The sequence below is a fragment of the Amycolatopsis sp. NPDC059657 genome, from assembly GCF_042734395.1.
Lineage (GTDB): Bacteria > Actinomycetota > Actinomycetes > Mycobacteriales > Pseudonocardiaceae > Amycolatopsis.
In genome coordinates this window covers 1-42,155 of the sequence record NZ_JBHWEB010000084.1, presented here as the reverse complement: position 1 = coordinate 42,155, position 42,155 = coordinate 1, and the positions used below count along the sequence as shown (strand labels likewise).

41 protein-coding genes and 1 pseudogene are annotated in these 42,155 nt (G+C 67.7%); 19 read left to right on the top strand and 23 right to left on the bottom strand.

What is annotated here, in order from left to right; all coding sequences use genetic code 11:
• Nucleotides 1-348 precede the first annotated feature (348 nt).
• From pqqB to pqqA, 5 genes are all read right to left on the bottom strand, one after another.
• Nucleotides 349-1,236: a pyrroloquinoline quinone biosynthesis protein PqqB gene (pqqB, locus tag ACFV15_RS33945; protein WP_378355613.1), complete on the bottom strand. Its 888-nt coding sequence runs from the start codon at nucleotides 1,234-1,236 to the stop codon at nucleotides 349-351.
• Nucleotides 1,233-2,330 (bottom strand): pyrroloquinoline quinone biosynthesis protein PqqE, encoded by a 1,098-nt coding sequence (gene pqqE / locus ACFV15_RS33940; RefSeq protein ID WP_378355611.1) that lies wholly within the window; start codon nucleotides 2,328-2,330, stop codon nucleotides 1,233-1,235. Before pqqE ends, pqqB begins: the two co-directional genes overlap by 4 nt.
• On the bottom strand, nucleotides 2,321-2,593 hold the full coding sequence (gene pqqD, locus ACFV15_RS33935) for a pyrroloquinoline quinone biosynthesis peptide chaperone PqqD (protein WP_378355609.1): 273 nt from the start codon (nucleotides 2,591-2,593) through the stop codon (nucleotides 2,321-2,323). Before pqqD ends, pqqE begins: the two co-directional genes overlap by 10 nt.
• Entirely contained in the window at nucleotides 2,590-3,285 is a 696-nt protein-coding gene (gene pqqC / locus ACFV15_RS33930) for a pyrroloquinoline-quinone synthase PqqC (protein WP_378355607.1), read from the bottom strand. The genes pqqD and pqqC overlap by 4 nt, the downstream gene beginning before the upstream one ends.
• 81 nt (nucleotides 3,286-3,366) lie before the next feature.
• Nucleotides 3,367-3,462 (bottom strand): pyrroloquinoline quinone precursor peptide PqqA, encoded by a 96-nt coding sequence (gene pqqA, locus ACFV15_RS33925; protein ID WP_091289629.1) that lies wholly within the window; start codon nucleotides 3,460-3,462, stop codon nucleotides 3,367-3,369.
• Nucleotides 3,463-3,783: 321 nt separating this feature from the next.
• Between pqqA and ACFV15_RS33920 the strand changes: the two genes are divergently transcribed.
• Entirely contained in the window at nucleotides 3,784-4,776 is a 993-nt protein-coding gene (locus ACFV15_RS33920) for a PQQ-dependent sugar dehydrogenase (RefSeq protein WP_378355605.1), read from the top strand.
• Between the two features lie 51 nt (nucleotides 4,777-4,827).
• Here ACFV15_RS33920 and ACFV15_RS33915 read toward each other — a convergent pair whose 3' ends face one another.
• Nucleotides 4,828-6,198: a wax ester/triacylglycerol synthase family O-acyltransferase gene (locus ACFV15_RS33915; protein ID WP_378355603.1), complete on the bottom strand. Its 1,371-nt coding sequence runs from the start codon at nucleotides 6,196-6,198 to the stop codon at nucleotides 4,828-4,830.
• Nucleotides 6,199-6,276: 78 nt separating this feature from the next.
• Here ACFV15_RS33915 and ACFV15_RS33910 point away from each other — a divergent pair, with 78 nt between their 5' ends.
• Nucleotides 6,277-6,909 carry a pyridoxamine 5'-phosphate oxidase family protein gene (locus ACFV15_RS33910; RefSeq protein WP_378355601.1) on the top strand — a complete coding sequence of 211 codons (633 nt, stop codon included), beginning with the start codon at nucleotides 6,277-6,279 and terminating at the stop codon, nucleotides 6,907-6,909.
• A gap of 8 nt (nucleotides 6,910-6,917) precedes the next feature.
• Here the strand turns inward: ACFV15_RS33910 and ACFV15_RS33905 are convergent.
• Both ACFV15_RS33905 and ACFV15_RS33900 read right to left on the bottom strand, forming a co-directional pair.
• Nucleotides 6,918-7,304, bottom strand: a pseudogene (locus ACFV15_RS33905) (response regulator); the annotation flags it as partial.
• On the bottom strand, nucleotides 7,301-8,365 hold the full coding sequence (locus tag ACFV15_RS33900) for a sensor histidine kinase (protein WP_378355599.1): 1,065 nt from the start codon (nucleotides 8,363-8,365) through the stop codon (nucleotides 7,301-7,303). The pseudogene ACFV15_RS33905 and the gene ACFV15_RS33900, both read right to left, overlap by 4 nt.
• An 84-nt stretch (nucleotides 8,366-8,449) precedes the next feature.
• On the opposite strand from ACFV15_RS33900, the gene ACFV15_RS33895 reads away from it, so the two are divergent.
• From ACFV15_RS33895 to ACFV15_RS33875, 5 genes are read left to right on the top strand one after another with little or no spacing between them, the layout of a single operon-like run.
• Complete coding sequence (locus ACFV15_RS33895) at nucleotides 8,450-10,084, top strand: thiamine pyrophosphate-binding protein (protein ID WP_378355598.1); 1,635 nt, start codon at nucleotides 8,450-8,452, stop codon at nucleotides 10,082-10,084.
• A complete protein-coding gene (locus tag ACFV15_RS33890) occupies nucleotides 10,081-12,129 on the top strand; it encodes a hydantoinase/oxoprolinase family protein (protein WP_378355597.1) in 2,049 nt (682 codons plus the stop codon). The genes ACFV15_RS33895 and ACFV15_RS33890 overlap by 4 nt, the downstream gene beginning before the upstream one ends.
• On the top strand, nucleotides 12,126-13,844 hold the full coding sequence (locus ACFV15_RS33885; RefSeq protein ID WP_378355595.1) for a hydantoinase B/oxoprolinase family protein: 1,719 nt from the start codon (nucleotides 12,126-12,128) through the stop codon (nucleotides 13,842-13,844). Before ACFV15_RS33890 ends, ACFV15_RS33885 begins: the two co-directional genes overlap by 4 nt.
• 2 nt (nucleotides 13,845-13,846) lie before the next feature.
• On the top strand, nucleotides 13,847-14,638 hold the full coding sequence (locus ACFV15_RS33880; protein WP_378355593.1) for an SDR family NAD(P)-dependent oxidoreductase: 792 nt from the start codon (nucleotides 13,847-13,849) through the stop codon (nucleotides 14,636-14,638).
• A complete protein-coding gene (locus ACFV15_RS33875) occupies nucleotides 14,638-15,330 on the top strand; it encodes a GntR family transcriptional regulator (RefSeq protein WP_378355591.1) in 693 nt (230 codons plus the stop codon). The genes ACFV15_RS33880 and ACFV15_RS33875 overlap by 1 nt, the downstream gene beginning before the upstream one ends.
• 116 nt (nucleotides 15,331-15,446) lie before the next feature.
• On the opposite strand, the gene ACFV15_RS33870 is transcribed toward ACFV15_RS33875, so the two are convergent.
• Entirely contained in the window at nucleotides 15,447-17,408 is a 1,962-nt protein-coding gene (locus ACFV15_RS33870) for an NPCBM/NEW2 domain-containing protein (protein WP_378355590.1), read from the bottom strand.
• A gap of 132 nt (nucleotides 17,409-17,540) precedes the next feature.
• Between ACFV15_RS33870 and ACFV15_RS33865 the strand changes: the two genes are divergently transcribed.
• Together ACFV15_RS33865 and ACFV15_RS33860 are read left to right on the top strand one after the other, a co-directional pair.
• Nucleotides 17,541-18,713 (top strand): CaiB/BaiF CoA transferase family protein, encoded by a 1,173-nt coding sequence (locus tag ACFV15_RS33865; protein WP_378355588.1) that lies wholly within the window; start codon nucleotides 17,541-17,543, stop codon nucleotides 18,711-18,713.
• Nucleotides 18,714-18,715: 2 nt separating this feature from the next.
• A complete protein-coding gene (locus ACFV15_RS33860) occupies nucleotides 18,716-19,981 on the top strand; it encodes an aspartate aminotransferase family protein (RefSeq protein ID WP_378355586.1) in 1,266 nt (421 codons plus the stop codon).
• Here ACFV15_RS33860 and ACFV15_RS33855 read toward each other — a convergent pair.
• From ACFV15_RS33855 to ACFV15_RS33845, 3 genes are all read right to left on the bottom strand, one after another.
• Nucleotides 19,974-20,399 carry a VOC family protein gene (locus ACFV15_RS33855; RefSeq protein ID WP_378355584.1) on the bottom strand — a complete coding sequence of 142 codons (426 nt, stop codon included), beginning with the start codon at nucleotides 20,397-20,399 and terminating at the stop codon, nucleotides 19,974-19,976. The genes ACFV15_RS33860 and ACFV15_RS33855 overlap by 8 nt on opposite strands.
• Before the next feature lie 42 nt (nucleotides 20,400-20,441).
• Complete coding sequence (locus ACFV15_RS33850; protein WP_378355583.1) at nucleotides 20,442-21,221, bottom strand: IclR family transcriptional regulator; 780 nt, start codon at nucleotides 21,219-21,221, stop codon at nucleotides 20,442-20,444.
• Between the two features lie 159 nt (nucleotides 21,222-21,380).
• On the bottom strand, nucleotides 21,381-22,103 hold the full coding sequence (locus tag ACFV15_RS33845) for a family 16 glycoside hydrolase (protein WP_378355581.1): 723 nt from the start codon (nucleotides 22,101-22,103) through the stop codon (nucleotides 21,381-21,383).
• Between the two features lie 518 nt (nucleotides 22,104-22,621).
• Here ACFV15_RS33845 and ACFV15_RS33840 point away from each other — a divergent pair.
• Both ACFV15_RS33840 and ACFV15_RS33835 read left to right on the top strand, forming a co-directional pair.
• Entirely contained in the window at nucleotides 22,622-23,281 is a 660-nt protein-coding gene (locus ACFV15_RS33840) for a class I SAM-dependent methyltransferase (RefSeq protein ID WP_378355580.1), read from the top strand.
• A 63-nt stretch (nucleotides 23,282-23,344) separates the two neighbouring features.
• Nucleotides 23,345-24,268, top strand: coding sequence for a proteasome assembly chaperone family protein (locus ACFV15_RS33835; protein ID WP_378355578.1), 924 nt, complete (start codon nucleotides 23,345-23,347; stop codon nucleotides 24,266-24,268).
• Nucleotides 24,269-24,345: 77 nt separating this feature from the next.
• Here ACFV15_RS33835 and ACFV15_RS33830 read toward each other — a convergent pair whose 3' ends face one another.
• Entirely contained in the window at nucleotides 24,346-24,999 is a 654-nt protein-coding gene (locus tag ACFV15_RS33830) for a rhomboid family intramembrane serine protease (protein WP_378355618.1), read from the bottom strand.
• Nucleotides 25,000-25,062: 63 nt separating this feature from the next.
• Between ACFV15_RS33830 and ACFV15_RS33825 the strand changes: the two genes are divergently transcribed.
• Entirely contained in the window at nucleotides 25,063-25,233 is a 171-nt protein-coding gene (locus ACFV15_RS33825; protein WP_378355576.1) for a hypothetical protein, read from the top strand.
• Here ACFV15_RS33825 and ilvA read toward each other — a convergent pair.
• A complete protein-coding gene (ilvA, locus tag ACFV15_RS33820) occupies nucleotides 25,230-26,456 on the bottom strand; it encodes a threonine ammonia-lyase IlvA (RefSeq protein WP_378355617.1) in 1,227 nt (408 codons plus the stop codon). The genes ACFV15_RS33825 and ilvA overlap by 4 nt on opposite strands.
• A 155-nt stretch (nucleotides 26,457-26,611) precedes the next feature.
• On the opposite strand from ilvA, the gene ACFV15_RS33815 reads away from it, so the two are divergent.
• On the top strand, nucleotides 26,612-28,450 hold the full coding sequence (locus tag ACFV15_RS33815) for a GTP-binding protein (RefSeq protein ID WP_378355575.1): 1,839 nt from the start codon (nucleotides 26,612-26,614) through the stop codon (nucleotides 28,448-28,450).
• Between the two features lie 38 nt (nucleotides 28,451-28,488).
• Nucleotides 28,489-29,886: a neutral/alkaline non-lysosomal ceramidase N-terminal domain-containing protein gene (locus tag ACFV15_RS33810; RefSeq protein ID WP_378355574.1), complete on the top strand. Its 1,398-nt coding sequence runs from the start codon at nucleotides 28,489-28,491 to the stop codon at nucleotides 29,884-29,886.
• A 40-nt stretch (nucleotides 29,887-29,926) separates the two neighbouring features.
• On the opposite strand, the gene ACFV15_RS33805 is transcribed toward ACFV15_RS33810, so the two are convergent.
• The 3 genes from ACFV15_RS33805 to ACFV15_RS33795 are packed head-to-tail and all read right to left on the bottom strand — an operon-like array spanning nucleotide 29,927 to nucleotide 32,289.
• Nucleotides 29,927-30,766 carry a hypothetical protein gene (locus ACFV15_RS33805; RefSeq protein ID WP_378355572.1) on the bottom strand — a complete coding sequence of 280 codons (840 nt, stop codon included), beginning with the start codon at nucleotides 30,764-30,766 and terminating at the stop codon, nucleotides 29,927-29,929.
• A gap of 58 nt (nucleotides 30,767-30,824) precedes the next feature.
• Nucleotides 30,825-31,376 (bottom strand): NAD(P)-dependent oxidoreductase, encoded by a 552-nt coding sequence (locus tag ACFV15_RS33800; RefSeq protein WP_378355570.1) that lies wholly within the window; start codon nucleotides 31,374-31,376, stop codon nucleotides 30,825-30,827.
• Nucleotides 31,348-32,289 carry an EamA family transporter gene (locus ACFV15_RS33795; protein WP_378355568.1) on the bottom strand — a complete coding sequence of 314 codons (942 nt, stop codon included), beginning with the start codon at nucleotides 32,287-32,289 and terminating at the stop codon, nucleotides 31,348-31,350. Before ACFV15_RS33795 ends, ACFV15_RS33800 begins: the two co-directional genes overlap by 29 nt.
• A gap of 64 nt (nucleotides 32,290-32,353) precedes the next feature.
• On the opposite strand from ACFV15_RS33795, the gene ACFV15_RS33790 reads away from it, so the two are divergent.
• Nucleotides 32,354-32,845: a MarR family winged helix-turn-helix transcriptional regulator gene (locus tag ACFV15_RS33790; RefSeq protein WP_378355566.1), complete on the top strand. Its 492-nt coding sequence runs from the start codon at nucleotides 32,354-32,356 to the stop codon at nucleotides 32,843-32,845.
• Here ACFV15_RS33790 and ACFV15_RS33785 read toward each other — a convergent pair.
• Nucleotides 32,835-33,974 (bottom strand): cytochrome P450, encoded by a 1,140-nt coding sequence (locus ACFV15_RS33785; RefSeq protein ID WP_378355564.1) that lies wholly within the window; start codon nucleotides 33,972-33,974, stop codon nucleotides 32,835-32,837. The two genes, ACFV15_RS33790 and ACFV15_RS33785, sit on opposite strands and share 11 nt — an antisense overlap.
• 87 nt (nucleotides 33,975-34,061) lie before the next feature.
• On the opposite strand from ACFV15_RS33785, the gene ACFV15_RS33780 reads away from it, so the two are divergent.
• The 3 genes from ACFV15_RS33780 (at nucleotide 34,062) to ACFV15_RS33770 (ending at nucleotide 37,976) form a co-directional block, all read left to right on the top strand.
• Complete coding sequence (locus ACFV15_RS33780; RefSeq protein ID WP_378355563.1) at nucleotides 34,062-35,126, top strand: TetR/AcrR family transcriptional regulator; 1,065 nt, start codon at nucleotides 34,062-34,064, stop codon at nucleotides 35,124-35,126.
• 163 nt (nucleotides 35,127-35,289) lie between these two features.
• Nucleotides 35,290-36,912: a M4 family metallopeptidase gene (locus ACFV15_RS33775; RefSeq protein ID WP_378355561.1), complete on the top strand. Its 1,623-nt coding sequence runs from the start codon at nucleotides 35,290-35,292 to the stop codon at nucleotides 36,910-36,912.
• Between the two features lie 131 nt (nucleotides 36,913-37,043).
• Nucleotides 37,044-37,976 carry a hypothetical protein gene (locus ACFV15_RS33770; RefSeq protein WP_378355560.1) on the top strand — a complete coding sequence of 311 codons (933 nt, stop codon included), beginning with the start codon at nucleotides 37,044-37,046 and terminating at the stop codon, nucleotides 37,974-37,976.
• Between the two features lie 119 nt (nucleotides 37,977-38,095).
• On the opposite strand, the gene ACFV15_RS33765 is transcribed toward ACFV15_RS33770, so the two are convergent.
• The 5 genes from ACFV15_RS33765 to ACFV15_RS33745 are packed head-to-tail and all read right to left on the bottom strand — an operon-like array spanning nucleotide 38,096 to nucleotide 40,192.
• A complete protein-coding gene (locus tag ACFV15_RS33765) occupies nucleotides 38,096-38,350 on the bottom strand; it encodes a hypothetical protein (RefSeq protein ID WP_378355558.1) in 255 nt (84 codons plus the stop codon).
• Between the two features lie 57 nt (nucleotides 38,351-38,407).
• The gene (locus ACFV15_RS33760; protein WP_378355556.1) at nucleotides 38,408-38,965 is read right to left on the bottom strand and encodes a helix-turn-helix domain-containing protein; all 558 of its coding nucleotides are present in this window, start codon (nucleotides 38,963-38,965) and stop codon (nucleotides 38,408-38,410) included.
• Nucleotides 38,962-39,276, bottom strand: coding sequence for a helix-turn-helix domain-containing protein (locus tag ACFV15_RS33755; protein ID WP_378355615.1), 315 nt, complete (start codon nucleotides 39,274-39,276; stop codon nucleotides 38,962-38,964). Before ACFV15_RS33755 ends, ACFV15_RS33760 begins: the two co-directional genes overlap by 4 nt.
• Nucleotides 39,277-39,281: 5 nt before the next feature.
• The gene (locus tag ACFV15_RS33750; RefSeq protein WP_378355554.1) at nucleotides 39,282-39,653 is read right to left on the bottom strand and encodes a transcriptional regulator; all 372 of its coding nucleotides are present in this window, start codon (nucleotides 39,651-39,653) and stop codon (nucleotides 39,282-39,284) included.
• Nucleotides 39,650-40,192 carry a hypothetical protein gene (locus tag ACFV15_RS33745; RefSeq protein WP_378355553.1) on the bottom strand — a complete coding sequence of 181 codons (543 nt, stop codon included), beginning with the start codon at nucleotides 40,190-40,192 and terminating at the stop codon, nucleotides 39,650-39,652. The genes ACFV15_RS33750 and ACFV15_RS33745 overlap by 4 nt, the downstream gene beginning before the upstream one ends.
• Before the next feature lie 753 nt (nucleotides 40,193-40,945).
• Between ACFV15_RS33745 and ACFV15_RS33740 the strand changes: the two genes are divergently transcribed.
• Nucleotides 40,946-42,064, top strand: a complete 1,119-nt coding sequence (locus tag ACFV15_RS33740; RefSeq protein WP_378355552.1) for a hypothetical protein — start codon at nucleotides 40,946-40,948, stop codon at nucleotides 42,062-42,064.
• The last annotated feature ends 91 nt before the right edge of the window (nucleotides 42,065-42,155 follow it).

Sequence of the window (42,155 nt, the reverse complement as noted above, 5' to 3'; positions counted from 1 at the left end):
CGATTGATTCCTTCGCAAGAACAATCATCCCAAGTCAGAGGGCATCTGCGCGTCCACGACACGATCAACCCACCAAGATCCTCGGTGGATCCAGGCTCAACGTTGCGAAAGTGGCGTTCACAACGCGGACCGGCCATGGCAGCGCTCGGACCTGTCGCGGGACGGGCGCAAGCCGCATTTTACTCGCCTGTTCGGTGTCCAAGATCAACTCAAGTCGACTTGTCCACAGGTCTCGCCCGATGTGGACAACCCCGCCCATGTTGATCTTGAAACCCGGTTTCCCCTGTATCCCGCGATATGATGGCTGCAGGGGAGCCCCCGGGAGGGTGGGGGCTTTTTATGGGGCGGTCAGAGCTTGTATTCGGTGCCGTCCAGGGGGAGTTCGGCGCCGGCGAGGCGGACGGCCGAGTGCTCGGGGGCGCCGGGGTCCAGTACCGGGTTGGTGTTGTTGAGGTGCGTGTACGCCCAATGCGCACCAGAACCCGCTTCGCGGTGGGCGGCGATGCGGCGCAGGCTGCCGTGCTCGCCCGCGATCGGGATGTGGCCCATCACGTGCTGGGCGTCGTCGCTCACGCCGGACGCGGTCGCGCCGGACATCTCGCCCGGTGAGTAGAAGGTGCCGTCGAGCAGGACCAGGCCGGCGTCGGCGACGAACTCGTCGAAGCCGTCAGGCCAGCTTTTCAGGCAGGGCGCGTAGACGAAGACGCCGCCGGTCGCCGGGTCCTCGATCCGGTAGGCGACCACCCACGGTCCCTCCACTGTGGACGATCGTGCGTACTTGGGGTGTTTGTCGCTCACCGGGAGCACGCTCACCCGCAGGCTGCCCAGCGACGAGCCCGCGGGCAGCCATTCCCAGCCGCCGTAACCGTCGATCACGTCGCGCACGGGGAAACAGTCACGCAGCGCGTGCAGTACCGCGGGTGGTGCCCACACGGGCAGGCCGCCCGCTTCCCGGAGCATCAGCAGTCCCAGTGAATGGTCCAGTTCCGCGTCGGTGAGCAGGACGCCGCGGATCGGGATCTCGCGCGGGCCTGGCCCAGCGTGCAGTGCCGGGTTGCCGAGGATCTGGGCGCGGATGTCCGGGGAGGCGTTGATCAGGTACCAGCCGACGCCGTCCGCGCTGACCGCGACGCAGTCCTGGGTCCTGGGTGTGGCGCCGGATTTGCACAGCGCGCAGGCGCAGTTCCATTGCGGGAAACCGCCGCCTGCCGCCGTGCCGAGCAGGAGCACCCTCACCGGGTCACCGTCGGCTTTCGCATCACGAGCTCGGGCGAGGTGCGCGGCGCGGCCAGGATGAGGTCGACGATGTCGCGCTGCGGCGACTTGCTGCACACGGGGTCCGTCGCGGCCGCGTCACCGGTGAGCAGGAACGCCTGGCAACGGCAGCCGCCGTAGTCCTGGCCACGCCTGTCGCAGCTCCGGCAGGTGTCACTCATCCAGTCTTCGCCGCGATAAGCGTTGAAGGAGCTGGATTTGTACCAGATGTCCGCGAGCGAGGTGTGCCGCACATTGGACAGTTCGAGCGTCTCGATCGCCGTCGCCGCCGGGCAGGGGAGCACGTTCCCGTTGGGCGCGACCGTCAGCTGCCGCGCGCCCCAGCCGTACATGCACGGCTTCGGGTACGGCTCGTAGTAGTCGGCCACCACGTAGATGATCTGCATGGTGCCCGCGAGACGTTTCGTCTCCGCGCGCACCAGCGGTTCGGCCTCGGCGAGCTGCTCCGGGGTCGGCATCAGCGCGTCGCGGTTCTTCAGTGCCCAGCCGTAGTATTGGGTGTTGGCCAGCTCGAGCCGGTCCGCGCCCATCCGCTCGGCGAGCTTGATGATGCCGCCCAGCTGATCGTGGTTTTGCCGGTGCAGCACCACGTTCACCGAAAGCGGCAGCCCGGACTTCTTGATCAGCTCGGCCGCGACGATCTTGCGGTCGAACGCCTTCGCGCCCGCCAGCAGGTCCGAGCGCTGCGCGTCCGCGGCCTGCACGGACAGCTGGACATGCGCCATGCCCCGCTCGATCAGGTCATCGAGGCGCTCGGCGGTGAGGCCGAGCCCGGACGTCACGAGGTTGACGTAGCAGCCGAGCTCGCTCGCGTGCTGGACCAGCTCGGGCAGGTCGGGCCTGGCCAGCGGCTCGCCGCCGGACATGTGCACCTGCAGCACGCCCAGTTCGCGCGCCTGCGTGATGACGGACTTCCACTCGTCGGTGCTCATCTCGCCTTCGCGGGCGATCAGCTCGATCGGGTTCGAGCAGTACGAGCAGTGCAGCGGGCAGCGGTGCGTCAACTCGGCGAGCATGCCGAGAGGCGGCTCCGCGGGAACCGGGATCACGTCCATTCGACGACCCTCCTGTCTCCTAGCCTGGCGAGGACGTCGAGCACGTCGGATTCCCGGACACCGGAATACTTACGGCCCAATTGCTTGGTGATGACCGAAATCGTGGCTTCGCCGTCGCAGAGTTCCAGCACGGCCGCGGCCGTCGGATTCGGCACCAGCACGCCTTCGGGGAACAACAGCACGTGCGTCGAACGCACCTTGTCGTAGGTGAGCCGGACGCCCCGTTTGAGGCGGGGCACCGAGTCCACGCCGATGGTCGTCATTGCTTCGCCCCCGCGCGCTCGATGGCGTCGAGCATCGACCACAGCACGTCGGTCTTGAACTTGAGCGCCTCGATGGAGCGCTCCTGCTGCTCGCGGGTGACCGCGTGACGCACGACGATGTCCAGCGTTCCCTTGCCCTCACCCGAAACCTTGTCGATCCGGTTGGTGAAGTATGCGAGGTCTTCGCGTGCGATCCACGAGTAGTTGGCGAGCATGTCGGCGACCCGGCGCTGCATGAGGTGCCCGGCGAACATCTCGGTCAGCCCGGACGCGATCGCCTCCACCCACGGCTTGGTCCGCGCGAACGTCACGTAGGCGTCGACCGCGAACCGCACGCCAGGCACGACGTGGCGCTGGTCGATCACCTCTTCCCGGTCGAGGCCGACCGCGTTGCACAGCCGCAGCCAGCGCTCGATGCCGCCGTCGCCCGCCCGCGCGCCGTCGTGGTAGACGATGCGGTCGAGCCACTCGCGCCGGATCTCCGGCAGCGGGCAGTTGCTGATGATGGCCGCGTCCTTCTGCGGCAGCATGCATTGGTAGTACCAGCGGTTCGCGGCCCAGACGCGCAGCTCGTGCTCGCTCAGCTCGCCGGCGTGCATGCGGTGATGGAACGGATGAGTGCCCCAGTAGCGATGCGAGAGGTCACGCAACGCGGTGACGAAGTCGGCTGAACTCAAGGGTTCGGTGGACATCAACGGCCTCCCGATTTACCGGTCATAGGGACACTGAAAGGGGCGGGGCCGGGCATGCCGGCCCCGCCGTTCACACGGAGATCAGTCCTCCATGCGGGCCGCGTACGCGGTGACCTCCATGGGGGTTTCGTACTCGACGAAGTCCGGCGTCGTCCAAACCTCAGTGGTTTCGATCATTGTTGACTCCTCGGATCTCTAGTCGCCCGGCGTTGGACGATCAGTGGAGAGCTCGGACCGAGCACGGTCACCCTAGAAGCGCCGAGGCGCCGAACGGAAGACGTTGGGCCAAACTAGGCGGAGTATTCGTAAAGCTTCCTACCTATGTCGTATCGTTATCCAGGGAAGATCACGTAGCGTGTCTCTTAAGGTCGGATGTCTGCGGTTTCCCACCTTCGTCTGGTGGTTCCCTTCGGCCAATCGGTGTGTTTATATCCAACATCGCTGGATGTTCCGAACGTCCGGTTCCGCCGCCGGAAAGTACCCCAAGGAGGCGTTACCTTGTCCAAGCGTCGCTATCTCACCGCCGCGATCGCGTCCGCCACGTCTGCGCTGGTCATGGCCGGTTCGGCCACGGCAGCACCCACTGATGTCTCCGTCATGGCGATCAAGCAGGTCGCCAGCGGCTTGAAGCAGGCATGGGCGGTGGACTTCCTGCCCGACGGAAAAGCCATCTTCACCCAGAAGGACGCCAAGACGGTCAGCACGCTCGACAAGTCGGGCAAGGTCACCAAGGTGCTCGACGTGCCCGGCGTCAGCATCACGAAGGAAGCGGGCCTGCTCGGTATCGCGGTGTCCCCGAAGTTCGCCGCGGACCAGACCGTCTTCATCTACTTCACCACCGGCTCCGACAACCGGATCGCCAAGTTCAAGCTCGGCACGACGACGATCACCCCGATCGTCACCGGCATCCCGCGCGGCGCCGACTTCCACCACGGCGGCCGGATCAAGTTCGGCCCCGACGGCTTCCTCTACGCGGGCACCGGCGACGGCCAGAACGGCGCCAACGCCCAGAACAAGAACTCGCTCGGCGGCAAGATCCTGCGTGTCACCGACTCCGGCGCGGCCGCGCCCGGCAACCCCTTCAACAGCCGCGTCTACTCCTACGGCCACCGTAACGTCCAGGGCCTGGCCTGGGTGAACGGCCAGCTCTACAACTCCGAGATCGGCGCGAGCAAGGTCGACGAGCTCAACAAGATCGAGGCGGGCAAGAACTACGGCTGGCCGACCTGTGAAGGCTCGTGCGGCACCGCGGGCATGACCAACCCTGTCAAGACCTGGCCGACCTCGGACAACACCCCGAGCGGCCTGGCCTTCTACAAGGGCAGCCTGTTCATGGCCTCGCTCAAGGGCGGCACGTACAAGCTGAACACCAGCGGCTCCGGCGGCAAGGTCTACACCAACCTCGGCCGCACCCGCGACGAGGTCGCCGGCCCCGACGGCCAGCTCTGGGTCGTCACCCCGGGCGGCATCTACAACGCTGACGGCAGCTAAAAGCTCGTGAGTGTTCCCGACGGTTCTACAGTCGGGAACACTCACGAGTCCTTACGCCACAGCGGCCTCGAGTTCGGCGAGCGCGGTGTCCAGGTGAGTCAGGATCCGTTGCAGGTGCGGGACACTGCGGCGGCAGCCCGTGATCCCGAAGTCGAGCCGGTCCGCGTTGCTGGTCAGCGTGATGTTCAGCGCCTGCCCGTCGAGCAGCGCCGACGCCGGATAGATGCCGTCGAGTTTCGCGCCGTTCCAATACATCTGTTTCCGCGGCCCCGGCACGTTCGAAATGATCAGGTTGAACGCGGGCGGCGTGTTGTTCACGAACCCGGGAATCGGCGAGATCCCCAGCGGCGCGACGTTGATCGCCGACAACAGCAGTGTCTGCAACGGCGTCAGTTCCGAGAAGAGCCGTTTCCCGTTGCGCATCGACTGATGGATCGTCGCGAGCCGGACCGCCGGATCCTTCTGGTCGGTCGCCAGATTGCAGAGCATCGCGCCGATGTGGTTGCCCGAGGCCTCGCCGGGATCATTCCGGCGCCGCAAGGAAACCGGCACCATCGCGATCATCGGCGCGTCGGGCAGCGCGCTCTGCTCGATCAGGTAATCACGCAAGGCGCCTGAGCACATCGCGAGTACCACGTCGTTGCGGGAAACCCCGGCGGCCGTGGCGACACCACGCACACGGTCGAGCGACCACGACTGCGCCGCGAACCGCCGCGCGCCACCGATCGGCACGTTGAACATCGTCTTCGGCGCTTGCAAAGGCAGCGTCAGCGTCCGTTCGCGGAACGCCTCGTTGGCCACCTTGAACGCGGCGGGCGCGAGCCCGCCGAGCTGGCTCAGTGTTTTGCCCGCGCCTTCGAACATCGAGCCCGCCAGCTGACGGTTACGCCGGACCGTCGGCTGGGGCTTGCGCGATCCCCACGGCGGCGGGCAATCCCTGTCATCCGGGTTGTCCGACAGGGTGCCCTGCAGATGACGCAGCGCGGAGACGCCGTCCATCATCGCGTGGTGGATCTTGCTGTAGATCGCGAAACGGCCGTCGTGCAGGCCCTCGACAAGGTGGATCTCCCAGAGCGGCCGGTGCCGGTCGAGCAGCGTGCTGTGCCAGCGTGATGTCAGCTCCAGCAGTTCCCTGACGCGGCCGGGCTGCGGCAGCGCGGAATGCCGGAAGTGGTAATCCAGCTCGAGGTCGGTGTCCGTCGACCAGGCGATGTGCCCGAGCGGGTTGACCGGGCGGGCCGGGCGCCGCCGGAACAGATTGCGGATGTTCGAATCTTCGAGGAGATCTCGCCGGAGGCCGTGCAGATAGTCGGGGCCGGCGCCCTCGGGTTTCTGGAACAGCTGGAGCCCGCCGACGTGCATGGGGTGTTCCCTGGACTCCACCAGCAGGAACATCGAATCGGTCACGGGCATCAACGGCATAGACGAACCACCTTCCGCACGGACGCCCGAGTGTACGCACACTGGCGGTCGGTCAAGAAGCGAAACTACCCTGTCCATATGACGGACACTGGGGAAATATCGGAGATCACTTCACAGGCCGAGTTACGCGAACTCGTCGGAGACCCGTTGTGGCGCACCGCCACCAAGGTCCGGCCGAGGCTGGGCGAGATCGACCGGCAATGGCTCGCCAACGCCGCGTTCTGTCTCGTCGGGACATCGGACGCCGACGGCAGGTGCGACGTTTCCCCCAAAGGCGACCCGGCCGGCTTCACCCACGTGCTCGACGACACGACCATCGTCATCCCCGAACGGCCGGGCAACCGCCGCGTCGACGGCTTCCTCAACGTGCTCTCCAACCCGCATGTCGGGCTGATCTACCTGCTGGGCGGACGCGGCGACACCTTGCGTATCAACGGCCGTGCCAAGGTGCTCAAGGACGCGCCGTTCTTCGACGAGATGATCGTCAAAGGCAACCGCCCGATGCTCGCGCTGCTCGTCGAGATCGAAGAGGTCTTCTATCACTGCTCGAAGGCCTTCCTCAGGTCCCAGTTGTGGAAGCCCGAAACCTGGCGCCCCGATGACCTCCCGAGCCGCGCGCTGATCGCGAAAGCCTATGAGCGGCAAGAGGATTCGCTCGAAGAGCTGGAGGCCTACTACGGCCCGGAGTACGCCTCCAAGCTCTACGGCTAGAGCCAGTCCAGGTCGGGGTCGATCACGCGCAACCCGGAATGCACCTGCCGCACGGACTCGGCGAGCCGTTCCGGCGGCGCGTCCTTGACCACGAAACCGACGGCGCCCGCGGCGATGCCCCGGCTCAGATAGCCGGGGCGGCCGAAGGTGGTCAGCAGCACGATCTTGCACGCGGGCAGCGCCGCGGTCAGCGCGGACGCGGCGGCGACCCCGTCCAGTCCCGGCATCTGCACGTCCAGCAGCGCGACGTCCGGGCTCGCCGCACGGGCGGCGGCCACCACCTCGTCGCCGCGCCCGACCTGCGCGACCACCTCGATGTCGGACTCCATGTCGAGCATCCGGGCCAGCGCGCCACGCAGCACGGCCTGGTCGTCGGCCAGCAGCACCCTGATCATCGCGGCCCCGGCACGAACACCCGCAGCCGGAAGCCGCCGCCCGGCACCGGCCCGGCCTCGAGTGCGCCGCCCAGCGCCGTCATCCGCTCGGTCAGCCCGCTCAGCCCGTTCCCCATCAGCACCGCCTTCCCGGTGCCGTTGTCGATGATCTCCAGTGAGTTCCCCGTCAGCGTCACCTCACACCGGCTCGCCCCACTGTGTCGCACCACGTTGGTGACGCCTTCCCTCAGCACATGTCCGAACGGTTCACGCAGCTCGGCGGGCACGTCGTCGACCGCGGACGGCAGCGCCGCCTCGATCGAGGCCGACCGCAGCAGCTCGCGCACGTTCGCCAGTTCGGTGGCCAGCGAGACCCGCCGCCGCGAAGCCGCCGTCGACCGGATGTCGGCCAGCGCCTGCCTGCTCAGCTCCTCCAGGTCCGTGACCTCACGCAACGCCGCCTCGGGATCGCCGTCTTCGAGCAGCCGCCGCATCAGCGACAGCTTGACGGTGATCGTGGTCAGGCTGTGCCCGAGCACGTCGTGCAGGTCACGAGCGAACCGCGCCCGCTCGCGTTCGACCGCCACGTTGGCGACCTCGTTGCGTGCCTCGCTGAGCTTCTGGTTGGTCACGATCAGGGTGAACATCCCCAGCATGGCGACCGTGCTGGCGACCAGCACGACGAGGTCGACCACGTGCACCTCGACGAAGAGCCCGACCCCCACCACCAGCGCCAGCCCGCCGGGGATCGCGGCTGCCGGCTGGAGCACGCCCATGACCGTGACCAGCACGAACGACAGCATGGGGTACTGGCTGCCGTTCGTGCCCGCCTCGATCGCCAGGTAGAGCCCGAACATCCAGAGCAGAAAACCCAGCCGCCACGGCAGTGTCCGGCGCCGGACCGGCCAGAGGCCGAACACGTAGCTGACCGAGTAGAGCAGCGCGGCCGCGAACAGCGGCGCGATCCACTGCCGCTGCTGATACATCTCGACCAGTACCGGCAGCAGGAAGACGCAGAACAGCGCGGCCGTGATCCGCCACCCGCGTTCGGAGAGCGGGATCGGGTTCTGGGAGCCGGCCATGCCCCACTTTAGGAAATCCGCGGCCGTTGTCAGGACGATCGAAATAACGTCGCCCATTGCCGGATCGTTGAACGATCTGGCAGCATGACCGCCGTGCCCACGACGATCACCGGCGCCAGGCGCCTGGCAGAAGCCTTGACGGCTCTCGACGTCGAGGTCGTTTTCGGCTTACCCGGAGTGCACAACCTGCCGATCTGGGAAGCGCTGGCCCACACCAAGATCAAACTCATCGGGGTACGCCACGAGCAGACCGCCGGCTACGCGGCCGACGGGTACGCCCGCGCCACCGGCAAGCTCGGCGTCGCCATCGTGACCACCGGTCCCGGTGCGGCGAACACGCTCGGCGCGGTCGGCGAGGCGCACGCGTCCGCCTCACCCGTGCTGGTCATCGCCACCGACATCCCGTCGACGCTGCGCCGCCCCGGCGTCACCCGCGGCGTCCTGCACGAGACCTCGGACCAGGCGGCCATGTTCGCGCCGGTGACCAAGGCGACGTACACGGTGAGCAGCGCGGACGAGATCGCCTCCGCCGTGCACCAGTCGGCGCGCAAGGCGCTCGAACCGCAGAGCGGGCCGGTGTACCTGGGCATCCCGACCGACTACCTCAAGAACGTGGCGCGCGATTTCGACCCGCCGACCGAGGTGTTCGCGGCCTTGAGCACGCCTGATCTCGGCAAGGCGGAGCGCATGCTCGGCAAGGCGAAGAAGCCGCTGATCTGGGCAGGCGGCGGTGCGCTGCGCTCCGGCGCCGGGCCTGCCATCGGCGCGCTCGCGGAGAAGATCGCCGCGCCGGTGATCACCACGTTCGCCGCGCGTGGCCTGCTGCCGCTCGACCACCCGTGCCTCGCGCCCAACCCCGTGCACGCGCCCGAGGTCGGCGCGCTGTGGGACGACGCCGACGTGGTGCTCGCGATCGGCACCGACTTCGACGGCCTGATGACGCAGAACTGGGCGATGCCGCGGCCGCCGAAGCTGATCGCGATCAACGTCGACCCCGACGACGCGAGCAAGAACTACCCGGTCGACATCATGCTCACCGGCGACGCGCGCGCGATCACCGAAGCGCTCGACGTGCCGCAGCGGTCCGGGCTGACGGAGCTGACCGTCGGGCTCAAGCGGATCGCGGCGAAGGTGCGCCAGCGTATCCGCGACGAGGAGCCGCAGGCCGCGGATTTCCTTGCCACGCTGGAAGAAGTGCTGCCGCGTGACGCCGTGCTCGTCGCCGACATGTGCGTCGCCGGGTACTGGGCCGGTGGTTTCCACCGCATCCCCGCGCCGCGCAAGTTCGCGTATCCGATGGGCTGGGGGACGCTCGGCTTCGGTTTCCCGGCGTCACTCGGCGCCGCGGCCGCAGGCACCGGGCGGGCCATCTGCGTCAGCGGTGACGGCGGGTTCCTCTTCGCGTGCGGTGAACTCGCGACGCTGGCGGAGGAGCGGATGCCCGCCACGATCATCATCGTCGACGACGGCGGCTACGGCATGCTGCGGTTCGACCAGGAGCGCGAAGGGCTGCCGCAGCGCGGTGTCAACTGGGACAGCCCCGATTTCGTGGGCCTGGCCAGGTCGTTCGGGGTGCACGCCGAACGCGTCTCCGGCTTCGGGCGGGCGTTCCGGCGACTGCTGTCCGAGATGGTGGAGGCCGACGAGCCCAATGTGCTGGTCGTGCGCGCCAGGCTCCGGCCGCCGCTGAACACCTCGCCTCGGTGGTACCGCCGATGAAGCTGCGCGTAGGTGTCGACATCGGCGGCACGTTCACCGATCTCTGCGTGCTCGACGAGACCGGGATCGTGGCCGTCGGCAAGGTGCTGACCACGCACGACGAGCCGGCGCGTGCCGTCGAAGCCGGGCTCGTGGACACGCTCGCGAAAGCCGGTCTGTCCGCTTCGGACATCGAGCAGTTCGTGCACGGCACGACCTTGGTGACGAACGCGCTGATCGAGCGCAAGGGTTCGCGGACCGCTTTGCTTGCCACGGCCGGGTTTTCGGACGTCCTGGAGATGCGGCGCGAGCACCGGTACGAGCTGTACGACCTGCTCATCGAGCTGCCGGCCCCGCTGGTTCCCCGGCACTTGCGCTTCGACGTACCCGAGCGGGTCCTCGCCGACGGGTCCGTCCACAAGGGACTTGACGAGAACTACGTTTCGCGGCTGGGAAAGGAACTCGCCGCGCGCGGGATCGACGCCGTCGCGATCTGCTTCCTGCACGCGTTCACCAATCCCGCGCACGAGGTGCGTGCCGCCGAGATTCTGCGTGAGGTCGCGCCGGGGCTGCGGGTCGCGCTGTCGTCCGAGGTCGTGCCCGAGATCCGGGAGTTCGAGCGTGCGTCGACCACGGTCGCGAACGTCTACGTCCAGGACCTGACCGAGCGGTACCTGCGTGACCTCGAACGGCGGTTGCACGCGGCGGGCGTCGGGCCGTCGCCGCACATCATGCTGTCCAACGGCGGCATCGCGACCGTCGACACGGCCGCCCGGTATCCCATCCGCATCCTCGAGTCCGGACCGGCCGGCGGCGCGCTCGCCGCGTCCGCTTTCGGTGCGGTGGCGGGGGAAACGGATCTGCTGGCGTTCGACATGGGCGGCACGACGGCGAAGCTGTGCATGATCTCCGGCGGCACGCCGCTGGTCACGCACGAGTTCGAAGTGGACCGCAAGTACCGGCTGCTGCCGGGGTCAGGGCTGCCGGTGAAGGTGCCGGTCACCGACATGATCGAGATCGGCGTCGGCGGCGGGTCCATCGCGCGGATCGACGCGCTCGGGCTGCTGACCGTCGGCCCCGATTCGGCGGGCTCCGAGCCCGGCCCTGTCTGCTACGGCCGTGGTGGCACCGAGCCGACCGTGACCGACGCGGACCTCGTGCTCGGCTACCTCGATCCCGGTTATTTCCTCGGTGGCGGAATGACTTTGGACGCTTCCGGGGCCCGTGAGGCGATCCGCGTGAAGATCGCCGAGCCGCTCGGCGTCAGCGTCGAAGAGGCCGCGTACGGCATTCATTCCAGCGTCAACGAGGACATGGCCAACGCCGCGCGGGTGCACGCCGTCGAACGGGGCAAGGACCCGGCGAAGCTGCCGATGTTCACCTTCGGCGGCGCCGGGCCGGTGCACGGCGTCGGTGTCGCGCGGGCGCTCGGCGCGCCGCAGGTGGTCGCGCCGCCCGCGGCGGGCGTGATGAGCGCGGTCGGGTTCCTCACCGCGCCGCTGGCCTTCGACTTCGTGCGCTCCTCGCGCGCCAGCGTGCACGACCTCACGTGGGAGCAGGTCGACGGGCTGTTCGCCGAGATGGAGGCGGAGGGCGAGGAGTTGCTCGAGGCGTCCGGAGTGACTCACACCCGGATCGCCGAAATGCGCTACGCCGGGCAGGGTTACGAGATCCGCGTGCCGGTGACCGGCGACGGCTCGAACTGGCCTGGTGAGCTGATCGACGAATTCGTGTCCACGTACCGGAACCTCTACCAGCGCACCGGCCCCGACGTCTCGGTCGAGGTGCTCAACTGGCGGGTCGTCTCAAGTGGACCCGCGCCGGACGTCACGCTGCGGCTTCAGACGGGTTCGGGCACGGGCGAGGCGCGTAAGGGCTCGCGGCCCGCGTATTTCCCCCAAGCGGGTGGATTTGTCGATACCGCGGTGCTCGATCGGTACCGTCTCAAGCCTGGCGACGAGGTCGAGGGCCCGGCGATCGTGGAGGAGCGTGAGTCCACAGTGGTCGTTCCACCCGGTGCGACCTGCGGGGTCCGCGAGGACGCCAGCCTGGTGGTGACCGTATGACCGTCGACCCGATCCTGGTCGGAGTGATCGGCAACCGGCTCCACTCGATTCTGGCCGAGCAGCAGAACGCGCTGGTCAACACCGCTTTTTCGGCCGTGGTCCGCGAATCGCTCGACCTCGCGTGCGCCGTGTTCGACTCGCGCGGCGAGATGATCGGCCAGTCCGTCGGCGGCACCCCCGGCCACATCAACGCGATGGCCACCGGGATGCACCACTTCGTCGCCGCGTACCCGCCGGAGACGCTCGAACCCGGCGACGTGCTGCTCACCAACGATCCGTGGCAGACCGCGGGGCAGATCAACGACATCACCGTCGCCACGCCGGTGTTCCTGCGCGGGCGGCTGGTCGCGTGGTTCGCGTCGTGCTGCCACGCGCCGGACATCGGCGGCAGGCTCGTCTCGGCCGAGGCGAACGAGGTCTTCGAAGAGGGCCTGCGGCTGCCGATCATGAAGTTCCTGCGCGCCGGTGTGGTCAACGCCGACCTCGAACTGCTGATCCGCGTCAACGTCCGCACCCCGGAGGAGACCATCGGCGACCTGTACGCGCAGGTCACCGGCAACGAGGTCGGGGCGGCGAGCCTGGTCAGGCTGCTCGACGAGTTCGGCCTCGAGTCGATCGACGAGGTCGCGGCCGAGATCATGAACCGCTCCGAGCGGGCCCTGCGCGGCGCGCTCGCGAAGATGCCGGACGGCGTCTACACCAGCGAGATGCGCACGGACGGCTTCGACGACGAGGACATCACGCTCAAGACGACCGTGACCATCGCGGGCGAGGACATCCATCTCGACTTCGCCGGGTCGTCGCCGCAGAGCAAGCGCGGGATCAACGTGGTGCTCAACTACACCCGCGCGTACGCGTCGTTCGCCGTGAAGGCCGCGATCTCACCCGAGGTGCCGCACAACGCGGGCTCGTTCCGGCCGGTGCACGTGACCGCGCCTGAAGGCTCGGTGCTGAACTGCCTGAGCCCGGCGCCGGTCGCGTCCCGGCACCTCATCGGGCACTTCCTGCCGTCGCTGCTGATCAGCGCGTTGCACAAAGCCTTGCCGGGTAACGCTTTGGCGCACAGCGCGGACGCGTTGTGGATGACGATCTGGCGTGGCGTCGCCGCGGACGGCGAGTTCATGCTCAACGTTTTCCAGACCGGCGGCATCGGCGCGCGGGCGGGCAAGGACGGCTTGAGCACCACGGGATTCCCGAGTGGACTGCGCTCGACGCCGACCGAGGTCATCGAGACGATGGCGCCTCTGATGCAGGTCGAGCGGGTGCTGCGGCAGGACTCGGGCGGTGTCGGCCGTCAGCGCGGCGGGCTCGGGCAGAACACCTCGATGGCCGCGCGCGGTGAGATCTCGTGGAGTGTCAACGGAAACGTCGATCGGACACTGCGTCCAGCGTCCGGTGTGGACGGTGGGGGTGCGGGCGCCGCTGGTGTGTTCGGGCTTGTTTCCGGTGAGGACCTGCCGAGCAAGAGCCGGGTCGCGCTGGCGCCGGACGCGGTCGTCTCGGTGGTGCTGCCCGGCGGCGGTGGCTACGGTTCGCCGTTCGAGCGCGACCCGCTCGCGGTGCTGGCCGATGTGGTGGACGGGTACGTGTCGATCGAATCGGCGCGGGCCGGCTATGGCGTCGAGGTGCGGTACATCGGCGCTCCGGACGCGCTGGTCCGGCTGCCGGAAGACTATGTCGTCGACGAGGAATCAACCTCGCGGTTAAGGAGATGAAAATGGGCCGGTTGGCCGACAAGGTCGCGGTGGTCTTCGGCGGTGCGCGGGGCATCGGCCTCGCCACGGTGAAGGAATTCCTCGCCGAGGGCGCCACCGTGTACGCCAGCGACATCCGCGAGCCGGCGGAGAAGCTGGACCACGAGAACTACTCACACTCCATTGTGGACGCGACCGACGAGAACGACGTCGACACGTTCGTCCAGGAAGTGCTGTCGCGCGCGGGCCGCATCGACGTGCTGTTCAACAACGTCGGCATCCACCTGGGCAAGCCGCTCGCCGACACCACGCTGGACGAGTTCGACAACATCTTCGCGCTGAACGTGCGCGCGGCGTTCCTCGGCACGCGTGCCGTGCTGCCCGGCATGATCGAGCGCAAGGCGGGCAGCATCGTCACGACCTCGTCCAACGGCGGTGTGATGGGACGGCCAGGCGACCCCGTCTACAACGCCACCAAGCACGCGCTGGTCGGGCTGACCAAGTCGATCGCCGTCGCGCACGCGCACCAGGGAATCCGCGCCAACACGGTCAACCCCGGCGCGATCGACACCGACATGCTGCGCGGCACACTCGCGACGCCGGCCGACTTCGAAGCCAAGCAGCACGCGCTCGTCGCGAGCACCCCCGCCGCCCGCATCGGCGAGGCGTGGGAGGTCGCGAAGGCCGTGGTGTTCCTGGCCAGCGACGAATCCCGCTTCATCAACGGCGCGGTGCTCCCGATCGACGGCGCGAAGGCCGCGGGCGCGATGCCGAACAACCGTTACAGCTTGGACTTCGATCTCGGGGTCAAGTGATGGCGTCCCTCGATGCTGCGCGGTTGCAGGAGGACCGTGAGCTGCTGGAGCGCAGCGGCACGGCCGAGCGGGTCGCCGCCATCCTGCGCCAGCGCATCACCGAGGGCGACTTCCCGCCGGGCACCCGGCTCGCCGAGCCCGCGATCAGCGCCGCGCTCGGCGTCTCCCGCAACACCCTGCGGGAGTCGTTCCAGCTGCTCGCGCACGAACGCCTCGCGGTCCACGAGCTCAACCGCGGCGTGTTCGTCCGCGAGCTGACGGCCGACGACATCGAAGACCTCTACGCGATCCGGCGCATCGTCGAATGCGGCGCCCTCCGCCGCGCGGCCGAACGCGCTTCGCTCGACCTTTCCCCGGTCCAGGCGGCTTTGGCCGACGGCCAGTCCGCGGCCGCCGCGGAGGAGTGGCGAGCCGTCGGCACGGCGAGCATCCACTTCCACCAAGCCTTGGCGGACCTCGCGGGCAGCCACCGCGTCAGCGAGACCATGCGCCAGGTTCTCGCCGAAACCCGTCTGGTCTTCGTGTTCACGGAGAACACCAGGGCCTTCTTCGAGCCCTACCTCAACCGCCACGCCCGCATCCTCAAGCAGCTGGAGCGCGCCCGTTTCACCGAGGCCGCGGACGCGCTCGACGCCTACCTCCGCGAAGCCGAGACCCAACTGCTCGCCGCCTACGCCCGCGCCGACCCATGACCCCCGCCGGCGAAAAAAATCCCAATGCGGCATTGGTCAGGTTTCAGCCTCCCAATGTGGCTTTCGTCAGCTCCGAGCTGACGAAAGCCACATTGGGATTTTTTTCGCCGGGTGGGTCAGCAGGTGATCGAGGCGTTCGCCCAGTCGGCGTGGTCGGAGTTGTTGCCGTCGCCGCCGTCGGTGACCACCAGGTCGAGCACCTGGACGCCGGTGAGCGTGACGTCGATGGGCTGGGACTGGCCGGTCTTCAGGGTTTCGGTGGCGGCGAGTTGCTTGCCGTCGCCGAGCACCTGGAAGGCCACGGTGCCGATCTTCTTCTCGTCGTCGAGTCCGACGATCGAGCTGAACGACTTGCAGCCGCCGCCCAGGTAGAAGCGCACCTTCGACGGCGCGTGCACGCCGAGGCCGTCGGGGTAGACGACGCCGCCGATGGTGATCGGCTTGCCGTCACCCGCCTTGGACTCGCCGTTGCTCTTGCCGCGCTCGACCGGGCCGAACCCGTTCTCCGCAGAGATCCACGCGGCCTGGGACAACGCGGTCGTGCCCGCGGCTGGCGCGGTCACCAGCGGCGTGGTGCCGTCGGTGTCCAGTGCTTGCTTTCCCCACAGCGTCCAGTATTCGGTATGCGAGGTCACCGAAACCTTGTCGCCGGTGGGACTGACCGGGGCGACCGTCCAGGTGTGCTTCCACGATTTCCCCGGCAGGACAACGAGAACGAACTCTTCGGCGCGGCCGTCGACCTTCCAGCCGGCCGGCGCGGTCAGCGAGACCTTACCCAGGAAGGCCGGGGTCGAACCGTCGTTGGTGAGTTCGACCGAAGTGGTGAACGGCTTGTCGCGGGGCGTGAAGTCGGCCGCCTGCACCGAAAGTGTGGTGCGCGGCGCGGCGTTCGGGAACTTGGACGGCCACACGCGGAACGCGGCCGCGCCGTGGCTCGGCACCGCGGCGCGCAGCGTGCCCGTGGTCTCGGTCTCGGCGCCGGTCCACAGGTCGCGGACGCGGTAGCCGGACGAGGCCGCCGCGCCGATCTCCGCGGGAAGCGTCGAGATCGACGAGGACTTGTTGCCCCGGTTGAACAGCACCACGGCCGTCGAGCCGTCGGACATCGGCTTCGCCCAGACCTCGTTGTCGCCGTCGTCGCGGACCTTGTGGCCCTGCTTGCCGCCCCAGTCCTGGTTGATCGCGATCAGGTCCTTGTTCTGCAGGATCTTCTTCGTCGCGTCGGACTGCGAGCGCAGGTCGTTGCCCGCGAGCAGCGGCGCGTTCATGAGCGACCACAACGCGAAATGCGCCTGGTACTCGTCGTTGGTCATGCCGCCATTGCCGACCTCGAGCATGTCGGGGTCGTTCCAGGCGCCGGGGCCGGAGTAGGCCTCCAGGCCGACCTGCTTGTCGAGGATGCCGGTCCAGCTGCCCCAGTTGTCCTTGATGTCGCCGGTGGTGCGCCACAGCTGCGCCCCGGCGTCCTTGCCCCAGGTCCACGGCTTGTTCTGGCCCCACTCGCACAGCGCGTAGACGATCGGGCGGCCGGTCTTCTTCAGCGCCTCGCCCATCTTCGTGTAGCGCTCCAGCGCGGGACGGCCCTGGTTGTTGCAGTTGTCGTACTTGAGGTAGTCGACGCCCCAGTCCGCAAACGTTTGCGCGTCGACATCCTCGTGGTCGAGCGCGCCCGGCATGGTCTTGGCGCAGGTCAGTGTTCCCGCGCTGGTGTAGATGCCGAGCTTGAGGCCCTTGCCGTGGACGTAGTCGGCGAGCGCCTTGATCCCGCTCGGGAAGCGGGTCTTGTGGTTCTCGAGCTTGCCCTCGGCGTTGCGGTTCAGGTCCGCCCAGCAGTCGTCGATGTTCACGTACTGGTAGCCGGCGTCCTTCATGCCGGACGAGACGAGCGCGTCCGCGGTCTCGCGGATCAGCTGCTCGTTGATGTCGCAGGCGAACTTGTTCCAGCTGTTCCAGCCCATCGGCGGCGTGGCGGCGGGCGCTTCCGCCGGTCTGGCTCCGGTTTCGGCTGCGACCGCTGGTGCGGCCACAACGGTCGTCGCGGCCCCCAGGGCAGCAACGAACGCGACAAGACGACGCATGTTTCCTCCAGGAGTGCGCAACGGTGCACACGAAAACTGCACAAATTCACCCAACAATCAACATCACGTGCCGAGTGTCGTCAATGGGCCGTTCGTCTATATCCGCGAGCAGAAATCAATAAGGGTGACAACTTGACCAGACCACTTGACGGCATCAAGGTCGTCGACCTTTCCCGCATCCTGGCCGGGCCGTACTGCACGCAATACCTGGGAGAGATGGGCGCCGACGTGATCAAGGTCGAGCCGCCCGGCCACGGCGACGACACCCGCATGTGGGGCCCGCCGTTCGTCGGCGACGACGCGGTCTACTACCTCGCGGCCAACAGGAACAAACGTGGGATCGTGCTCGATCTCAAGAGCGAACGCGGCCAGGACGCCGTGCGCAGGCTCGTCGCGGACGCCGACGTGCTGGTCGAGAACTTCCGGCCTGGCACGCTGGAACGCTGGGGCCTCGACTACGCGGCGCTCTCCGAACTGAACCCTCGCCTGATCCACCTGTCGATCACCGGTTTCGGCCAGACCGGCCCGTACCGCGACAAACCCGGCTACGACCTGGTCGCCCAGGCGATGGGCGGGATCATGGACCTGACCGGCGAGGCCGACGGCCCGCCCGCGAAGGTCGGCCTCCCCGTCGCCGACCTCAACGCGGGCACCTGGGGCATCATCGCGGTGCTGATGGCGTTGCACGCCCGGCACACGACCGGGCGCGGCCAGTACCTCGACGTGTCGCTTTTGGACACCCAGCTGGCCTGGCACGTCTACGCCGCAGGCGCGACCTTTCACGACGCCAAGCGCCCGCGCCGGATGGGCTCGGCGCACCCGAGCATCGTGCCGTACCAGGCGTATCAGGTGGCCGACAGCTGGATCGTCATCGCGGTCGGCTCCGAGAAACTCTGGCGCGTGTTCTGCTCGGTGCTCGGCCTGGACATCGCCGAGGACCCGCGCTTCGTGTCGAACGCGGCCCGCGCCGCGCACCGCGAAGAACTCAACGAGCTGCTCGCCGAAGTCCTGCTCACGCGCCCCGCAGGCGACTGGCTCAAGCGCTTCGAGGAAGCGAGCATCCCGGCGGGCCCGATCAACACGATCGACGACATCTACGCCGACCCATGGACCACTGAACGGGATCAGGTGGTACGCATGGGTTCGTACACGGGCACGGGATTCCCGGTCAAGGCGTCCGGCACGCCGGCTCGACCGGTCTCGCCGCCGCCGACGCTCGGTCAGCACACCGAAGACGTGCTGGCCGAACTCGGCTACACGGCCGAGGAGATCGCGGAGTTCCTGCCCCGCCGAGGTGAGGAGTGACGATGCAACCGACCAACCCGCTCTGGCATCCGTTCGCGGACATGGGCGCGGTCGACGGCGACCGGATGATCATCACCAGGGGTGCGGGCTCGTACGTCTGGGACGATCAGGACCGGCGCTATTTCGACGCGACCGCCTCGCTCTGGTACGCCAATTTCGGGCATGGCCGTGAAGAGATCGCCGACGCCGTCGCCGCGCAGCTGCGCAAGCTCGACTCGTACAACCTCTTCGGCTACTACGCCAACGAGCCCGCGCTGAAGCTGGCCGAGCGCGTTTCCGCGCTCGCGCCGACACCCGGCTCGAAGGTGTTCCTCGCCTCCGGTGGCGGTGACGTCGTCGACACCGCGGCGAAGATCGCCCGCGCGCACTTCTTCCACACCGGCCGTCCGGAGAAGACGCACTTCATCGGCAGGCGGCTCGGCTACCACGGCACGCACGGTTTCGGCACCGCGATCGGCGGGCTCGCGCCCAACCGCGTCGGCTTCGAACCGTTGCAGGAGCCTGTTTCGCACGTCCCGTTCGACGACGCCGCGGCACTGGAAGCGGAGATCCAGCGCGTCGGTGCCGATCGCGTGGCCGCGTTCTTCTGCGAACCGGTGCTCGGCGCGGGCGGCGTGCAGCTGCCGCCGCCCGGGTACATCGAGGCCGTCGCCGAGATCTGCAAGCGGCACGACGTGCTCTTCGTCGCCGACTGCGTGATCGCCGGATTCGGGCGGCTCGGCACCTGGTTCGGCATCGACCGCTGGCCGGTCCAGCCGGACATGATCACCGTCGCCAAGGGCATCACCGGCGGCACGATCCCGCTGGGCGCGCTGATCGTCGCGCCGCGCGTGGCGGAGCCGTTCTTCACCGGCAAGCCCGGCGCGCCGATCCTGCGGCATGGCCCGACCTACGCCGGGCACCCTGTCGCCTGCGCCGCCGCGAACGTCACGCTCGACATCTACGAGCGCGAAGGCCTGATCGCGCGCGGACGCGAGCTGGAGAAGCCGCTGGCCGACGTGCTCTCCGGGCTCACCGCGCACCCGCTGGTCGCCGAAGTCCGTGCCGGGCTTGGCTTCCTGGCCGCGGTCGACCTCACCGACGACGTGCTCGAAGCAGATCCGGGTGCTTCGGGCAAGTTGCAGCGTGCCTGCCGCGAGGAGGGCGTGCTCGTCCGTCCGCTCGCCAAGGGGTTCGCGATCTCACCACCGTTGATCGCCGATGAGCCAGAACTCGACCTGCTCGGAAACGCCTTCCCTCGCGCGCTCGACCGGCTCAGGCTCAGCTGAGACAGAGTTCATTGCCCTCCGGATCCGCGATCGTGATCCACCAGTGCGGGCCCTGGCGGCCTCGGTGCAGTTCTTTCGCGCCGAGCGCCGTCAGGCGCTCGAGCTCGGCCTCCCGCTTGTCTTCGCCGATGCGAAGATCGAGGTGGATCCGGTTCTTCACGGTCTTTCCCTCCGGCACCAGCATGAACAGGATCCGCCTGCCCGAGCCGTCCGGATGCAGGATCGCCTGCCCCTCGCGCCAGACGAGCACGCCCTTGTGCGTCTTCGTGTCCGCGTCGGTGGCGTGGCCCTGCGCGATCATCTCCCTGATGAAGTCCTCCTTACTGGGCTCGACGTCCCAGCCGAGCATGTCTGCCCACCAGTCGGCGAGCGTGTGCGGATCCGCCGAATCGACGACGATCTGGAATTCGTAGGTCATGCCGGCACACTAACGACGGGCACCGACAATTCCGGGACACGACTACAGGGAGTAGGACGACACCGCCCGCTGGATCCGGTTCGCGTACGCCTGCAGCGACGAGATCGCCCCACGCTTCGCCTCGTCGCTGATCCGCGCGGCCGGACCGGCCATGGTGAGCACGGAGGGGCGGTGGCCCGGCACGTGCACCGGCACCGAGCACGCCCACACGCCCTCTTCGATCTCGCCCCAGCTGACCGCGTACCGGTTGAGCACCGCGCGCTTGAGCTCGTCGCGGATCCCGTGCCCGCGCCGCTGCACCACCGCGGGCAGCCGCCGCTCCCGGTCGGCCTCGGGCAGCAGGGCGAGCATCATCTTGCCGGACGCGCCTTCGCCGAGTGGAACGGAATGGCCGGGCTGGAACGTGAACCGCATCGCCCGATCGCATTCGACACGATCCGCGCATACGGCCGTATCCCCGAAATGCTGGAATAGCAACACTGTTTCGCCGAGTTCGCGCGCGGCTTCTTCCATCGTCGGCTTGGCGAGCCGCGCCAGGTCATTCGACAGTTGCGCGGCACGCGCGAGCGGCATCACCTGGCACGTCACGTGATAACGCCCGGCTTTGCCTTCTTCGAGCAGCTGAAGTTCCTTCAGCAGTGCCACATAACGATAAGTCGTCGCGACCGGCGTGCCGATGGTCGCGGCGAGTTCGGCGACGCTGGCTTCCGGCCTGCGCTCGGAGAACGCCAGCAGCAGCTGCAAGACCTTGCGGGAACTGCTGGCGCCGGGAGTGCGCCGGGGAGCTGTCGAGGCGAGGGGAGGGCGTGCTGCGGGCGTCATTTGTGAACCTCTCGGGAAACGGCGCAACTACGGTTACCAGCACAACAGAGAAATAAGTTAGCACAGTGTGCGAACTGCCGGTCAATACCGAAGTTGATTTTCCCGGAGGCAATTCGGTGTCGGATTCCGCCAGGCGGAATCCGACACCGAATTCATGGATCAGGTGGTGATGAACTTGTCCGGGCTCTGCACCACGGGCGATTCGAAGAACAGGTTCTTGTATTCGTCCTGGATACCGGAGTTGTGGACCTGAATGGCAAGTGGTCCTACCCGGCCCGCTGTCTTGTCCTCGAACTTGAGCACCTCGACACCCTTACAGGTGGCCGCCGGTTCCTTCAGCGGGCAGCAGGCCATCCGCGCGATGCCGGTCTTCGCGTTGCCGATGAGCTCGCACTGCGCCCATTTTTTGATGTCGATCGAGGTGTGCGGATACTGCGTGAACAGCTTCCCGCCGCCGTTGTTGTGCCCGGCCCGGTAGTCCCAGTGCCCGCCGTTCGGCGGCTGGAACTGGATGGAGTCGAGGCCGTTCAGCACCGGGGCGGTCTTGCCCCAGATCAGCACGGTCGGCTTGTGGTCGCCCTTGACCTGCTTGAGCGTGAAGATCCAGCGGAAGGTGTCGACCTGCTTCTTGTTGTAGTACAACCAGCCGCGCGCGGTCCCGTTGCCGTGGATGACACCGTCCTTCGCCGACCAGAGACCGTCCTTCGACGAGGTCCAGCCGTCGAGCGTCTTGCCGTCGAACATCGAGACCAGGTTCGGGTCACCGTACGGATTCGGGTCGCCCTGCGGGGTCAACCCGGCTGCTGCTGCCATCGGCGACGTGACCACGGCCGTCGCCAAAGCGACCCCCGCGACCAGCGCCAAGAGTGAGCGGCGAAGCATGGATGCCGTCCTTTCACTTCATAACCGGACGTGAACGCTTACGGTCGGACGGCGATTGTCACGCTACGAGTGAGCGCCGTTACCCGTCAACCCCGCTAGCCCGGATGGCACTCGATGTCCCGCTGACCGAACCCTCCACTGTGGACGCGCGTGCCACACAGGTCGGTACCTCGGGTCTTCTGGCACTCATTGAGGGGAAGCCAAAGGTGGGGTCGTGAGTGGTACGGCCGGTTCTAACCGGCGGGAACACTCACGACCCCATACCTGGCGAGCCTGGCGCTGTGCACAGAACGCGGACACGCGTGCAGGAGAAGCGGATACGCGTGCAGGGAACGCGGACACGCCAACGGACCTTCGAGATCCCGGGCGTGTCCGCGCCCTGTGTACGCGTGTCCACCTGCTGTGTACGCGTGTCTGCCCCTCCTGCACGGCAGCCACGCCGGACAAAGCCCGACCCACGCCACGTTTGCCCTTCCGCTCGATAGATCGTTCCAAGGTGAGCCTTGTAACGTAGGTGAGTGAAGGAAAAGCGGCTGCTCACCGACGCTGAACTCGCACTGTCCTCTGTGGTCGCCAACAACGTGATGAACCGCCTCCGCGGCCTCGCGGGCGTCAACAGCTATACCAAGGAGCTGGGCTTCGACCCGGTCGCGTTCCTTGCCGCGCGGCCGGATGCCGCCTGGCTCGACCTCTGTTGCGGCAGCGGCAACGCGCTCCTGCAGGCGGCGGCCGTGCTGCCCGGCGTCCGCATCGTCGGGGTCGATCTCGTCGGCTACTTCGCGCCGCCTCCGCACCACGGAGTGGAATTCGTCGAGTCTTCGGTCACCGAGTGGGAACCGCCGTGCACGTTCGACCTGATCACGTGCGTACATGGCTTGCACTACGTCGGCGACAAGCTCGGCCTGCTCGCCAAGGCCGCGTCCTGGCTGACCGAGGACGGCAGGTTCGCCGCCGACCTCGATCTTGCCTCGATCCGGCGGGAGGACGGGCGCCCGGCGGGCCGGAAACTGGCGGCCGAGCTGAGCGCGGCGGGGTTCGAGTACGACGGCAGGCGGCGCCGGGTCGGCTGTAACGGCCGCAGGGAGGCGAGGCCGCCCTACACTTACCTGGGTGCCGACGCCGAAGCCGGCCCGAACTACACGGGACAGCCCGCGGTGATGTCGTACTACCGGGATTGATTCGGGGCCTCGCGGCGTTGAGCCCGTAGTACGAGTGTGATCGATGAAGAGCAGGAGAACGTAGTGGCGCTGGATCCAGAGGAGCTGTACGAGGTGGACTCCGATGTCCCCGACCTGGACGGCGTCGTGCTCCTCCACCACTTCGACGGCTTCATGGACGCGGGTTCCGCCGGTGCGCTGGTGGCCGAGCACCTGCTCAGCGAGCTGGAGCACCGGGTGATCGCGCGGTTCGCCGTCGACAGCCTGATCGACTACCGGTCGCGCCGCCCGCCGATGACCTACGCGATCGACCACTGGGAGAGCTACGACGCGCCCGAGCTGGTCGTCCACCTGCTGCATGACGAGGACGGGGTGCCGTTCCTGCTGCTCACCGGCCCGGAGCCGGACCACGAGTGGGAGCGCTTCACCAAGGCCGTCCGCGCGCTGATCGAGCGCTGGGGCGTCCGGCTGACCGTCGGGTTCCACGGTATCCCGATGGGCGCGCCGCACACCCGCCCGCTCGGCGTGACCTCGCACGCCACCAGGGTCGACCTGGTCGGCGACCACCAGCCGCTGCCGAACCGGATGCAGGTGCCCGGCAGCGTGGCCGCGCTGATCGAGTTCCGGCTCGGTGAGGCCGGTCATGACGCCATGGGCTTCGCCGCGCACGTGCCGCACTACCTGGCGCAAGCCACGTACCCGGCCGCCGCCGTGCTGGTGCTGGACTCGCTGGCCAAGGCCACCGGGCTGAACCTGCCGAGCGAGCCGCTGCGCGAGGCCGCCGCGACCGCGGACGCCGAGATCAACCGCCAGGTCGCCGAGTCCGACGAGGTCGCCGACGTGGTGCGCGCGCTGGAACGCCAGTACGACACGTTCGTCGAGGCGTCGAGCCGCAACAGCCTGCTGGCGGAGAGCGTCGAGCACATGCCGACCGCGGAGGAGCTGGGCAACCAGTTCGAGCGGTTCCTCGCCGAGCAGCAAGGGCCCGGCGACTCACCCGAGCGCTAGGCAAGCTCGGGGTCGTGAGTGTTTTGGCCGGTTAGAACCGGCCGTACCACTCACGACCCAAAGTCTCGGCCGACCCGCTAAACGTCCTTGGGCAGCAACGTCGGGTCGGTGAGCAGCGTGGTCTCCGGCTCGGCGGCGACGGCTTTGCGGCGGCGGTCGCGGAACAGCCAGCCGCCGATGATGCCGCCGACGAACCCGAAGCTGTGGCCCTGCCAGCTGACCTGTGCCTCACCGGGCAGCAGCGAGGTGAACTGGTAGGCGAAGCACAGCGCCATCACCAGCCCGATCACGATGTCGATGCGGTGCCGGTCGAACAGCCCGCGCACGATGATGTACCCGAAGTAGCCGAACACCATGCCGCTCGCGCCCGCCGTGACCGACATCGACGGCGAGAAGAACCAGACGCCGAGCCCGCTCGCGATGGCGATCAGCACGGTCACCGCGATGAACTTCTTCACCCCGCGGTAGGCGGCGAGGAAGCCGAAGATGAACAGCGGCCCGGAGTTGCCCTCGATGTGCGCCCAGCTGTTGTGGATGAACGGCGCGGTGAAGATCTCCGGCAGCGACCCGGGCTCACGCGCCTCGATGCCGTACTCACGCGTGAGGTCGTAGCCGTTCAGCGCGTTGAAGATCTGCACGGCCCAGATGATCGCCAGGAAGCCGACCATGACCCAGAGCGCCTTCTTTGCCTCCGCGATCATCTCCTCGGCGGTGCCTGGTCCTTCCCCGATGATGTCCACTTCCGGAGGATAACCGAGGGGGCCGACAAAACGGGCGTGTGAGAAGCTCAGGCCATGGCGAAACCCTCGACGCTGCAGGTCCGCAACGCCGCCGTGGCACTGGTCGCGGCCGGGATCGCGATCTGGAACCTGATCATCGGCGGGCCGTTCCTGGTGACGCTGTTCCTCGGGCTCGGTTGCGTGCTGGCGATCGCGTCGGCCTTCCTCAACCGCCCAGGTGCCTAAAGCAGGAAACGGAAGAGCGCGCTCGCCGGGTCGACCGTCTCGATGTGCAACGGGCTCGCCGCCATCCGCGTGAGCAGGCCGTCGAGGTCCGCCCTGGCGCCGATCTCGACGCCGACCAGCGCCGGGCCGGTTTCGCGGTTGTTGCGTTTCACGTACTCGAAGAGCGTGATGTCGTCGTCGGGCCCGAGCACGTAGTCGAGGAAGCGCCGCAGCATCCCCGGTTCCTGCGGGAAGTCGACCAGGAAGTAGTGCTTCAGTCCTTCGTGGACCAATGACCGTTCGAGGATCTCGCTGTACCGGCTGACGTCGTTGTTCCCGCCGGACAGCACGCAGACGGTCAGCGCGTCCGCCGGAAGCTCCCGTACGGCCGTGGTGGCCAGCGCGCCCGCGGGTTCCGCGATGATCCCGTCACGCTGGTACAGATCCAGCATCTCGACGCACACCGCGCCCGCCTCGACGGTGACGATCCGCGCGCCGCTGTCACGCACCAGCGGGAAGGTCACCGCGCCGACCTGGCGTACCGCGGCTCCGTCCACGAACGGATCGAGCTCGGTCAGCGCGACCGGCTCACCGGCCGCCAGCGCCGCCGTCATGCTCGCCGCGCCGGACGGCTCGACGCCGACCAGCGACACCTCCGGATGCCGGTACCCGAGCCACGCCGCCATCCCGGCCAGCAGCCCGCCGCCGCCGACCGGCACCACGATCCGGTCCGGCACCCGCCCGAGCTGGTCGACGATCTCGCAGGCCACCGTGCCCTGGCCCGCCACCGTGCGCGGGTCGTCGAACGCGGGCACCACCTGGGCGCCGGTCTTGTCGGCGAACTCCAGCGCCGCGGCCTGCGCGTCGTCGTACGCGTCGCCCTCGACGACGACCTCGACCCAGCTGCCGCCGATGGCCGCGATCCGCTCACGCTTCTGCCGCGGCGTCGTGCGCGGCAGATACACCCGCCCGTGGATCCTGAGCGCCGAGCAGGCGTACGCGACGCCCTGTGCGTGGTTGCCCGCGCTGGCGCAGACGACGCCTGCTTCGGAAACACCCAGCTGGGCCATCAGGTTGTAGGCGCCGCGCAGCTTGTACGACCGGACGGCCTGCAGGTCCTCGCGCTTGATCCAGACCTCGCCGCCGGTGTGAGCGGAGAGCCGTTCGTTGCGTTCGAGCGGGGTGCGCAGCGCGACGCCGTCGAGCCGGGCTCCGGCCTTTTCAACGTCGTCAGCGGTGGTCATCGACACCGAAGAAAGGGTACGCCGGGAAATTCGGATGCTCATCGACAGGTGCGTTGTTAGCCTCGGCGGGTTGGTCACCCGAGGACAGGAGTGTCGAATGCGCGTGGGAACGGAATGCCCCATCTCCTCTTCCGCGACCATCGCAAGGGCACTCCATGAAGACCTCGAACATCGGGATTCTCGCGCATGTTGACGCCGGGAAGACCAGCCTCACCGAACGCCTCCTCTTCCACGTAGGCGTCATCCCCGAACTGGGCAGTGTGGACGGTGGCAGCACCCAGACCGACACACTCGACCTGGAACGCCGCCGCGGCATCACCATCAGGGCCGCGGTCGTCTCGTTCACCGTCGGCGACCTCAAGGTCAACCTGATCGACACACCGGGCCACTCCGACTTCATCGCGGAGGTCGAACGGTCCCTTCGCGTGCTCGACGGCGTCGTGCTGGTGATTTCGGCCGTCGAAGGCGTACAGACGCAGACCCGCGTGCTCATGCGCACGCTGGCCAGGCTGAAGATCCCGACCCTGCTGTTCGTCAACAAGATCGACCGGATGGGCGCGGCGTACGACAGCCTGCTCGCGACGATCGCGCGCAAGCTCACGCCTGCCGCGGTCCCGATGGCGACGGTCAGCGGGCTCGGCACGCGCGACGCCAAGGTCCATCCGGATCCCGGGCGCGCGGCCGAGGTGCTCGCGGGCAACGACGACGCCTTCCTGGAGTCCTATTTGGAGGACCGGGCAGGGCAAGAGGAGACGCTGGCGGAACTCGCCGCGCAGACCGGGCGCGCACTGGTGCATCCGGTCTACTTCGGCTCGGCCATGACCGGTGAGGGTGTCCCGGAACTGCTCGAAGGCGTCCGGACGCTGCTGCCCGCCACCGCCGGGTCCGAAGAGGACGTTCTGCGCGCGACCGTTTTCAAGATCGACCGCGGGACGTCGGGTGAGAAGATCGCGTTCGCCAGGCTCTACGGCGGCGCGATCTCGGTGCGCGACCACGTCACGGCGTATCGCGGCGGGCTCGAGGTGGGCGCCGCGAAGGTCACCGCGATCGAGCCGGGCCGGGTCGTCGCCGGGGACATCGCCAAGCTGTGGGGACTCAAGGACGTCCGGATCGGGGACAGCCTCGGCAGCGCCGAGCCGGCGGGCGAACGGCCTCATTTCCGGCCGCCGACACTGGAAACCGTGGTACGCGCGGAGAATCCGGGCGCGCTGTACGCGGCGCTGACCGCGCTGGCGGAACAGGATCCGTTCATCCAGGCCCGCCGCGACGGCGAGCAGATCTCCGTCCGGCTGTACGGCGAGGTGCAGAAAGAGGTGCTCCAGTTCCAGCTGGCCGAGGAGTTCGGCCTGCCGGTGACCTTCGAGGAGACGCGGACGCTGCGGGTCGAACGGCTCGAGGGCACCGGCGCGGCGGTGCGGTTCATCGAACTGCGGGAGCGCGACGATCCTTACGCCACAGTAGGTTTGCGCGTCGAGCCTGGTCCGCCGGGCTCCGGGGTGCGTTACCGGCTGGAGGTCGAGCTGGGGTCGCTGCCGCGCGCGTTCCACACCGCGATCGAGGAGACGGTCCATGCGAGCCTGCTGCGCGGCCGTCACGGCTGGGAGGTGCTCGACTGTGTGGTCACGTTGACGCATACGGGGTATTTCAGCCCGATCACGACCGCGGGCGATTTCCGCGCGCTCACCCCGATCGTGCTGGCACTCGCGCTGGAAGAAGCCGGAACGAGGGTGTACGAGCCGATCGACGCCTTCGAATTGTCGGTGCCCTCCGATAACGTCAGTGCTGTCCTGGTTTGCCTGTCCGATGCCGGCGGGCGGACTCGTGAAGTAACTATCAGGGAGGACGATGCGACTCTCGAAGGGGTGATCCCGTCGAGCGGGGTGGTCGCGTTCGAACGGCGACTGCCTTCGCTCACGCGCGGGGAAGGCCTTCTCCTGCCCAGATTCGCCGGATTCGAACCTGTGCGGGACGAGGCAACCTGGCGCGGCCGGTGAACGTCATACAGGCGCAAGTACGACTGAGGGGAAACAAAATGGCTTATTCCGCTGGTTCCGCGAAAATCGATATCACGCCGCCGCTGACGATTCCTTATGTCGGCGGGCTCCCGAGGCACTCGCTGTTCGAAGGCGTGCACGACGAGCTGTACGCCCGCGCGGTCGCGATCACCGATGTCACGCCGAACAAGACGATCATCATGATCACGGTGGACGCGCTCGGCCTGAACAACGACATCCTCGGCCCGACAAGGGATTTCACCGCGGAGGTCCGCGCGAAGGTCACCACGGCGACGGGTGTGCCCGCCGCCAACATCATGCTGGCCAGCTCGCACGCGCACTCCACCCCGGAGACCGGCGACGTCCGCCACCTCTACACCGACCCTGCCAAGCTCACCTGGCTGGAGGGCCTGCGCGACAAGCTCGCCCAGGTCGCGGCGAACGCGTACGCGTCCAGGCAGACGGTCACCGCCAAGCACGTCCGCGGTGAGATCGAGCCGGGGAGCTTCGTCAAGAACCGTGACTCCGCCTTCTACCCGGCCGGTACCGCGCCGATCGACACGGAGATCGGCGTGCTCACGCTGGAGAACGCGGCGGGCACCTGGCGGACGGTGGTCGTCAACTTCGCGTGCCACCCGGTGATCATGCAGGTCAACCCGTACGTGTCGGCCGACTATCCCGGCGCGGCGGCGGCGTGGGTCGAGCGGAACGTGCCCGGCTTGGACGTCTGCCTGTTCCTGCAGGGCGCGGCGGGCAACATCAACCCGGACGACGACCCGTTGTGGGACGACCAGCGGTCCGCCTTCGACGAGCGGAACATGCCCAATTTAGCCGTCATCCGGGATTCGTTCGCGCACAACGAGCGGATCGGGCTGGCGCTCGGGATGACCGTCGCCGATCTGTCCAACGGGCTGCCGGGCAAGGCCGTCACCGGCCCGATCAGGGCGTACGCCGAGAAGATCAACGTCGCGTCGCGCCCGCTGCCCGCCCGTGGCCCGTACCAGGCGGAGTTCGACTTGCGGACCCAAGCCGTGCAGGACGCGATCAACAACGGCGCGAGCGAGGAGGAGATCGTCGCGCTGCGCAACGCCGCCCAGGAATACGAGGAGTACCTGGCGGCGATCGACCGCGGCACCGCGACGATCGACGCCGAGGTGCAGGGCCTGCGTTTCGGCAACGTCGCGTTCATGGGCATGCCGGGTGAGCCGTTCGTCGAGTTCGGCTTGCAGCTCAAGGCCTTGTCGAACACCAACCGCACGATCACGCCCGTCGGCTACGCCAACGACTATCTCGGCTACTTCATGCCGCAGGCGCTGTGGGACGCCGGGGTGTGGGAGTCGACGCTCGGCTGCCAAACCCGCATGGGCCGTGACGCGGGCGTCGCGATCTACAACAAGGCCGCCGCGCTGGTGACGAAGCTTTGGCAGAACGTGTAAATCGTTGTGGTGGCAGGGGATTCGCGTCCCCTGCCACCGCCTACAGATAGGGAAGGAGGATCTTCACCGCGTCGACGGTCGCGTAGCCGCGCCATTCCAGTGACGCGGCCGGTGATGCCGAGACGAAGTCGACGACCCAGCCGCCGTCGTCCTGCTGCAGCGCGGCCAGCCGTGCGAGATCGGCTTCGAGCACGTCGCGGGGCATGAGGGCGCGCAACGGTCCTTCGTGCCATGGGGAGAAGTCCAGCGGGCGCTGTGCTTCGCCGTCGACACCGCCTTCGACTGGGACGACCCAATCGTCCGGCAGGAAGCCGACCATGCGCTCGAGTTCGGCTTCGGCGCCGATCGCGTCGAGAAACCACAGCACGAAGCGGAATTCGATGGCGAAGCCCGTTTCGGTGCGCTCGGCGATCCGTGCGAGGCAATACTCGGTCGCCTTGCGCAGCCAGGGATGTCCGTTCATTCCGGCGCGGTGGGCGGCGCCCGTGACCGCGGCCGTCAACTGCAGGGACGACCGCGTCGAGTCCGCACTCGCCCACCATGGTGACGAACCGGCGGGCTGGGTGAGTGGCAGCGCGAACGGCAGGCCGCCGTCCGGCAACGTCACCTCGCCGAGCCAATCGCACAGCTCGGGCGCCGGCTCCCGGGTTTCCTCGAAGACCTCGAACGCGTGCAGCGCGCCCGCGATCTGGCTTTCGGGAGAACGCAGGTCCGGCTCCAGCCCCCAGCCGAAGCCGCCGTCGGAGTTCCGGTAAGCCATGACGGCCGCGAGCGCGCCGCTCGCGTCGCCCTGACCGGTGACCAGGTCGAAGCGGCGGCGGTCCAGCAAGCGGGCGTGCCCGGCCATGAACGCGGATGCTTGGTCCAGATCGATTTTCATGCGGCCATCGTGACCCGGATCGCGACCCCGCGGCTTGAACGAAACGGACACCCGCGGTTCAGTAGCCGACCGTGAACCGGGTCCGGCGGTGGCGGGGCCGTTCCGCCTCGTCGACCAGCGCGACCGCGAAGTCCTCCATGGAGATCGACGAAAGACCGTTCGCGTCGACGAGCAGGTCGTCCGCGCCGACGCGATAGCTCCCGGTCCTCGTGCCGGGTTCCAGCGAGGCGGGCGGGCTCAGATACGTCCAGTCCACTTCGGACGCTGACCGGCACACGGCCAGTTGTTCGTTGCAGGCCAACGCGATCTCCCGGATCTCGGCGGGAAAGTCCGGGGTGTCGGACAAGATGCCGCCGCCGGGCACGCGCAGGCTCGCGGCCCCGCCGACGAGCAGCAGGCGGCATTTCGTGCCTGCCAGCAAGGCTTTGGCGGCCGCTACGAGCTCGGGTCCGCTGCCCGGCGCCGGGCGGGTCGCGCTGATCAGCACGTCCTGGCCTTCGCTGAGCGCGGCCACGTCCTCGACGTTCGTGGCGTCGCCTGTGCGCAGCGCCGTACCCGGCTTCCGCCCGACGGGCGTCACCTCATGACCGCGCGATCGCGCTTCGGTCACCACTCGGCTCCCGACGCTGCCCGCCGCTCCGAACACTGTGATCCGCATGGTTCTCCTTCTTCTTGAGTGGGATTTGGGCCGCGACGAGCGCGCCGAGCACGATCACGGCGCCCAGCAGCTGGGCGGCGGTCAGGTTCTGGCCGAGCACGAGCCAGCCGACCGTGGTGGCGACCAGCGGGCTGAGCAGGCTCAGGAAGGTGACGCTGGTGGCGGACAGGCCGCGGATGCCACGGAACCACAACGCGTACGCGACGGCCGCGCCGGGAATCGCGAGGTAGGCGTAGCCGAGCACGTTTCCGGCGGTCAGCCCGGCAGGCGGCGGTCCCTCGACGAGCAGCGCGACCGGCAGCAGCACCAGCCCGCCCGCGACGAGCTGCCATCCGGTGGTCGCGAGCAGCGGCGCGGGTGAGGTCCAGCGCTTGCTGAGCACGACCCCGGTGGCCATCACGACCGCGCCGCCGAGTGCCGCCGCGACGCCGAGCGCGTCCAGTTTGGCGCCGGCGCGCAGCACCAGCAGGCTGACGCCGGTCACCCCCGCGATGCCCGCGATCGCGGTGCGCGGCGCGAGCCGTTCACCGAGCAGGCCGCTCGCGAGCACGGCCACGATCAGCGGCTGGATGGCGCCGACGGTCGCGGCGACTCCGCCGGGGAGCCGGTAGGCGGCGACGAACAGCAGCGCGAGGAACACTCCGATGTTGAGCGTGCCCAGCACGAGTGAACGCCACCACCACTGACCTCGCGGCAGCCTGCGGGTGAGCGCGACCAGCAGGAGGCCGACGGGCAGCGCGCGCACGAGCGCGGCGAACAGCGGCCGGTCCGGCGGCAGGAACTCGGTGGTGACCAGGTAGGTGGTGCCCCAGATGGCGGGCGCCAGCGCGGTGACGGCGATGAGGGCGATCCGGTTGCTTAGCACTAAGATAAAGTATCTTATCGCTAAGGTATCTTCCAGTGACTTACCTCACCGCTAAGGTATTCACATGGCAGATCACGTCGACTTCATCGTGAAGCAGTGGGCAGAGCAGCGTCCTGACGTGGACGTCTCGCCGATGGCCGTGATCGGGCGGCTGAAGCGGCTCTGGCAGCTGGTCGACGCGGAGCTGCGCAGCACCTTCAAGGAGCACGATCTCGACTCCGCGTCGTTCGACGTGCTCGCGACGCTCCGTCGTGGCGGAGCCCCGCTGAGCCCGACCGAGCTGATGAAGGCGTCGATGGTCACCTCGGGCGCCGTCACTCAGCGTCTCGACAAGCTGGAGGCCCGCGGCCTCGTCCGCCGCGCCGAGCGCGCGTCGGACGGCCGCGGCGTCCAGGTCGAGCTCACCCCCGAAGGCTTGGCGTTGATCGACCGGGCGCTGCCGGACCACCTCGCCACCGAGACGCGCCTGCTCTCGGCGCTGACCGAAGCCGAGTTCGACGACCTCGTCGGGACGCTGCGCAAGCTGCTGGAGTCGCTCGGCGACGTCAGCGGCTGACGACCAGCGACGACAGCCGCCAGGTGCCAGGGTCGGGTGCGCGCTCGGCCTCCTTGATCGCGAGCTCAGGGAAGCGCCGCAGCAACACGGTGAGCGCGACCTCCGTTTCGACCCGAGCCAGCGATGCGCCGAGGCAGAAATGCGGCCCGTGCGCGAACCCCAGGTGACCGGTCGTCCTGCTGGCGACCAGCCGATCCGGATCGGTGAACGCACGCGGATCGCGGTTGGCGGCGGCGATCACGGTCAGCACCGGCTCGCCCTTGGCGATCGTGGCGCCGGGTAGTTCGACGTCCTCGCTCGCGTAGCGCGGAATCGTCAGCAGTCCGGGCCCGTGCAGGCGGATCAGCTCGTCGACGGCGCCTGCCGGGTTCTCGTGGAACGCGGCGCGGTCGCCGGGGCTGGTCAGCAGGACTTCGATCGCGTTGGCGATCAGGTTCGTCGGTGTCTGCCCGGCGAGCACCAGATGCCAGACGAGCGTGACGAGCTCGGCGTCGCTGAGACGGTCGCCGTTCTCATCCTGGGCGCGGATGAGATCCGAGATCACGTCATCGCCCGGCTCGGCCCGCTTCCGCGCGACCGCTTCCTTGGCCCCGTCGAGGATGCCGGGGACGGCTTCGGCGAACTTCTGCCCGGCGCCCATGGCGACGGCCGCCCCGTATTCCCTCCACTGTGGACGGTCTGCCTCGTCGATCCCCACGAGTTCGCAGATCACGTCCATCGGCAGTGGCCGCGCGAACCCGGCCAGCAGATCCCCGCCGTCGAGCCCGTCGAGCAGCTTCTCGACGATCGGTTCGATCCGCGGCCGGAACTCGGCGGCTCGCCGTGGCGTGAACGCCGGCGCCACGAGCCGTCGCTGGCGGAGGTGTTCGCTCGGCGCCATCTCGCTCATGGTCCGCAGGAGCGGCAGGTATTCGGCGGGCACGTCGGGTCGCATGAAGCTGTCGGTGTTGATCTCGAATCGCGGGTCGACAAGCAGCCGCTTGGCGTCGTCGTACCTGGTCACGGCCCACATCGGGCCGAAGCCCGGCGCGCCGACCCGCGCCAGTGGCGCCTGCTCTCGGGCGCGGCCGTACGCGGTGAAGGGGTCACGCAGGACCTGCATGCCGGTCAGATCGATCTCGGGTACCACGGGACACTCCAAATGTTCAGATCAGATGTTCTCATCATCTCAATGGTGACGGTATCTTGATCCCGGACGTCAAGGCAAGGGAGAACGATGGCCCGGCTCACGAGGGCGGAGACGCAGGAGCGCAACCGCGCCAAGGTGCTGGCCGCCGCCAAGGACGAGTTCACCGAGCGCGGCTTCCGCGAGGCCAAGATCGACTCGATCGCCGAGCGCGCCGAACTCACGCGTGGCGCGGTCTACTCCAACTTCCCCGGCAAACGCGCCCTCTACTTCGCGGTGTTGGCCGAATACGCCCCCCGGCCACCCGTCCTGGAACCCGGCCTCACGGTCGCCGAAGCGCTCGGCGTCTTCGCCCGCGCCTGGGTCGGCAGGCTTCCGCTGGTCACCGATGGCCGCCACGCTTCGGCCCGCCTCGCGATGGATCTGCTCCCCGAGGTCATCGCCGACGAGCAGACCTGGGTTCCCTTCACGCAGTTGACAAAGCTCAACGCACTCCTGCTCGGCCTCTCGCTGGAATGCCTGAGTCCTGGTTCCGGCCGGCTTGTCCGCGTCGCCGAGTCGGCACTGACGGTCCTGCACGGCGCGAGCCAGCTGGCGGCCGCCGCGCCCGGTTTCACCGAGCCGTTCAACGTGGTCAGCGCGTGTGGCCGTCTCGCGGATCTCGACCTGGGCGACGAGTGGCTTCCGTCGGGCATGATCCCGCAGACGCGTGAGGTCGACGATCCCTGGCTTCCGCCCGCCGCCGTCGACGCGCTGCGGGATGAGCCCGTTTCCCTTGCCGGGGACGGAATCGTGGCGATACTCGGGCTGCACAGGGCTTCCGCCATCGAGGAGGCGGTGCGCGCGGCGCCGCCGGACGCGGAGATCACGGCCGTACTGGTGACCGGCGATCCGGGTGAGCTGATGCCGTTGGCGCGACTGACCATTTCGGACTTGTGCGCCTGCCTGCACCAAGCCGTCCCGCGGTCGGCTTGGCCACGCCTGCGGGTCGTGTGCGACGACGCCGGTGCCGTCGCGGCCGCCGCGGGGGTCCCTGCCATCAGTGATGCCACGGAAACAGCTGTTCAGGTCAAGGGCGGGCGCATTGTGGGGCGAGCCGACGGCTATGGGGCTTGCCATTACGTGGGCACCGCCGCTCAGCGGATATTCGATTAGTTCGACCAGCATCCACTGGCGGGTAGTCCGTTTTGCGTGGTTACTATCCAATGGCGGGTAAGTAGATCACTCCCTACTTTCGGCTCTTTGGCGTTTTCTGGAGTTTCCCCACACTTTCCGCACGGGTCACATCGGCTGGCCCTGGCGCGGAAGGTTTCCTTAAATGTCTTCGAAGTTTTTGGCCGTTTTCACGGCCGCATTCGCGACGTCTTCCCTTGTGGTCGGTGGCGCGGCGGCCACGGCCCAGACCGACCAGGTGAGCACCGACGCCGCCGGTCACGTGATCGCGGTCGAGCCTGCCGCTCCGGCCGCCGCGCCCACGGGTGCCACGACGGACTCTTCGGCGGCCGCCCGCTCCCACGCGCCGAAGCTGGCGAAGCAATTCCGTGTCACCGCAGGTGAACTTGCGCTGAGCGACGTGACCTCACTGCCGGGTGGCAGCGTCGCCAGGCTGCAGCAGAAGATCGACGGCGTTCCCGTCTACGGCGCGCAGATCGTGCAGGACCTCGACAAGAACGGCGCGCTGCTCGCCGCGGTCGGCAAGACCAGCCGGCGCACCACCGGCGCCTTCCCCGCCGACGCCGCCGCGGCACAGGCGTTCGCGAGCAAGGTCGCGCTCGACGCCGTCGCCAAGCGGGACAGCACTGCCAAGGGTTTGCGTGCCGGCGCGGCGCAGACCTATTGGTACGACGCGAGTCTCGGCGGCGAAGCGCAGGACGCCACCGCCGTCCCCGCGTACTTCGTGCCCGTCCGCGGCGCCGACCCGGAAGACAAGTGGACCGTCGTGGTCCGCGCGGAATCGGGCCAGGTGCAGACCGTCTGGGGCGAGGCCAAGCACGCGACCAACCGCGTGGTCTGCGACGCGAACCGCAAGATCGTCGACCTCGATGTGGCGACTGAGGCGGACATCCGCTGCGGCACCGGCCTCGCGTTCGGCGTCACCCGCAAGGAGGGCCAGGCGGCCGTCGCGGCGCAGGACGTCAACAAGGTCTACGACTACTTCGGTGCGGCGCAAGACTTCTACAGCCAGTACACCGGTTACGACCTGACCGCCAAGATCGGCGCGGACTTCGGCGACGGCCGGGGCAAGGCGCTGCGCGGCACCGTGCGCATGTGCGAGATCAGCACCGAAAGCGACGGTCTGCGCCACACGCAGTGCCCGTGGACCAACGCCTTCTGGGACGGTGAGCAGATGGCGTTCGGCGAGGGTGTGACCACAATGGACATCACGGGCCACGAACTCACCCACGGCGTCACCCAGCACACCTCGGGGCTCGACGGCGGCTACGCGGCTCAGCTGAACGAGGGTCTCTCCGACGTGTTCGGCAAGTTCATCGCGATCAAGGCGAACGACCCCAACGCCACCGGCGCGAACCGCTGGCTGCTCGGCGTCGGCTCCTCGCTCGGTCAGGTCCGTGACATGAAGACCCCGGCGAACTCCGGTGAAGGCCCCCACCCGGACCGCGTGAACGGCGCCTACTGGACCGGCCCGAACGCCGACCCGCACACCAACGCCGGTGTCGTCGGCAAGGCCGACTACCTGATCACCGACGGCGCCACCTTCAACGGCCAGACCATCCGCGGCATCGGCGAGAACAAGTCGATCGCGCTGTGGTGGAAGGTGGAGAACCTGCTCCGCCCGAACTCGACGTTCAAGGATCTCGGCATCGCACTGAACTCGGCGTGCACCACCAACGCCAAGACCGGTGTCGCGGGCACGACCGCCGCCGACTGCACCCAGGTCGCCAACGCGGTCAAGGCGACCCAGCTCAACATGGCTCCCTGACCCAGGCTTTCCCCGGCGTCGTGAGTGGTACGGCCGGTTCTAAGCGTTGAGAGTCAACTGACAACACCTTAGCACGCCTTCTACCTGCGGTAACCCGCCTAGCACGCCGCTAGCGGGTTACCGTGGATCGCATGATCAACAGGAGGGGACCCGCGCGGCCGATCCCGCGCGGGCGGCGCACGGAGTGGCTGGCGCTGGTCATCTTCGGCCTAGCCGCGTTCGTCCTGTGGCTGGTACTTGGGAATGCGTGGCCGTGGGCGCTGGCGTTGGGGGTGCCTGCCGTGGCCGCGATGATCGGCGAGCGGCGACCGGGCACACTCGCGGTCGGGTTCGCTCTGGCTGACGTGTGGTGGCTGCTCACGGTGCCGTGGTGGGGCTGGCTGCTCATCGTCGGCACAGCGTGTCTCACGGTCGGCCTGTGGCGGACGTGGGCGTGCTGGAAGACGCGGCATGCCGTTCCCGCGCTTCCGCCGGGGATTCAGCCGGGCGTGCCGCCAGAGGGCCCGAACGAGATCACGGCACCCATTCGGGCGATGTCCGGGCGCTGGAAGCTCGTGACCGCGTTCACCACCGGGGTGGTGCTGGTAGCGGGCGGCATTGTCGGCTGGCAACTGGAAGCGGCTGCGAAGGCGCGGCACGCGCAAGACCTGTTGAACGCCGCGCACGATGCGGCGCTACCGGGCATCCTGCCGCAGAGCGGGCCTGATCTCGTGTACTACCTCATCCGAGCGATCGCGGAACGCGAACCACGGAATTTCTGTTTCGCGGTAGATCCTCAGCCGGGCAGGGATTTCGCGTACGCGCACGGTGCGGACACCTGCGAGCAGGCGATCGACAATTTCTCGCGCCGGGTGCCGGACGGGGTCCGGTACCGCAACGCCACTTCGGTGATGGTCTTGCCGAGTGGCGCGGTCAAGCAGGACGGGAAACGTCAGATCGTGGACGCCTGCCACATCCGGGTAGACCCGCCGGACGCGGGACCTGACTCGTTCGGGATCTTCACGATGGACCAGCAGCGCGGGCGCGGCAGCAAGATCACCGGGTTCATGAAATGCCTGAACTAGGCTAGGGCCTGGCGGAACGCCCCGTGGTGGACGTTTCCCAGGTCGGTGAGCGGTCAGGAGATGCGGAGACCGGGTGTGCCAGAGCCCCAGGAGATTCCTGCCGAGTTGCGCGAGGGGGATTACAAAGTCGCAGCAAAGGCGGTGAGGGTCTGACCCAAGCGGATCGAGGCGTCGGCGATAAGGTGGATAGCGTCATCCCCGTCTTTGAGCGCGGCGTGTACTGCGCTGACATCCTGGGAGGTTCCTGTTGTCGCCTGATTAATTTGCTGGGTCAGTGTGAGCCACTCATTCAGAATCGGGGCCAGGCCGTTGTAGAATCTATCGTTCTGCGTGTTGAGATCGGCGATCTCAGCTTTTAGTTTCTCGACGCTCATCTATCCTGCTTCGGCGTGGATTTGATCACAGCGCTGGTCGCTCCAACACTCCTCTTTTCATTGTGTATTAACAAAAGCCCGATCGAAAAACTCGAAGTACTCATCCTCATCTGGGTACTCGTCAGGGTACTTGCGCCAGCGTTCCGGCAGTGGGCGCGGAGTCCCGAACTTTGGCCAGTAGGTATCCAGAACTCTCTGCGCGGACTCCCGATCGGCGGATGTCAGCGGCGCGCCCATCTCACGTTCCCGCGACAGTTGCAGAAAATCCCGATCAATGCCGGATTCTGACGCTGTCTCGTCCTGCATGGTCACGTCTCCCCCAGCGCTTGTGAATGCGAACAGGGTCAGATCGGGGTCCGGGTAGCGGAAGTTCAGCACCGCGCGCGTCACAAGCGTGCCCCGGTCAACGCCTAGCGCGTCCGCTAGCCGTACCGCCAATTCCAGTGACGTCAACGCTCGTTCCGACCGTTCGATGATGTAGAGCGTGCTCACCGAGATACCGACGTGCTTGGCGACCCGTTCTGCGGACAGGTTCTTTTTGCTGCGCTGCCAGCGAATCCATCCGCCGACCAGCCGCACGTCATCCTTGGGTTCCACGGTCTCGGCGTCGGTCACGACCAACCACCCCGCCGCGATTCGTAGTCCTTCAGAATCATCAGCGCGAGCACCACGCGGCCGATGCCGAGCGTGTCAGCCAATGCCGCCGTGGTTGCCAGAGACCCCAAAGGACTCTCGCGGGTCTCGATCGCTCCCAGTGTCCGCGCGCTGACACTCGACCGTGTAGCCAGTTCAGCCCGTGTCAGACCGCGAGATTCCCGCATCATGCGCAAGAAAACAGGTGCCTCCACCTTCGGCGCGAGCCTGCCTAAGATCATGTGGTGCGGGCCCCTGACGTCCGGCCCGTTCGGGAATATCCGCGCATCCATTCCGCTCACGTCTCCAATCCCTCACTGCTCACGCTGCCAACCCGACGCCCTTGGCGGGCAGCGGCGGACGCGATCAGCTCGCCTGCTTTCTCAACAATCCCTTGCAGAGCCGTGATGTGGTCGGTCAGTCGCTCGCATCCCAACTCGGTCAGTCGGACCGAGGTACGCCGATGGTCCTTGCCGTGACCACGCCGCGTCTGGACATAGCCCGCGTCACGTAGTCGCTTGATCTGCCCGGACATCGCCGACGGTGTCGTGTTGAACTCCTTGCACAGCAACGAGAAGTCACACCAGCGCATCTCAGCCAGCAGGCACACGATGAACAATCGTTGCCCTGGCAACAACAGTGGGTCAAGGTCGTGCGTGTGGCCGCTCATGAGCGCCGCTCAGGCTCGAACACCAGCCGCCATGCCTCATCGCGATGCAACCCAGCAGCCCGATACAAGGACATGGCCAGTTGCAACGTGAACCACGCCACCAGCGGCGTGCAGGTTTCGTCGTCAACCGGACGGCTCCCCGGATCTGGGCCGAGCGTCATTCCCAGCCGCCGCACCAAATCGGCGCGGTACCACACGTCCGGCTCAGCCGCCAGCAACCGCAGCAGATGCGACACCCCAGGGACAGCGACCAAATCTATCTCCGGTGTCTGCCAGATATCCCCGCGTAACAGAGCGCGGTCGGTCTCAGCGATCAGCCATGCGACAACGGCGCAGCGCATCCGATCCGGCAGATCCTTGCCGTCGATGCGGTGCGCAGCAACGGAACGGGCCGACTGCCAACGAGCGATCCGTTTCAGCGCGAACATTCGTTGCCGCGCCGAGACCGTGCGCGGCAGCACCACGTCTCGCCACATCAGGACCCGACGTGACGCCTTGTTGTACCGCTTCGCGGCCTGAGTCGACTCTGCCTCTGTCACTGATTCCCCTCGACCTGCGGCAACGACTTCGGAGTCCTTTTCAGACAGGGTTCGCACGGCATGCCCCCCGGCGCCGTCATCAACTCCAACTCGCCGTGACCGAACTCGGCATCGCACAACGCGGTGAGCGTGTCCGGTACCGATGCGTCCTGCGGGGGCACCTCGAACATGTGCACCACCCGCTTGGACTCGCCGACTACCCCAGGCAGTGCACGCGCAAGAAATAGCTCGTTCATCAGTCCGCGCCCCGCAGCGAGTGCCGTCCGGCGGGGACAGGCGTAGTCCCTGCGCCTGTCCCCGCCGGACTCATCCGACCGTCGCGCCTCACAGTCGGCCCTACGCCAGCAGTGGCCGAGCGGGGCAGCGGGGCGGCCGGGATCTCCGGTCCTGCAACCGGAGTCTCGGGGTGCCGGAACAACCGGCTAATCAAACCTGGCTTGCGGTGCCGACACGGACGCCTCAACCGCTGCTCAACAGTGGGCAGGCTCGCGCGGGCCGCCACGAACTTGCGGCAGCTCTGACACCGCCGTCCGGGCGGCAGCAGCGAGGACGCGATCACCAAGGAGTGACCGCACACCGATTCGTAGCGCCCCTCCCCGCGCTCGACGCCGCTAGCCATCTCCTCATCGGTCACGGCGTGGTCTTGGCCGTCGTCGTCACACCTGTGCCACGTCACGTAGAGACGCTTCACCCGAACGCTAATCTCACTCACTTCCAGTCACGCTCCTTCCTGCTCTGACCTGCGGTGACTTGATGTGGCAAACTGAGATCAGCTTTTCGTCAGCGCAACGTCCGCACCACGCCAGCCGGACGACACAACGGCGACATTTCGGAAAGGAGGCCGGACGCATGGAACGAGACGAGACCGGCCAGCGCGCGCCGCGAACGGTGCTCGAACAGCTCATCTGGGACCGTCGTCAGACACTCGACGAATTCGCGACGTACGCCGAGACCTTTGCTCGGAAGCACGGAGAAGTCGGCACGCTCAGCGCGAGGCACCTTGACCGCCTGATAGCGGGTCGTGCGGGACGTCCACGTCAGGCAACGATTCGCCTGCTCGAACGCATCTTCAGTGTTCCGATCGACGAGTTGCTGTCCGCGCCTCACAGCACGCAAGATCAGCGGGCGGGTGAAGGTGAGCTTCGGGACATGCTCCGCGCGTCGGCGAGAATCGATGCGGGCGTGCTCGGCCTGCTCTACGAGCAGTTGGACGCCACGCGACGACTAGACCGCCAACTCGGCGCGCTGGTCGCTCACGATGAGGTGGTCACAAAGACTCGGCAAGTGACGCGGCTGCTTGGGCACAGCCTGACGCCGGGGACCAGACGCGGTCTCGCTGCCCTGCTTTCCGAGCTGCGCACGCTTGCCGGGTGGCAGTCGCTCGACATCGGCAACCTGGCCGAGTCGTGGGAGCACTACGAGAACGGCAAGTCGGCCGCGAAGGAATCCGGCAACGCGGCGTTCGAGGTCCACACAGCCGCTGAGCAGGCATTTGTTCTGCTGGACTTGGGCGAGACCAATTCCGCGGTCGACCTCCTCTCGTCGACACGAACGCAAGCGAAACGCAGCACGGACCTGCTTCTCCGTGCCTGGCTTGCCGCCGCACACGGCGAAGCACTTGCGGCCGACGGGCAGCGGTCAGCCAGCTTGCGCGCGTTCGACCAAGCGGACACCTTGCTGCCGGAGCGGGCTTCCCGCGCGGACGGTCCCTATGTCGTGCTCGACTCCGTGCACCTCAGCCGTTGGCGCGGACACGCGCTCGCCCGGATCGGCGAGCCAGACGCGGTGGACGTACTCTCGTCAGCGCTCGACCGACTAGATCCCACGTACACGCGTGCAGAGACCGCGCTTCGGGTCGATCTTGGGATGTAACTAGTCAGGTGGTTGCTGGGTGTGTTGGTAGCCAGGGGTTTCCGGTGAGGGCGTCGCGGAGTGCGGTGAGTGTGTTGATGCCGTTTTTGCG

What these genes read in the sequence shown, in the direction of transcription:
- ACFV15_RS33825 (WP_378355576.1), top strand. Translation starts at nt 25,063, where the DNA reads ATGGCGAAACCCTCGACGCTGCAGGTCCGCAACGCCGCCGTGGCACTG.
- pqqC (WP_378355607.1), bottom strand. Translation starts at nt 3,285, where the DNA reads ATGTCCACCGAACCCTTGAGTTCAGCCGACTTCGTCACCGCGTTGCGT.
- ACFV15_RS33850 (WP_378355583.1), bottom strand. Translation starts at nt 21,221, where the DNA reads ATGACGCCCGCAGCACGCCCTCCCCTCGCCTCGACAGCTCCCCGGCGC.
- ACFV15_RS33815 (WP_378355575.1), top strand. Translation starts at nt 26,612, where the DNA reads ATGAAGACCTCGAACATCGGGATTCTCGCGCATGTTGACGCCGGGAAG.
- ACFV15_RS33885 (WP_378355595.1), top strand. Translation starts at nt 12,126, where the DNA reads ATGACCGTCGACCCGATCCTGGTCGGAGTGATCGGCAACCGGCTCCAC.
- ACFV15_RS33870 (WP_378355590.1), bottom strand. Translation starts at nt 17,408, where the DNA reads ATGCGTCGTCTTGTCGCGTTCGTTGCTGCCCTGGGGGCCGCGACGACC.
- ACFV15_RS33780 (WP_378355563.1), top strand. Translation starts at nt 34,062, where the DNA reads ATGGCCCGGCTCACGAGGGCGGAGACGCAGGAGCGCAACCGCGCCAAG.
- ACFV15_RS33880 (WP_378355593.1), top strand. Translation starts at nt 13,847, where the DNA reads ATGGGCCGGTTGGCCGACAAGGTCGCGGTGGTCTTCGGCGGTGCGCGG.
- pqqE (WP_378355611.1), bottom strand. Translation starts at nt 2,330, where the DNA reads ATGGACGTGATCCCGGTTCCCGCGGAGCCGCCTCTCGGCATGCTCGCC.
- ACFV15_RS33790 (WP_378355566.1), top strand. Translation starts at nt 32,354, where the DNA reads ATGGCAGATCACGTCGACTTCATCGTGAAGCAGTGGGCAGAGCAGCGT.
- ACFV15_RS33805 (WP_378355572.1), bottom strand. Translation starts at nt 30,766, where the DNA reads ATGAAAATCGATCTGGACCAAGCATCCGCGTTCATGGCCGGGCACGCC.
- ACFV15_RS33755 (WP_378355615.1), bottom strand. Translation starts at nt 39,276, where the DNA reads ATGGATGCGCGGATATTCCCGAACGGGCCGGACGTCAGGGGCCCGCAC.
- ACFV15_RS33765 (WP_378355558.1), bottom strand. Translation starts at nt 38,350, where the DNA reads ATGAGCGTCGAGAAACTAAAAGCTGAGATCGCCGATCTCAACACGCAG.
- pqqA (WP_091289629.1), bottom strand. Translation starts at nt 3,462, where the DNA reads ATGATCGAAACCACTGAGGTTTGGACGACGCCGGACTTCGTCGAGTAC.
- pqqD (WP_378355609.1), bottom strand. Translation starts at nt 2,593, where the DNA reads ATGACGACCATCGGCGTGGACTCGGTGCCCCGCCTCAAACGGGGCGTC.
- ACFV15_RS33750 (WP_378355554.1), bottom strand. Translation starts at nt 39,653, where the DNA reads ATGAGCGGCCACACGCACGACCTTGACCCACTGTTGTTGCCAGGGCAA.
- ACFV15_RS33900 (WP_378355599.1), bottom strand. Translation starts at nt 8,365, where the DNA reads ATGGCCGGCTCCCAGAACCCGATCCCGCTCTCCGAACGCGGGTGGCGG.
- ACFV15_RS33775 (WP_378355561.1), top strand. Translation starts at nt 35,290, where the DNA reads ATGTCTTCGAAGTTTTTGGCCGTTTTCACGGCCGCATTCGCGACGTCT.
- ACFV15_RS33890 (WP_378355597.1), top strand. Translation starts at nt 10,081, where the DNA reads ATGAAGCTGCGCGTAGGTGTCGACATCGGCGGCACGTTCACCGATCTC.
- ACFV15_RS33895 (WP_378355598.1), top strand. Translation starts at nt 8,450, where the DNA reads ATGACCGCCGTGCCCACGACGATCACCGGCGCCAGGCGCCTGGCAGAA.
- ACFV15_RS33845 (WP_378355581.1), bottom strand. Translation starts at nt 22,103, where the DNA reads ATGCTTCGCCGCTCACTCTTGGCGCTGGTCGCGGGGGTCGCTTTGGCG.
- ACFV15_RS33910 (WP_378355601.1), top strand. Translation starts at nt 6,277, where the DNA reads ATGACGGACACTGGGGAAATATCGGAGATCACTTCACAGGCCGAGTTA.
- ACFV15_RS33810 (WP_378355574.1), top strand. Translation starts at nt 28,489, where the DNA reads ATGGCTTATTCCGCTGGTTCCGCGAAAATCGATATCACGCCGCCGCTG.
- ACFV15_RS33740 (WP_378355552.1), top strand. Translation starts at nt 40,946, where the DNA reads ATGTGGCAAACTGAGATCAGCTTTTCGTCAGCGCAACGTCCGCACCAC.
- ACFV15_RS33770 (WP_378355560.1), top strand. Translation starts at nt 37,044, where the DNA reads ATGATCAACAGGAGGGGACCCGCGCGGCCGATCCCGCGCGGGCGGCGC.
- ACFV15_RS33875 (WP_378355591.1), top strand. Translation starts at nt 14,638, where the DNA reads ATGGCGTCCCTCGATGCTGCGCGGTTGCAGGAGGACCGTGAGCTGCTG.
- ACFV15_RS33860 (WP_378355586.1), top strand. Translation starts at nt 18,716, where the DNA reads ATGCAACCGACCAACCCGCTCTGGCATCCGTTCGCGGACATGGGCGCG.
- ACFV15_RS33915 (WP_378355603.1), bottom strand. Translation starts at nt 6,198, where the DNA reads ATGCCGTTGATGCCCGTGACCGATTCGATGTTCCTGCTGGTGGAGTCC.
- ACFV15_RS33855 (WP_378355584.1), bottom strand. Translation starts at nt 20,399, where the DNA reads ATGACCTACGAATTCCAGATCGTCGTCGATTCGGCGGATCCGCACACG.
- ilvA (WP_378355617.1), bottom strand. Translation starts at nt 26,456, where the DNA reads ATGACCACCGCTGACGACGTTGAAAAGGCCGGAGCCCGGCTCGACGGC.